The following is a 57,671-nucleotide window of genomic DNA, read 5'->3' as shown; positions in this document are numbered from 1 at the left end:
CGGCCGCGCGAGGACGACGTTGTCGCGCAGCGTGCCGCGGAAGACGTGGTGCTCCTGGGTGACGAGGGCGACCTCGGTGCGCAGCCGGTCGAGCGGCAGGGACGAGACGGGGACGCCGCCGACGGTGATCGTGCCGGCGCGCGGGGTGTGGACGCCGGCGAGCAGCTTGCCGAGGGTGGACTTGCCGGCGCCGGACGGGCCGACGACGGCGAGGCGCTCGCCGGGGGCGATGGTGAGGGAGACGTCATGGAGGACGTCGTGGCCGGGCCGGTAGGCATGGCTCACCCCGCGGACCTCGATCATTTCTTCATTTACGGTATCGGTGGCCGGCGCTGCCCACTCACCCTCGGGGTAGGCCGGATCGCGCCGTACTCCCCGCAACCGTGCCATCGCCGCCCCGCCGATCTGCAGCTCGTTGAGCCAGAACAGCAGCGTGTCCACCGGCGCGAGCAGTTGCTGCGTGTACAGCGTCGCCGCCGTCACCGCGGCCAGCGACACGACGCCGTCGAGGTGCAGCAGCCCGCCGACGACCAGCGTCGCGACCACCGGCAGCACGAACGCCACGTCGATCGTCGGCAGATACACCGTGCGCAGCCGCAGCGTCGCCCGCTCCGCCGCGTACGACGTCACGATGTCGCGGTCCATCCGCGCCGATCGCCGGGAGCCGAGCCGGAACGCCTCGACCGTCCGCGCGCCGTCGACGGTCTCGGCCAGACCCTCGGCGAGCTGCGAGTAGGACGCGTTCTCCCGCAGGTAGGCGGCCCGGGCGCGACGCAGGTACCAGCGGGTGACGGCCCACAGGATCGGCACCCCGACCAGCGCCGGCAGCGCCAGCAGCGGCCCGAGCAGCACCAGCCCGCCGAGCGTCAGCACGATCGTGACGACGCTGATCAGCGTTTCCGGGATCGCGTAGCGCACCGCGCGGGCCAGCAGGTCGACGTCGCGCGTGGTGCGGGTGATGAGGTCGCCGGCGCCGGCCTCCTCGACGGCGCCGAGCGGCAGTGCCAGCACGCCGTGGACGAACTCCTCGCGCAGCTGGGCCAGCACCTTCTCGCCGAGCCGCGCCGACACGAACATCGCCAGCGCGCTCAGCACGGCCTGCGCCACGACGAACAGCGAGATCAGCAGCGTGATCCGGGTGACGTCGTCGACGCCGGCGGTGACGTCCTCGACCAGCCGGCCGAGCAGCCACGGGCCGGCCAGCCCGGACGCGGCGGCGAGCGCGTGGAGCCCGACGGCGGCGGCGACGGACCGGCGCTCCCGCAGCGCCAGCCGGCGTGCGTGCCGCCGGACCTCCCGCGCCGACGCGACCGGCAGGCCCGCGGCCGACGCGCCCGGCGTCCCGCTCATGCCGGGCCCTCCTCACGCGCGACCAGCGCCCGGTACCGCGGATCGGCCAGCAGCGACGCGTGCGTCCCGGTCGCGACGACGGCGCCGGCGTCGACGAGGACGACGGAGTCGGCGTGGTCCAGCAGGATCGGGCTGGTCGCGAACACGACCGTGGTCCGGCCGGCCCGCGCCGCGGCCAGCCGGGCGGCGATCCGGGCCTCGGTGTGCGCGTCGACGGCGCTGGTGGGCTCGACCAGCACGAGAACGTCGGGCGAGGTCAGCACGGCCCGGGCCAGTCGCAACCGCTGCAGCTGGCCGCCGGAGAACTCCTTCCCACCCGAGGCCACGACGGTGTCCAGCCCGTCCGGCAGCGCCTCCAGCACGTCCGCCGCCGACGCGACGTCCACCGCGGCCAGCAGCTCCGCATCGTCGGCCTCCCGATCCACGCAGAGCTCCGTCCGCAGCAGACCTGCGAACAGCCGCGCGTCGTTGCCGGACACCAGGATCCGCCGCCGCACCTCGTCGACGTCGACCGACGCCAGCGGCAGCCCGCCGTACGTCACCGACGACTCCACGTACCGGCCCAGCCGGTCCGCCAGCGCGGCCGCGTCACCCGGCGCCGCGCACACGACCGCCGTGAACCGTCCCTCCTCGACGAGCAGCCCGGACACCGGATCCACCAGCACACCGCCCGCCAGCGCCGCCGACCCACCGCCCGGCCCGATCGACGGCGACAGCGCCAGCAGCGTCACCACGCGCCGGGCCGCGACGAGCGCCTTCATGATCGCGCCCGCGCCCACGACGATCCGCCGCACCGGCGTGGCCAGGAACACCGCGAACCCGTAGAACGCGACCAGCTGGCCGCCGGTCAGCTCGCCGGAGAGCACCTGCCGCGCGCCGAGGAACACGATCGCCGCGACCAGCAGGCCGGGCAGCAGCATCCGGGCCACCTCGAGCGCCGCCTCGGCGCGGGCGACGTGCACCCCGGCGTGCCGGACCCGCTGCGACTCGTCGTCGTAGCGCCGCCCGAACAGCGACTCGCCGCCGATCCCGCGCAGCACCCGCAGCCCGCCGACGATGTCGACGGCCTGGGCGGTCAGCTCCGCCTGCTGGACCCGCAGCCGGGTCTGCCGGTCGTGCAGCGGCCGTAGCAGCAGCGCCGTCGCCCACACGATCAGCGGCACCCCGGCCAGCACGACCAGCCCCAGCCGCCACGACGTCGCCAGCATGATCGCCGCCACCACGACGATGGACGCGACCGCGCCGATGGTGCGCGAGCTGAGGTCCAGCGCCCGCCCGATCGCGGTGACGTCGGCGACGCCCACGCTGAGCACCTCGCCGGCCGACGTCTTCCGCGGCAGCGTCGCGCCGAGCCGCGCCGCCTGCCGCGTGACCAGCTGCAACGTCCTGTACCGCGCTCCCAGAGCGTTGGTCAGTGCGCACCGGTCCTGCAGGATGCCGGCGGCGGCCTGGGCGACGCCGAGGGCCAGCACGACGCCGCCCCACAGCAGCAGGTCGCCGCGGTCGCGCCCGGTCAGACCGTCGTCGATGGCCCGGCCGACGGCGTACGGGATCAGCGCCTGCGCGGTCGGCCAGAGGCAGCCGTAGAACGCGCCGAGCAGGACGACGCCGAACTGGACGCGGGCCAGCCAGAGCAGGTAGCGGCCCGGAGTGAGGCGGCTGGGGACACCGGGGTCCGGTTCGGGAAAGCGCCGCACAAGATTCGAGACCCTAGTCGCCATACACCCCGGCGGCAACGCGATTTCGGCGCGACTATTGACCCTGCCGACGCGTGGCGACACGATCGAGTCGATGGGCAGGATCAGACGCTGGCCGGTGTCGTCGTCCGCGCTGCGCTCCGTCGGCTACGACCCGCAGACGTGGACGCTCGAGGTCGAGTTCGAGTCCGGCGCCGTCTACCGCTACCTCGACGTCGACCCGCTGGACGTCGAGGCGATGATGCGGGCCGACAGCATGGGCGCCTACCTCAACGAGGAGATCAAGCCGCGCTACGAGGCCGAGCAGGTGCAGGGATAGCTCACGGCGCCGGGGTCAGCTGCTCCAGCGCGGCCAGCCCCGACGCGGCCAGCGGCGACGGGGGAGCGGCCTGCGGCGCGGTGGCCCGGAACGCGCTCGGCGCGACGCCGTAGACGGCGCGGAACCGGCGGGAGAAGTGGTAGGCGTCGGCGAACCCGCACTGCACCGCGATGGCCTGCAGCGACAGGTTGCTCATCCACAGCAGCGGCTCGGACCGGGCCAGCCGGAGCCGCTCCAGCGCGGCGACCGGCCCGACCCCGAAGCGGCGCCGGAACGCCCGGCACAGCGTCGAGACGGACACGCCGGCGGCCGCGGCCAGCCGCTCCAGCGGAACCGGCCGGGCGACACCGTCGGCCCATGCGGTCCGTACGGCGGACATCGCGGCGACCACCGGCGCCGGCAGCCCTCCGTCGCCGGCGCCCGAGCCGGCCGGCTCGGCAGGCGGCGCGAGGAACGTCAGCACCAGCAGCCGCAGCGTCTCGGCCGCCCGGTCGTGCCAGCCGGGCGGGCACGCGGCGCCGAGCCAGAGCAGGTACTGGCACAGCGCGCCCATCGGGTCCGGCCGGCCGCCCAGCTCCCGCACGACCGGCCACGCCGCATCGTCGAACGGGGGCCCGGCCAGCGTGAAGTGCACGTACGCGTGCCGGGTCGGCCGCCGCGGATCCCAGCGGAACGCGTCGCGCATCCCCGGCCGGACCAGCAGCAACGTCCCCGGTGTCAGCGGTACCTGCAGGTCGTCCCAGCGCCAGGTCGCGCTGCCGGACAGCAGCCAGACGAACTCGTACGTGCGGGCGTCGCGCGGGCCGAACGTCGAGCCCGGCGGGTAGTCCGCGACGGCGGGGCCGAGGCGGGGCGCCAGCCCCACCCCGAACCCCGCCACAGCGACCTCAGCGGTCACAGCCACCGTCGCGATCCGGCCGGATCCGCGGCGTGCGCAGCTGCTCGATCCCCTTGTAGGCGTACGGGTCGCGGCCGGCCACCAGCACGACGTCGCGGAAGTCGGCCTGCGCCATGGTCTGCCCTTCGTGCGGCGGCGCCCACGGCAGCAGCGACTCCGCGCTCATGTAGTGGTTGGCCAGCGCGCGCCGGTAGCCGTGCTTCCCGGTGTTCGGCAGCGACTTGTGCAGCAGGTACCCGTTGAACAGCAGCACCGATCCGGCGCTCAGCTCGACCGGCACCGCGTCGTCGTCGGTCCAGGGGAAGTCGTAGGACTCGACGGTGCAGTCGTAGCGCGGGTCCTCGTGCTCGCGGTTGGGGTAGATGACGCCGCCGCGGTGCGAGCCGGGCAGCACCCAGAGGCAGCCGTTCTCGACGGTCGCGTCGTCGAGTGCGATCCACGCGGCGGTGAGCGAGCGGTCCCGGGTCGGGATGAACATCTCGTCCTGGTGCCAGGCCTGGCCCGGCTTCCCCTCGGCCTTGACGAACAGCATCGACTGCATCGCCTTGACGTTCGGCCCGATGACCCGGGTCAGGCCGTCGACGATCGCGGGATGGCGCATCGTGTCCAGCATCAGCGACGACAGCTTGTGCGGATAGTGGACGCAGAGGAACCGGCGGATCACCTCGTCGTCGCTCTCGTCCGGCGACGACGCGACCGCCCCCTCGATCGCGCCGAGCTCGCCACGGCAGATCCGCGCGGTCTCGGCCAGCAGCGCGTCGAGCTCGGCGCGGCTGAGCACGTCCTTCAGGATGACGAATCCATCCTGCTCGTAGCGGCTCTCCAGGGTCGACGGCGGTGCGATGGGCGCGACGGTCATGACGGGTCTCCAGGCGGTTCGGTGCGAATAGGCCGACGTCTCGCATCCTGCTCGCGGCGCACCCCGGGCGGCCATGGCGTCACTGTGCAGCATGATGGCGAATCCTGTCATCCCTTGACGAGCCGGAAACGCCGCCGTTACAGTCGAGTCCGTTGTCCTAATACGTATTAGTGCCCGCGGAGGGAGATCGGCGAGCGCATGACGGCCCCCGCACCACGCGGCTGGAGCACCTGGGACGTCCGCACCCACACCGGCATGACGCACCTGCCGTCCGGGCTCGCGGTCCGGTTCGGTCTCCTGGACGCCGCCGGCCGGCCGGTGTTCGACGGGTTCACCTGGCGGCGCGGCCTGGTCCGGCTCGGCCACCACACCGTCGACGGCTCGTTCGCCGAGGTCACGGTCGAGGCGGACGGGGTCGAGCTGCGGCTGACGATGGCCGGCGGGCCGGGCGACGAGCTGTACGTCCGGGGCGCGTCCGCGGGCACGGTCGTCGTCGACTGGCCGGGGAAGGACGGCTGGCGGCTGGACCGTGCCGGCGACGACCTCCTCATCGCCCCGCGCAACTCGGCCGCGACGGTGCACGATGTCGGCGAAGTGATCGAGCGGCGCCGGGCCGCCGCCGACGCCGTCCGCCCGAGGTCCGGAGGCCGGTACCGCGACGCCGCCGACGCGCTGACCCGCGCCGTCACCTGGAACACCATCCACGCGCCGGACCTGGGCCGCGTCCTCACCCCGACGTCGCGCGACTTCGTCTCCGCCGAGCGGCAGGGCTTCTACGGCAGCTGGGCGCTGCACGCGTGGGACACGTTCTTCACCGGGCTGGTCGCGAGCCTCGTCGACCGCGACTACGCGCGCGGCATCCTCGGCCAGATCCTGCCGTTCGCCGACGCGGCCGGGATGATCCCGAACCGGGTCAGCGACGAGCGCGGCACCACCTGGGACCGGTCGCAGCCGCCGGTCGGCGCGCTGACGGTGCTGTCGGCGTACCTGTCCGGCGGGCTCTCCGACCGGACCCGCGACCGGGCGCTGCTGGAGGAGACCTTCGACGCGCTGCTGGCCTGGCACGACTGGTGGCCGGCGCATCGCGTCGGGCCGCACGGCTTGCTGGCGTGGGGCTCGGACCCGATCGAGGGCGACCCGGAGTCGGCGACGCTGGACCGCGCGAAGCGGGAGTCCGGGCTGGACGACTCGCCGATGTACGACGAGGCCGCGTACGACCCGGCGACGCACACGATGGACCTCGCCGACGCCGGCCTGAACGCGCTACACATTGCCGACGCCGAGGCCCTGGCCATGATGGCCGAGCTGCTCGGCGACGCCGCTACGGCGGCCCGGCTCACCGCAGCGGCCGAGCGCACTCGTGCGCGGGCCGCGGCGCTGTTCTGGGACGAGGCCGCGCAGGGCTACCGGAACCTGCGCGCGGACGGCAGCCACGACCCGCACGTCTCGCCGACGCTGCTCTACCCGCTGCTCGGCGGCTTCCCCGACCCGGCCACGGCACGGCACGTCGCGGACGTCCTGCTCCAGCCCGGCGTGCTCGGCGGCGACCGGCCGCTGCCCAGCGTCGCGCGGAACGACCCCGGCTTCGCCGCCACCTACTGGCGTGGCCGGATCTGGGCGCCGATGGCCTACCTCGCGGTCCAGGGGCTGCGCCGCTACGACCTGCGTGACCACAGCCGCGCCGTCAGCACGGCGCTGCTGGAGCTGTTCCTCACCGAGTGGGAGGCGCACAGCGCGGTCCGGGAGAACTACCCGGCCTTCGACGGTGAGGACCTCACCGGATTCCAGCAGCGGTCGGACGGGCTGATGGCGTGGGGCGGGCTGCTGGCGCACCTCGCGTTCGGCGAGCTGGCCGAGGCCCGGCCGGACGGCTGGCGGTTCGCCCATCCCGGCGAGCCGGCCGAGCTGGCCGGCCTGCCGCTCGGCGACGGCCGGCTGACGGTGCGCGCGGGCGACCGGCTGGTCGTGACGCTCGACGGCGCCGTCCTGATCGACGCGGCGCCGGGCGTCGTCGTGAGCGCGTACCGGCGCACGCCGGACGAGGTCAGCGCCACCGTCACCGGCACCGGCGACGCGCGCATCACCGACATCGAGGGCGGGCCGCAAGCCGTCACCGTCGACGGCGACACCCGGCATGTCCAGTTCGTCAGAGAGGGATCCCACGCGTGAGCAGCGAGACGGCGAGGACGGCCGACATCCTCGTGGTGGGCGGCGGGCTCGGCGGCGTCGCAGCGGCCCTCGCGGCACTGCGACGAGGCAGGTCCGTCCTGCTCACCGAGGAGACCGACTGGATCGGCGGCCAGCTGACCAGCCAGGGCGTCCCGCCGGACGAGCACGCGTGGATCGAGCAGTTCGGCAGCACCCGCAGCTACCGCGAGCTGCGCGAGAACATCCGCGCCTACTACCGCGCCTGGTACCCGCTGGCCGGCTGGGCCCGCGACGCACGCGACCTCAACCCCGGCCAGGGGAAGGTCAGCCGGCTGTGCCATGAGCCGCGGGTCGGCGCCGCCGTGCTGGAGGCGATGGTGGCGCCGTGGATCGCGGCCGGCCGGCTGCGCGTCCTGTACCGGCACCGCCCGGTGGCCGCGAGCGTCGACGGCGACCGCGTCACCGCCGTCGTGGTCGAGGGCCCCGACGGCACCAGGCTGGAGGTCCGTGCCCCCTACCTCCTGGACGCGACCGAGTTGGGCGACCTGCTGCCGCTCACCGGCACCGAGCACGTCACCGGGTTCGAGTCGCGGCACGACACCGGCGAGCCGAGCGCGCCGGACCAGGCGCAGCCGGACAACCTGCAGGCGTTCTCCTGGGTGTTCGCCGTCGACCACCGCGCCGGCGAGGACCACACGATCGACCGGCCGGCCGGGTACGCCGCCTGGCGCGAGTACCAGCCGCCGAAGTGGCCGAACCCGCTGATCAGCCTGCGTGCGCCGGACCCGCGCACACTCGAGCCGTTCGAGCGCGCCTTCGTGCCCAACGGCGACACCGGCCCGGTCGTCGCCGACCAGTCCAAGGACCCCGGCGACCGCGAGCTGTGGGCCTTCCGCCGCATCGTCGCCCGGTCGGTGTTCCGGCCCGGGTTCGCCGAGAGCGACGTCACCGTCGTCAACTGGCCGATGATCGACTACGTGCCCGGGTCGCTGATCGGCGTCAGCGACGAGGAGCGCGACAAGCACCTCGCCGGCGCCCGCGAGCTGTCCATGTCGATGCTGTACTGGCTGCAGACCGAGGCGCCGCGGCCCGACGGCGGCACCGGCTGGCGGGGGCTACGGCTGCGCGGCGACGTCATGGGCACGGCCGACGGGCTGGCGAAGGCGCCGTACATCCGCGAGTCGCGCCGCATCAGGGCCCGCCGCACGGTGGTCGAGCAGGACCTGTCGCTGGCGGTCCGCGGCTCGGCCGGCGCGGTCGCGTACCCGGACTCCGTCGGCATCGGGATGTACCGCATCGACCTGCACCCGTCGACCGGCGGCGACACCTATATCGACGTCGCCAGCTCGCCGTTCCAGATCCCGCTCGGCGCGCTGCTGCCGCAGCGGGTGCGCAACCTGCTGCCGGCCGGCAAGAACATCGGCACGACGCACATCACCAACGGCTGCTACCGGCTGCACCCCGTCGAGTGGAACGTCGGCGAGGTCGCCGGCGCGCTGGCGGCGCACTGCCTGGCCGGCGGGCTGGAGCCGGGCCAGGTGCACGAGTCCGGCGCCCTGCTGGGCGCCTTCCAGGACGAGCTGGCCGCCGACGGCGTCGAGCTGGCCTGGCCGGAGATCAAGGGGTACTGACATGAACGGCCGAGACCTCCTCAGCGGGGTGATGGTCCCGCTGGTGACGCCGATGAGCGCGCCGGGCGAGCCGTCCGCCGCGGCGGCGTACGACCTGCTGGACGCGCTGGCCGCGGCCGGCGCGCGCAGCCTCATGCTGTTCGGCAGCAACGGGGAGGGCCCGCTGCTGACCCAGGCGTCGATGACGGAGTTCGCGGCCGGCGTCGCGGCGCACTGGCGGGAGCGGACCGGCGACGGGCCGGTGCTGGTCAACGTCACGGCCGCCGGCACCGCCGAGGCGCTGCAGCGGGCCGACGCCGTCCGCCTGGCCGAGCCGGACGCCGTCGTCGTCAGCCCGCCGATCTACTTCCGGCACCGCGACGACGAGGTGGTTGCGCATTTCGCCGCCTTCGCCGGGCTCGGCGTGCCGGTGGTCGCGTACAACGTGCCGAGCTACAGCGTGCCGATGACGCCCGCGGTGCTCGACGAGGTGCTGGCGATGCCGCACGTCGTGGGCATCAAGGACAGCTCCGGCGACCTCGCCCTGTTCGGCCGGATCGTCGCCGCGGCCCGCCGGCGCCCGGACGTCGGCGTCAGCCAGGGCTCGGAGACGCAGCTGGTCGCCGGGCTCGAGGCGGGCGCCGACGGCATCGTGCCGGGCATCGCCAACCTGGCGCCGGTGCTCTGCGCCGAGCTGTACGACGCGTTCCGGTCCGGCCGGACGTCCGACGCCGACGCGGCCCAGGAGATCGCCGATCGCGTGCTCGCGCTGCACACCGTCCGCCGCGGCGTGCCCGCCGTCAAGGCCGTCCTCGCCGCCCGCGGCCTCTGCCCTCCGCACGTCGCCGCCCCGTTCGTGCCGGCGACGCCGGACGAGCGGGCCGGCCTGCTGGACCTGCTCCGCCCGCTCGACGCGCACCTGGTCACCGCCCGCTGATCGAAGGAGATCTCGTGGAACTCAGCCGTCGCACCCTCGTCCTCGGCACCGCCGCCGCCGGCGTGCTCGCCTCGGCCACGCCGTCGTTCGCCGCCACCGGCGCCGCCGAGGGCGAGTTCGAGGAGTCGCTGGTGTTCCGCGCCGGCGACGACGGCCTGGCCGTCTTCCACGTCTTCGGCCTGACGACGACGGTGGCCGGCTCGGTGCTGGCCTTCGCCGAGGCCCGCCTCACCCCGCACGACGCCGACCCGCACCACCTCGCCGTGCGCCGCAGCCGCGACGGCGGCCGCACCTGGGAGCCGCTGCGCTACGTGCGCCGCTCCGACGGCGTGCAGTCCTTCGTCAACCCGACGCCGCTGGTCGACCGGTCGACGGGGCGGATCTTCCTGTTCCACGCGGAGTGCTTCCGCGACGCCGGCAACACCGGCGGCTCGCCGGACAGCTCCCGGTTGTACGTCGTGACCAGCGACGACGACGGCGAGACGTGGTCGTCGCCGCAGGAGCTCACGCAGCTGTTCGACGGCGACCCGAACGGGCAGACGCTGCACATGCCCGGCCCCGGCCACGGCCTGCAGCTGTCCGACGGCCGGCTGATGGTGCAGGTCTGGCACCGTCGCGCGATCGCTTTCCCGGTCGCCGAGCGGCGCTACGGCGTCACCGTCATCCACAGCGACGACGGCGGCGCCACCTGGCAGGCCGGTGGCGGCGTCCCGCTGGACGGCGCGTACCCGCTGAACGAGGCCCGGCTGATCGAGCGGCCGGACAGCACGCTGGTGGTGCTCGGCCGGTATGCGTCGGGCGGCACGCATCCGCGGATCACGTCGGTGAGCACCGACCGCGGCGCCACCTGGTCGCCGCCGGTGCTGGACGCCGCGGCGCGGCCGGTCAACGCGATCGACACCGGCATCGCCCGGCTGACGGGGCTCGGCGAGCGGGAGGACAGCCGGCTGGTGTTCTCGCGCACCGACTCGCCGACGCGGCGGAACATGACCGTCTCGATCTCCTACGACGAGGGGATGAGCTGGCCGTACAGCCGGGTCCTGACCGAGGGGCCGGCGTCGTACTCGGACACGGTGGCGCTGCCGGACGGGCGGATCGGCGTCCTGTACGGACGCGAGCACGTTCCTGGCGTCACCACCAGCTTCTCCCGCGACATCGTGTTCGCGACGTTCGACCTCGCCTGGCTGACGTCGGGCGCCGACACCGGCCGCCGCGGCCCGGCGACCCGGCTGTCGTTCGAGGTCGAGGACGTGCCGCTGACCGCGACACCCGGCGTCACCGTGGTCCCGGCGGCGGACGCCATGGCCAGCGGCGGCGCCGTCGTCGAGGTGCGCGCCACCGACTACGGCCAGTACCTCGAGGCGGCGATCGAGATCACCCGCGGCGGCCGGTACGACCTCTACGCGCGGTTCCGGCACCTGGCCAACGGCGGCGTGGTCGTCATCGACGTGGACGGCTCGCGGCTGGGCGGACCCATCGACACGTCGACGGTGTCGGTGCGCTCGTTCCGGACCGAGCTGGTCGGCCGGGTGGAGCTGGCCCGCGGCCGGCACACCGTCCGCTTCACCGTCGTCGACAAGCACGTCGACTCGACGGGGGTGCGGTTCGCGCCCGACCTCGTCGGGCTGGTGCTCGCGTGATGTGATGGCAGGGTGGCGAAGCCGACGCGCTGGTTGTCCGAGACCAAAGAGGGCCACTCGCAGTGGTACATCGAGCGGTTCCGCAAGCTCGCGGCTGACGGCGCCGACCTCACCGGTGAGGCGCGGTTGGTCGACGCGATGCTGCCGCGCGGCGCTCGGGTCCTCGACGCCGGCTGTGGCACCGGCCGTATCGCCGGCGCGCTGCACGAGCGCGGCCACACCGTCGTCGGCGTCGACGTCGACCCGGCGCTGATCGAGGCGGCGCGGACGGACTATCCGGGCCCGCGCTACCTCGTCGGCGACCTGTCCGAGCTCGATCTCGGCGAGACGTTCGACGCGGCGGTCATGGCGGGGAACGTCATGGTGTTCGTCGCGCCGGGCACGGAGACCGACGTACTGCGGCGGGGGGGCGGGCACGTCGTGCCGGACGGCTTCGTGATCGTCGGCTTCCACGTGAACCGGCATCTGGCGCTGGCCGACTTCGACCGCTACGCCGAGGACGCCGGGCTACGACTGGAGCACCGGTTCGCCACCTGGGACCTGCGCGCCTGGCACGACGACGCCGACTTCGCCGTCAGCGTCCTCCGGCACCGCTGACGGCGGCGAGGAAGCCCCCGACGAACGTGTCGCCGAGGCCGATGCTGGTCGGCGTCGCCGTGTCCAGCACGTACGCCGCCACCCCCACCCCACCCGCACCGAACGCCGTCGACACGGCCGTCACCACCGCGGAGCCGCCCGCGTGTACCGGCAGCGACGCCACCGCGTCGACGGCGTCCGCCGTCAGCCCGTCGCCGCTCAGGTAACGGGCGCTGGCCAGCGCGATCCCACCGCGCAGCGCCGCCTCGAACCGGCCCGCCTCGAGCCGGCCCGCCTCGAGCCGGCCCGCCGCAGAGCCCAGCGCCACCGACCAGTACTTCGTGTGCACCACGACGACGGGCGCCGGCACCAGTTCCACCAGGGCCCGCAACGCCGCCACCACCGCCGGCGGATCCAGCAGATCGGGAGCGGCCCCGAGCCGCTCGCCCAGCTCGTCCTCGTTCATCGAGTACACGTCGGCCAGTTCCAGCACGCCGGCCCGCGCGGCCGCCGCGATCTCCGGCACGTGGTAGCCGGCGTCCTCGTAGAACGTCAGCGCACCCTCCGGCAGCCGCGCGACCGCCGCCCGCAGCGAGTCCAGCCGCTCGGCCAGCACGGCAGGTGACTGGATGGAGTTCAGCCCGGACACCAGGAACACGTCCGCCGCGGCCAGCGCGTCGCCCAGGCCCGGGTGCAGCCGCAGCTCCCGGTTCGGCGGATCGTGCACGTAGATGAGCCGGTTCGCGTGCGGGGCGGTGAGGTCGATGTCGCCGGACCGGATCCGGGCGCCGGCCGGGTACTGGACGATCAGGTGCGGGTCCAGCGAGTCGGCGTCGGCGCTGCAGAGGTACGAGACCGACGGCGGCAGCAGCCGGCGCACGTGGTCGTCGATGCTGACCAGGTGCACCGTGCTGCCGACGCCGGCCGCGGCCAGCCCGAGCGCCGCCCGCACGCAGGTCCCGCCCAGCGTGACCCGGGTGTCGAACTGTGCCGCCAGACCCGCGACGATCTCCGACGAGGCGACGAACCGCTCGCCGCCCAGGCCGTCGCGGACGAACGCCAGCAGCGTCACCAGCAGCGACCGCTCGCTGACGATCGGGACCGACGTCGACAGCTCGGCCGCGCGGATGCCGTGCTCGGCGACCAGCCGTTCGAGGGTCGCGACGTCCCAGGCGATCTCGTAGTCGACGGTACCGCCCAGGCCCAGCACCAGACGTTCGGTCATGTGGGGACGGCCCTCAGTACAGCGCGGCCTTGCCGGCGGCGTCGAACAGGTCGATCTTCTGCGCCGCGGTGACCTTCATCGCGGCGATCGCCGGCGGCTGGATCGTGTTCGGCTCCCGCAGCGACGTATCCGCGAGCACCTCGCGCAGCTTGTCGTGGTAGGCGACCTTGATGTCGGACGAGATGTTGATCTTGTTGATGCCGAGCTTCACCGACCGGGCGATCTCGTCGTCGGGGTTGCCGGAGCCGCCGTGCAGCACCAGCGGCACGTCGACCTTCGCGGCGATGTCCTGCAGCAGGTCGAGCTTCAGCTCGGGCTTCATCCAGGACGGGTAGATGCCGTGCGAGGTGCCGATCGCGACCGCCAGCGAGTCGACGCCGGTCTCGGCGACGAACGTGACGGCGTCGTCGGGGACGGTGTAGATGATGGCGTCGGTGCCGTCCTCGGCCTCGGCGTCGGTCTTGCCGATCGTCCCCAGCTCGCCCTCGACGGAGATGCCCAGCGCGTGCGCGGCCTCGGTGGCCCGCCTGGTCAGCGCGACGTTCTCGGCGAACGGCAGCATCGAGCCGTCGATCATGATGGAGGTGAACCCGGTCCGGATCGCGAGCAGGATCTGCTCGTACGTCGTGCCGTGGTCGAAGTGGATCGCGACCGGCACGCTGGCACGGTGCGCCCGGGCGATCACCGACGCCATGACGTCGTCGCCGGTGTGGCGCAGCTCGTCGGGGTGGATGGCGACGATGAGCGGCGCCTGCTTCTCCTCGCTGATGTCGACGATTCCGTTCAGCATCGCGTAGTCGCTGATGTTGAATGCGGGGACGGCGAAGTCGTTGTCGTGCGCGACGGCGAGCAGGTCGCGGCCATTCACCAGCATGTTCCAGGTCTCCTCAGCAATTTCGGTGGGGTGCGTTCTCGTCGGGAATGCGGGTCAGATCTTCACGGCGCCGGCACTCATACCTCCGATGAAGAACCGCTGGAAGAAGAGGAAGAGCACGAGAATGGGGACGCAGCCCAGCACGCTCATCGCCATCATCTCGTTCCATTCGTACGAGTGCTGGCCCATCAGCAGCTGGATGCCGATCGGGACGGTGCGCATGTCCTCGGTGCGGGTGAGCGTCAGCGCGAACAGGAACTCGTTCCACGCGATCATGAACGTGTAGAGCCCGACGGACACCAGGCCGGGCACCGAGATCGGCACCAGAATGCGCCACAACGCGGTGAGCGGACCGGCGCCGTCGACCTTGACGGCCTCGTCCAGCTCCTTGGGCAGCGTGTTGAAATAGCCGGTCATCATGATGATCGCGTAGGGCAGCGTGAACACCAGATAGGTGAGGATCAGCCCCGGATAGGTGTTGTAGAGACCGAGCGTCACCATCAGCCCGAAATAGGGGATCAGCAGGGTGATCGGCGGGACCGCCTGCACGCTGATCACGACGACGTTCAGCACCCGCTTGAGCGGGAAGTCGTACCGGCTGAACGCGTACGCGGCGAAGATCGCCACCACCAGCGTCAGCGCCACCACCGACAGCCCGATGACGTAGCTGTTGAGGAAGAACCGCAGCTTGGCCGGGTCGGTGAGGATCGTCGTGTAGGCGTCGAAGGAGAAGTTGTCGGTGATGATCCGCGGCGGGTACTCGAAGATCTCGCTGTTGGACTTGAACGAGCTCAGCGCCATCCAGAGCACCGGCAGCCCGGCGAACATCGCGCCGAGCGTCAGACCGGCATAGACACCGGTCCGCTTGAGGCCGCGGCGGCGGACGTTGGGCAGATCCATGTCAATCACGCACCTTCTGATGCCTGACGTAGAAGAAGGCGAGCACCATCGACAGCGCGAGAATGATCACCGCACTGGTGGAGGCCATCGAGAACTCGTACTTGCTGAACGCCAGCTTGTAGGTGAACGTGCTGAGCATCTCGGTGACGTTGATCGGCCCGCCGCCGGTGGTCATCCAGATCAGCGCGAACTGCTGCGTCGTCCAGATGAAGTCCAGCAGGGCCATGCTGATGATGATCGGCTTCAGCTGCGGGATGGTGACGTGCCAGAACTGCCGGAACGCGCTGGCGCCGTCCACCCGGGCCGCCTCGTAGAGGTCCTTCGGAATGCCTTGCAACCCGGCCAGCAGGCTGATCATGAAGAACGGATAGCCGCACCAGATGTTGATGAACGTGACCGCGTGCAGCGCGGTGTCCGGATCGGCCAGCCACTCGACGTTGCCGTCGATGAACCCGGTGACGTCGAGCAGGTAGTTGACGACGCCGTTCGGGTTGAGCAGCAGCCGCCACAGCACCGCCACGACGGCGATGGTGAACAGCCACGGCAGCACGTAGATCGCCCGGAAGATCGCCTTGGCCCAGCGTCCCACGAACGCGCTGTTCAGCAGCAGGGCGAAGGCCAGCCCCAGCACGAGGTGGGCGAGCACGCTGACGACGGTGAAGTACAGCGTGTTGCGGATCGCCGTGTGGAACACCGGGTCGGTGACGACCTCGACGTAGTTGTCCAGCCCGACCGACTCGGAGCTCCTGGTGGTGATGACGTTGTCCATCACCGAGTAGCCGACGACCATGACGATCGGCAGCACCATCAGCGCGACCAGCAGCAGCACGGTCGGCAGCAGGTACAGGTACGGCGTCAGCGATCGCCGCAGGCGCCCGGGCCGCGGGCCGGGACGCCGGGCCTGGGGCCCGCCGTCGCCGGCTTCGGCCGGTCGAAGGGTCAGCTGGGACAACGGTCAGAACTCCTCGAGCCAGCGGTCCTGTGCGGTCTCCAGCGCGTCGTCGACGGACTGCTCGCCGTCCAGAGCCCGCTGCAGCTCCTCGCTGAACATCCGCATCAGCTCCTCGGCGACCGGCAGGCCGGTGAACTCGTTGGCCGGGTAGCCGCTCTGGTAGATCTCGAACGCGGCGCCGAAAAGCTCGTCGCCCTCGACGAAGTCCGGCACCGAGGCGGTGTTGCCGGGGAACGCGTTGGCCAGCGTCGACAGCTCGGCGTTGACGTCCTCGGAGAGCAGGAAGTCGATGAGCTTCCAGGCCTCCTCCTTGTGCTCGCTGTTCTCGGCGACGCCGATGCCCCAGGAGGCGTAGGGGATGCCGCGCTCGCCGCTGTAGGAGTCCTCGGCCGGGATCGCGGAGATGCTGAAGTTCAGGTCCGGGTTCGCCTCGCGGATCGTGTTGACGTGCGCGAGCGAGCTGATCACCATGCCGACGCGGCCGTTGGTGAACTCCTCGACCTTGTCCTGCTCCTTCATCGTGAACGAGCCCGGCGCGATGGCGCCGTCGTCCCACAGCGCCTTCACGTACTCGACGGCGCTGCGGACCTCGTCGTTGGTGACGTCGGGCTGCCCGTCGGCGAGCATGCTGCCGCCGGAGGCCCAGACCCACGACATGACGTCGTTCTGGACACCGTTCGGCGTCTCCAGCGACAGCGGCAGCGCCCAGCCGCTGACGTTCTCGCCGAGGCCGGACAGCGCGGTCGCCGCCGCCTCGAACTCGGTGCGGTTCGTGGGCGGCGCGGTGATGCCGGCCTGGGCGAGCAGGTCGTCGTTGGTGAACAGCGGGTAGACGAAGTTCACGACCGGGATCATGTAGGTCTCGCCCTCGAGCTGGACCTGCGAGGCCAGCGCGCTGTCGTCGTACCCGGCGTCGTCCATCAGGCCGGTCAGGCTGGCGATCGAGCCCTGGTCGACGAAGTCGCTCACCCACGCGCCGTCCAGGCCGACGACGTCGGACATGGTGCCCGCGGCGGCGCCGGCGACGACCTGCTCCTTCGTCGACGCGTACGGCCCGCTGAGCAGCTCGACCCGGATGCCGGGGTTCTCCTCCTCGAACCGGTCCATCAGCGCGCGCAGCGAGCCGTCGGGAAGCTCCGGCTCCCACCACTGGCTGAACTCCAGCGTGACCTCGCCGCCGGCGGAGTCGTCGCCGGAGTCGCCACCACCGCACGCGGCGGTCAGCGCGAGGGCCGACGCGCCGAGGACGGCGAAGATCCGTCGTCTCGTGAGGGCGCCGTTGCTCATCTCGTCACTCTCCTTCGAGTTCTCTATGCGAGATAGTGCGACTTAGTGCAGCTTTATGCTGGTGCTGGGGACCATAGTCTGGAGAGAGTCGCACGTCAAGGCCGCCGATCTCGCGCGTTCTGCGGTTCTGTGCTAGAAATCTGGCATGGCCGCGCAGACACCCGCTGGCGACGCGACCGGCCAGCCCCGCCGACTCCCCGCCGGACGGAAGGCCGCACTGGCCTCATACGTCAGCGAGGTCGGGCAGGTCACGGTCGCGCAGCTGGCCGAGCGTTTCGACGTCTCCCTCGACACCATCCGGCGCGACCTGGACCAGCTCGACTCTGAGGGCGTGCTGATCCGCACGCACGGCGGAGCGGTCGGGCTGTCCGCCGTCCCCCGGCCCGACACCGGCCTGGACGTGCGGATGCGCATGCAGGCGTCGGCGAAGGAGCAGATCGGCGCGCTGGCCGCGGGGCTGGTGACCGACGGCGCGGCGATCATCGTCAACGCCGGCACCACCACGCTCGCGGTCGTGCGACACCTGCGCGACCAGCGCGACCTCACGATCGCGACGAACAGCCTGCGGCTACCGGCCGAGATCGCCCCCGACGTCGTCCGCGACCTCTACGTGTTCGGCGGCCAGGTCCGGTTCAGCGCGCAGGCCACCGTCGGGCCGGTCAGCTTCCAGCGGATGTCGCCCGGCGACGACCTGCAGATCCAGTGCGACCTCGCGCTCATCGCCGTCGGCGCGGTCGACGCCGCCAGCGGGTACACCACCAGCAACCTCGGCGAGGCCACGATGATGGCCGAGATGATGGACCGCGCCTCGTCGGTCGCGGTGCTCGCCGACTCCTCCAAGTTCGACCGCCGGCTGTTCGCCCGGGTGGCCGAGCTGGCCCGGGCGGACTACCTCATCACCGACGCCCCGCCGTCGCCCGGGCTGGCCCGGGCGTTGGAGGAGGCCGACGTGAAGGTCCTGGTCGCCGACGAGGACTAGGCCGAGTGAGCCGACTCTCGGCGTTGGTCGCGGGTGCGGGCGGGGGAGCGCGGGCGTGCGCTCACCGGTGTCGCCCGGCCTGCAGCGATGCCGCACCGTGCCCGCGCCCGGGGGTTGCTCACACGGCGCGGGTGCACCTCACCCGCGCCGGGGTCCATGTCACCGCTTCGAGCCGGTCTCGAACGGTTCTGACGCGCGTGAGGTGCCTCTCACCAGGACGAGGTCGGCGCTGCCGAGCGTCCCGCCCTCGCCACACCCGCGGCCCCTCTGACGGATGGCCGAAGAACGCGCACCAAGAGGACCGAAGACCAAATGGCCTCACTCATCCAGGCCGTGTTCCTCAAGGACTGGACCCTGTGGAGGGTGCCGGCGAGGCACTGACCGGATCGGTGAACGAGATCGGCTTGCCGGTGGCCTGTGCATACGCGATCTCCCTGCTCGTGGACTCGCCGATGTACCCGCCGGGGTTGACGACCAGAACCCGGTCGGCCAGGTCGATCTTGCGCAGGTGGAGGGCGTCCAGAGCGGCCTTCTGCTCGTCGGTGATCGACTCGTCTGCTTCGCCGGGCGCGACGACGATGACACCTGCGAAGGTCAGCTCACGGTTCGCCGCACGCAGCTCGTCCACGAACCGGGCCGAGCCGCAGATGCAGACGATCTCAGGTCGGTCGGGCACGGCACCACGGCCTAGACCTGGATGCCGCGGGTCAGCGCGCCGTCCACGACGAGGTTGGCGCCGCTGATCCGGCTGGCCACCGGGCTGGCGAGGAACACCACCGGCGCGGCCACCTCCTGCGGCGTGCCCATGTGGCCGGTCGGGTTGAGGCCGACCGCCGTCCGGAACAGCTCCGGGTCGCCGGTCTCGATCGACGCCCAGACGCCGCCCTCGAAGTAGGTGTTCCCCGGCGACACGACGTTGGCCCGGATGCCCTTCTCCGCCAGCTGCATGGCCAGCCCGCTGACGTAGCCGATGATGGCAGTCTTCGCCGTCCCGTACGGACCGGAGGCGAAGTCCGACTCCCGCCCGGACACGCTGGAGATCGCGATGATCGACGGCGCCGACGAGCGCTCCAGGTGCGGCAGGGCGGCGCGCACCAGCCGGACCGTGTGCATGAGGTCGACGTTCAGGCTCTGCAGCCAGTTCTCCTCGGTGTCCGGGATGGCCAGCGCGCTGACGCTGGCGACGACGGTGTCGAGCCCGCCCAGCACCGCCGCCGACTCCTCCACCCAGGCCGCGAGCGCAGCACCGTCGCCGACGTCGACCGCCGAGCCGGTGACGTCGCCGCGGCTGGCCAGCGCCTCCTGCGTCGCGCGCACCGCGTCGGCGTCGCGGGCGCAGAAGCCGACTCTGGCGCCCTCGTCGAGGAACGCCTCGACGATCGCCCGGCCGATGCCGCGGGTGCCGCCGGTGAGGAGGACGCGGGTGCCGCTGAGCTGCAGGTCCATGGCTGGCCTTTCGTCAGAGGAGAGTTGCGGCGCGGGCGCGCAGGTCGGCGTGGATGCCGCCGAACGCGTCGGCGGCCGGCAGCAGCGCCTTCGCCGCCTTGACCACGACGCTGTAGTTGGCGTCGACGACGTTCGCGATCGGGGCCTGCGCGAGCTGCGAGCACAGCTGGTAGGCGTCCATCGGGTGCAGGCCGTACAGCTCGGCGACCCAGTGCACCAGCTCGGCGTTGCCGATGCGCCAGGCGTCCTCCAGCGGTCGGCTGGACCCGACCGTCATCCAGTGCGCGTCGTCCTCCAGCCGCGGCCAGCCCGGCGCGCCGCCCTTGACCAGGTCGACGATGAGCGTGGTGGTCATCGCGCCCTCGACGGCGGTGCCGCAGGCCTCGCCCTCGCCCTGGCGGTAGTGGCCGTCGCCGACGGAGAACAGGGCGCCCTCGACGTTCACGCCGAGGAAGACCGTCGTGCCGGCCCGCATCTGCGGCGTGTCCATATTGCCGCCGAACCGGTCCGGCACCAGCGACGAGCGCACCTCGCCGCCGGCCGGCGCCACCCCGACGGTGCCGAGCATCGGCTCGACCGGCAGCTCGATGCGGTGGTCGCTGTGCCGGGCCGCGAACGCGACGGTGTTGCGGTCGCGATCCAGCTCGTAGATCCAGGTGGTGTCCGGCAGCGCGTCCTGCAGCGTGACGACGCGGTCGGTGCTGGTCATGCCGCCGAAGAACGGGATGGCCGCGGACGCGCCCCAGTCACGCGCCGGCTCCAGCGCGGCCAGGTGCAGCACCAGCGTGTCGCCGGGCTCGGCGCCCTCGACCCAGAACGGCCCGGTCTGCGGGTTGACGAAGCGCAGGTCGACCTTGGCGCTGGAGAGGTCGTCGACCGAGCGCAGGACGCCGCCGAACGCGTCGTCGGACCACAGGCGCAGCGCGGTCCCCGGTGCGACGCGCAGCGCCGGAGCGGCGCCACCGAAGGTGTAGGCGTACTGCTCGCGGCTGGGCGTGTACTCGATGACGTCCATGTGCGGACGCTATCGCGCGCCATGCCGCTCGGCGATGGCGTCGATGGCCGCCGCCAGGTCGACGTCCTTGGACGTGACACCGCCCTCGGAGTGGGTCGACAGCGTGAACGTCAGAGTCCGCCAGCGGATGTCGATGTCGGGATGGTGGTCGGCCGCCTCGGCCGCGGCCGCGACGTCGTCGACGATCCGGATCCCGGTGAGGAAGTCCGGCGCCTCGACGTCACGGCTGATGGCGGACGTGTCGCCGGACCATCCGGGCAGCCCCGCCAGGGCCGCCCGGACGCCGTCCTCGTCGAGCCGGGTCATGCTGTCATTCTGCTCGCGCCTGGGGGACCTGCGCCTCCGGCAGCTGGTCGCGGCGGAAGATCTTCCGGCCCAGCCAGGTGACCGGGTCGAAGGATCGGTCGACCACGCGCTCCTTCATCGGGATGATCGCGTTGTCGGTGATGTGGATGCCCTCCGGGCACACGTCCGTGCAGCACTTGGTGATGTTGCACAGGCCGATGCCGGCCTGCTCGCGGGCCAGCGCACGCCGGTCGTTGGTGTCCAGCGGGTGCATCTCGAGCTCGGCGTAGCGCAGGAAGAACCGCGGGCCGGAGAAGGACTGCTTGTTCTCCTCGTGGTCACGGATGACGTGACAGACGTCCTGGCACAGGAAGCACTCGATGCACTTGCGGAACTCCTGGCCGCGCTCGACGTCCACCTGCTGCATGCGGTACTGGCCGTCGGCCGGCCGCGGCTCCGGCGCGAACGCCGGCACCGTCTCGGCCACCCGGTAGTTGTACGAGACGTCGGTGACGAGGTCGCGGACCACCGGGAACGTGCGCAGCGGCGTCACCGTCACCGTCTCGCCCTCCTCGAAGGTCGAGAGCCGGGTCATACAGGCCAGCCGCGGCTTGCCGTTGATCTCGGTGCTGCACGAGCCGCACTTGCCGGCCTTGCAGTTCCACCGCACCGCGAGGTCGCCGGACTGCGTCGCCTGGATGCGGTGCAGCGCGTCGAGGACCACCTCGCCCTCCTCGACGGGGACGGTGTAGTCCACCAGGTCCCCGCCGGTGGCGTCGCCACGCCACACCTTCATCTTCAGGTCGTATCCCACGTTCACACTCTCCTAGTTGAACAGCTCGCGCAGGTCGTCGGGCATCTGAGGCAGCGGCTCGTGTGTGACGCCGACGGCCTCGCCGTCCAGGCGGCAGTGCAGGTTGATCTTGCCCCAGGAGTCGTCGGTGGCGGGGAAGTCGTCGCGGGTGTGCCCGCCGCGGCTCTCCGTTCGTTCCAGCGCCGCACGCGCGATGCATTCGGAGACCCGCAGCATGTTGCGCAGGTCCAGCGCCAGGTGCCAGCCCGGGTTGTACTGACGGTGTCCCTCGACGCTGAGCCGGGTGATCCGCTCGCGCAGCGACGCCAGGTCCGTCAGCGCCTGCTCCATCTCGCCGGCGGTCCGGATGATGCCGACCAGGTTGTGCATGACCTCTTGCAGGTCGTGCTGGACGGTGTACGGGTTCTCGCCGCCCTCGATGCCGAACGGCGCCAGCGCGTGCTCCGACGCCGCGCGCACGTCGTCCTCGGAGATCGCCGGCCGCTGCTTGAGCCGGGCCGCCGCGTAGGCCGCGTTGAGCCCCGTCCGCCGGCCGAAGACCAGCAGGTCCGACAGCGAGTTGCCGCCCAGCCGGTTGGCGCCGTGCATGCCGCCGGCCACCTCGCCCGCGGCGTAGAGGCCCTGGACGGCCGACTCGCCCGTGTCCGGGTCGACGGCCACGCCGCCCATGACGTAGTGGCAGGTCGGGCCGACCTCCATCGGCTCGGCCGTGATGTCGACGTCGGCCAGCTCCTTGAACTGGTGATACATCGACGGCAGCCGCCGGCGGATGTACTCGGGCGTGCGGCGCGAGGCGATGTCGAGGAACACGCCGCCGTGCGGTGACCCGCGGCCGGCCTTGACCTCGGCGTTGATGGCCCGGGCGACCTCGTCGCGGGGCAGCAGCTCCGGTGGCCGGCGGTTGTTCGTCTTGTCCTCGTACCAGCGGTCGGCCTCCTCCTCGGAGTCCGCCGTCTCGGCCTTGAAGAACTCGGGGATGTAGTCGAACATGAACCGGCGGCCCTCGCTGTTGCGCAGCACGCCGCCGTCGCCGCGGACCGACTCGGTGACCAGGATCCCCTTCACCGACGGCGGCCAGACCATGCCGGTCGGGTGGAACTGGACGAACTCCATGTTGACGAGGCTGGCACCGGCCTCCAGCGCGAGCGCGTGCCCGTCGCCGGTGTACTCCCACGAGTTCGACGTCACCTTGTAGGACTTGCCGATGCCGCCCGTGGCCAGCACGACCGACGGCGCCTCGAACGCGACGAACCGGCCCGACTCGCGCCAGTAGCCGAAGGCGCCGGCGATGCGGTCGCCGTCCTTGAGCAGCCGCGTGATCGTGGCCTCCATGAAGACCTCGATGCCCAGGGCGACGGCGCGCTGCTGCAGCGTGCGGATCAGCTCCAGGCCGGTGCGGTCGCCGACGTGGGCCAGCCGGGCGTAGCGGTGGCCGCCGAAGTCGCGCTGGGAGATCAGGCCGTCGGGCGTGCGGTCGAACAGCGCGCCCCACTCCTCCAGCTCGCGGACCCGGTCCGGCGCCTCCTGCGCGTGCAGCTGCGCCATCCGCCAGTGGTTGAGCATCTTCCCGCCACGCATGGTGTCGCGGAAGTGCACCTTCCAGTTGTCCTCTTTCCACACGTTCGCCATCGCGGCGGCGATGCCGCCCTCGGCCATGACGGTGTGCGCCTTGCCCAGCAGCGACTTGCAGACGATGCCGACCTTGGCGCCTGCGTCGTGCGCCGCGATGGCCGCGCGCAGCCCCGCGCCGCCGGCGCCGACCACGAGCACGTCGAAGCTGTGGCGTTCGATATCAGCCATGGTGTAGCTCTGCTCCTCAGAAGAACCGCGGGTCGGACCAGGTGCCGGACGCGACCATCCAGATGTAGAAGTCGGTGAACGCGACCCAGACGAGGGACGCCCACGCGAGCTGCGCGTGCCGGCCGTTGAGCACCGACACCCCGCCCCACAGGCGGTACCGCACCGGGTGCTTGGAGAAGTTGCGCAGCCGGCCGCCGATGATGTGCCGGCAGGAATGGCACGACAGGCTGTACAGGGCCAGCAGCACGGCGTTGACCACGAGGATCAGCGTGCCCAGGCCCATGTGGCCCCACTCGCCCTCGGGCGACTTGAACGCCATCACCGCGTCGTAGGTGAGCAGCACGTTGTACGCCAGCGCGAGGTACAGCGCGTAGCGGTGGATGTTCTGCAGGATCAGCGGGAACCGGGTCTCGCCGGTGTAGCGGCGGTGCGGCTCGCCCACGGCGCAGGCCGGCGGCGACATCCAGATCGAGCGGTAGTAGGCCTTGCGGTAGTAGTAGCAGGTCAGCCGCAGGCTCAGCGGGATGACGAGGATCAGCACGGCCGGCGAGAACGGCCACCAGTCGCCGACCCAGGTGCCCAGGTGGCGGGAGCCGTCGACGCACTCGGTGGTGACGCACGGCGAGTAGAACGGCGTCAGGTAGGGCTCGGCGAAGTAGTACTCACCGACGAAGGCCCGGTAGGTCGCGTAGACCACGAAGGCGAGCAGCACCAGCGCGGTGAACGTGGGGTAGAGCCACCATCGGTCGGTGCGCAGGGTGCGGGCGGCGATGCGGGCCCGGGTCGGAGACTTGATTCCGGTAGGGGCGGCCATGTCTTCTGAGTGCTCTTTTCAGAGAACGGGGGACGGGGACGGGAAGCTGAGGCTCAGGAGCCCGGATTATGGGGCGCGCCGGTCAGGTGCGCCCAGGCCCTCGTCCTCGGCGCCGGCCCACATGCTCGGGTCGTACGGCTCGTCGGGCACGATCTCCAGCTGCCGGACCGGATGCGGCCGATGGCCTGGCTGGGGATCGCCGAGTTCGGCGAGGTCGTCGCCGAGCCGGGCCACGTCGCTGACCAGCCGCCGGACGCCCAGGGTGTCGCCGTAATGGAGGCGCAGGGTGGCCACCGCCGCGTCGAGCGCGGACACGGCCTCGGCCACTGCGGCCCGGCTCTCGGACACTCCCATCACTGCCTCCCGCGAGCGTCGGCGGTCGCGATAGGGCGCAGCCTGGCACGGGTGCGGCGACGAATCCAGGGGTTGCCTTCGATGGGATGAACATCACACAGCCGTTCCCTTGATTTTCAAGACGATCATGTTGTGAAATTCGCGCACCTATGCAAAGACATGGTTGCAAAGAGTTGTTGGTAAGCCGTACCGTTCCGGTATGGCCGACCCGCCCCGGCGCAACATCGACGCGACCACCCTGCGGGGTCTCGCGCATCCGCTGCGCGTCCAGCTCTACGACGCGCTGGTGACGTACGGCCCGGCGACGGCGACCATGCTGGCCGGCCGGTTCGGCGAGAGCACCGGGTCGACCAGCTACCACCTGCGCCAGCTGGCCAAGCACGGCTTCGTCGAGGAGGACCCGTTCCGCGGCGCCGGCCGGGAGCGGTACTGGCGGGCCTATCCCGGCGGCGCCCAGCTCGACGGCTACGAGCTGACCGACGGCGGCAGCGGCGAGGCCGCCCGGCTCGTCGTCGGCGAACTGCACCGGACGCAGTCGGCCCGGCTGGAGCACTGGCTCGCCGCCGGCTACCTGCACGTCCCGCGCGAGTGGGGCCGGGCCAGCGTCGACACGACGGCGCACCTGCGGCTGCGGGCCGGCGAGCTGGCCGAGCTCGGCGCCGAGCTGACCGCCGTCCTCGATGCCTGGCGCGAGCGGGTCCGCGACCGCGACGCCGATCCCGAGGCCGGCACCCGGATCGTCGAGGTGCAGCTGCACACGTTCCCGGTGGCCGCCGAGGACGTGCCGTGACGGTCGCGGCGCCGTCGGCGCGCGGCCTGGGCCCGGCGTTCGCCCGGCTGTGGGGCGCGGCCGTCGGCAGCAACCTCGCCGACGGCTTCGCCGCGACCGCGGCACCGCTGCTCGCCGCCACACTGACCCGCGACCCCGTCCTCATCTCTCTGGTCGGCGTCGCACAGTTCCTCCCGTGGCTGCTGCTCGGCCTGCCGGCCGGTGGCCTGGTCGACCGGTTCGACCGGCGCCGGGTGGCCGCGCTCGCCTGCGGCGTGCGGGCCGTCCTCGCCGCCGTCGTGTGCCTGCTGGTCGCGACCGACCGCCTGGCCATCGCGGTGCTGATCGCGGCCGTGTTCCTGTTCGGCGCGTTCGAGACCTTGTCCGACGGGTCGCTGCAGGCGATGGTGCCTGCGGTGGCCGGCCGGGACCGGCTGGTGCGGGCCAACAGCCGGTTCCAGGCCACCGAGGTCGTCGCGCAGAACTTCGTCGCCGCGCCGCTGGGCGGGTGTTGTTCGCGGTCGCCGCGGCGATGCCGTTCGTGCCGCTCACCGCCGGCTACCTGCTGGCCGCCGTGCTCGTCCTGACGCTGCCGCTCACCGCCGCCCGGGCGCCGCGCGGCGTCGACGACGCCGAGCCGCCCGCCACCCGCCGGTCGCTGGCCGACGGGATCCGGTTCCTGCTCGGCCATCCGGTGCTGCGGCCGCTGTGGGTCGTCTCCTGCGTGCTGGCGCTGTTCAACGCACTGGCGCAGGCGGTGTTCGTCCTCTATGTCCTGGAGCGGTTGGGCCTGTCCGCGGCCCTGTTCGGCGTGTTCGCGATGGCCGCCGCGGCCGGCGCCGTGCTCGGCGCGCTGATCGTGCCCCGGCTGATCCGGCGATGGGGGCGCGGCCGGGTGATGCTGGCCTCGGTGCTGGTCACCGGCCTGTCCTACGCGCTGTGCGGGTTCGTGCCGCACCCGGTCGCGGCGGCCGCCGCCATGGTCACCGTCGGCGCCGGCGTCGCCGCCTGGAACGTCGTCAGCGTCACCGTGCGTCAGGAGCTGGTGCCGAGCCGGCTGCTCGGCCGGGTGCACGGCGCCTGGCGCACGTTCGGCTGGGGGCTGATGCCGGTCGGCATGCTCGCCGGCGGCCTGCTCGGCGCCATCGATCTGCGGCTGCCATTCATCGTCGGTGGAATCGGAATCGCCGCCGCGGCATTGCTGGTGCGCCGCACGCTTGTTGTCCTGTCGGATCCCGATTGAACAGGAGAATTTCCGGGAAGGTTCGTGTCCGATCCGTTGTGATTTCGTAGCCTGCCGCCCTAGTTGGGTTTCAGGTCAGTAACAGCGCGCCCTGCCACCTTGTGTGTACGTCAGTAGCGGTGATGGTCTTAGCCACACTCTCAATTCTGCGATCCTTGCGATCCGACACACGAGGAGTCAGCCTTGACCAGCAAGCGCAGAGGTATGGCGTTCTTCGCCGTCCTCACGGCAGGGGCGCTGGCGCTCTCTGCATGTGGCGGCGACGACGACAACGGCTCCGGGAGCGGCGACACCGAGTCCCCGGCCGGCGGCTCGTCGGGCGGCCCCATCACCGTCGCGTCCGACGCCGAGTTCACCTCTTACAACCTGAACTCCGAGACCGGCAACGGCACGTGGAACACCTTCGTGATGAACGGTGTCATCGACGGCTGGTGGGACTTCGGCCCTCAGGGCGAGATCGTCCGCAACGAGAACTTCGGCACCTACGAGGTGACGTCCGAGGACCCGCTGACCGTCCACTACACGTTCGCCGAGAACGCCACGTGGTCCGACGGTGAGCCGATCGACTGCGACGACGCCCTGCTCGAGTGGGCGACCCAGTCCGGCGCCTACGTCACCGAGGAGGTCGGCGAGGACGGTCAGCCGATCCCGCTGTTCGCCGTCCCGGGTACCACGGGCTACGACCTGGTGGCCAAGCCGGAGTGCGAGCCGGGTGACAAGGAGTTCGACTTCGTCTACTCCGAGCCGTTCGCCGACTGGGAGGTCGTCACCAGCGGCTACCTGCCCGCGCACGTCGCCGCCGAGCAGGCCGGCATGACGCCGGAGGACCTGGTCACGGCCATCCAGAACGACGACATGGCGGCGCTGGCCCCGGTCGCGGAGTTCTGGAACAGCGGCTGGGACATGGAGCCGGGCGCGCTGCTCGACCAGGCCGTCATCCCGTCGTCGGGCCCGTACCTGATCGACAGCTGGGAGGCCGGTCAGTCGCTGACGCTGGTCGCCAACGAGAACTACTACGGCGACCCGCCGGCCACCGACACCATCGTCATCCGGTTCATCGCCCAGGACCAGCAGGTCCAGGCGCTGGCCAACGGTGAGGTCGACATCATCGACCCGCAGGTGAGCGTGGACCTCGTCGCCTCGCTGGACGCCCTGGGCGACCAGGTCACCGTCATCAAGGGTGACGCGATGACGTGGGAGCACCTGGACTTCAACCAGACGGAGGGCGCGGTCTTCTCCGACCCGAACCTGCGTCAGGCCTTCGCCATGTGCGTGCCGCGGCAGCAGATCGTGGACAACCTGATCGCCCCGGCCAACCCCGAGGCCGTCGTGATGAACCTGCGTGAGTTCTTCCCGTGGGACCCGGAGTACGACCAGGTCGTCGGCGAGGCCTACGGCGGCGAGTACGACGAGCCCGACATCGACGGCGCCGCGGCTCTGGTCGAGGCGGCCGGCGCCACCGGCACGACGATCCGCATCCTGCGGTCGGACCCGAACCCGCGGCGCGCTGACACGGTCGCGGCGATCAAGGCCTCGTGCGACCAGGCCGGCTTCAACATCGTCGACACCCCGACCCAGGACCTCGGCGCCGGCATCGTCGACGTGACCAGCTACGAGGTCGCGCTGTTCGCGTGGGCCGGCTCCGGTGTCATGACCTCCGGCGCCTCGCTCTACCGCACCAACGAGGGCCAGAACCCGTACGGCTACTCCAACGCCGATGTCGACGCCGCGTGGACCGAGCTGATCGTCACGGTCGAACCGGAGCGCCAGGTCGAGCTGCTGACCGAGATCGAGACCCAGCTGTGGGCCGACCTGTTCAGCATCCCGCTCTACGCGCACCCGGGCGTCACCGCGCACAACCCCGCCATCGAGGGGGTCCAGCTGAACGCCGCTCAGACGCAGGTGTCGTTCAACATGGAAGAGTGGTCGCGCACGTCCTGACCGTTGCCGGTCCGGCCGGGTGAACCCGGCCGGACCGGCCCGATGGTTCGGGCCAGGGGCTCATCGCTCCTGGCCCGAGCCTTGCGCCGAGGTTTCCGTCCCACCCGGACCGGCCCGCGGCGCGGAACCTGACGAGGGTGGCTTGAACTGATGACTGTCGACGGGCTGGTGTAGCCATGCTGGTCTTCATTGTGCGCAGGGTGATCATCTCGTTCTTCATCCTGCTGGCGGCGACGTTCGTGATGTACCTGCTGGTTGCGAACTCGGGCAATCCGCTGCAGGACCTGCAGGAGTCACGGGCGCCGAACCGCGAGGCGCAGATCGAGGCCCGGATCCGGCTGCTCAACCTGGACACCCCGGCGCCGCTGCGCTACTTCATCTGGCTCAGGGGCGCTGCCGGCTGCCTGGTGCCGTTCGCCCTCGAGTGCGACCTCGGCCAGAGCATCCAGGGCCAGGACGTCACCGCCCTGCTCAGCGTCGCGTTCTCGCAGACGCTGCAGCTGGTCATCGCCGCCACCGTGTTGGCGATGGTGCTGGGCATCACGGTCGGCATCGTCACCGCCCTGCGGCAGTACAGCGGGCTGGACTACACCGTCACGTTCAGCGCCTTCCTCTTCTTCTCGCTGCCGATCTTCTGGGTGGCGGTGCTGCTCAAGGAGTACGGCGCGATCCGGTTCAACGACTGGCTCGCCGATCCAACGATCCCCATCGGGGTGGCCGTGGTCCTCGGGACCATCAGCGGGCTGTTCTGGATGATCGTCATCGCCGGCGACCGGACCAGACGCGTGACGACGTTCGCCGCGGCGTTCGTCGCCTCGGCCGGCGCGCTGTGGCTGCTGTCGGAGACCCAGTGGTTCGCCGACCCCGGCCTCGGCATCGTCGTCATCACCGTCACCGCCGTCGGGCTGGCGTTCCTCACCACGGCCGTGGTGGCCGGGTTCACCTACCGCAACGTGCTCTATGCCGCGCTGGCCGCGGCCGGCATCGGCATCGTCTGCCACTTCGCGTTGGACTCCGTGCTCGACGACCCCAGCGGCCTGACCATCGTGCTGCTCGCTCTGGTGACGGTCGCCGTCGGCATGGGCCTCGGCTACGGCCTGGGCGGGCTGCAGCGCCGGCAGGCGATCCAGGCCGCCGTCCTCACCGGCCTCGGCACCGGCGGGCTGCTCTTCGTCGACCGGCTGCTCGGCGCCTGGGACAGCTACTCCGACCGGGTCGGCGGCCGCGTCATCGCCACCATCGGCGCGCGCACCCCGAACTTCCAGGGCACGTTCTGGGAGGAGGGGCTGGACCGCGCCACCCATCTGCTGCTGCCCACCATCGCGATCGTGCTGATCTCGTTCGCCACCTACACCCGGTACACCCGCTCGAGCATGCTCGAGGTGCTGAACCAGGACTACGTGCGCACCGCTCGATCCAAGGGTCTGGCCGAGCGCGGTGTCGTCGTCAAGCACGCGTTCCGCAACGCGATGATCCCGATCACCACGCTGATGGCGTTCGACTTCGCCGGGGTACTCAGCGGCGCGGTCATCACCGAGAGAGTCTTCGGCTGGACCGGCCTGGGCACGTTGTTCGTCACTTCGCTCGCGCGAGTCGACCCGAACCCGGTGATGGGCTTCTTCCTCATCGCGGGCACGGCGGTCGTCGTGTTCAACATGCTGGCGGACATCGGCTACGCGTTCCTCGATCCGCGCATCCGGTTGTCGTGAGGAGGACCAGACGATGAGCGACCCCACGACCCCAGGCTCCATCCCGGCCGCCGCGGCGGTGGCCGGCGACGCGCAGGGCATGAACGTCGTCGCCCGCACCCAGGCCCAGATGGTCCGGCGCCGGTTCTTCCGGCATCGCGCCGCCATGGCCGGCCTGATCACGTTGCTGCTGATCGTCGTGCTGGCGTTCAGCTCGATCGGCTTCGCCAGCGTCCCGGGCTGGTGGGACAAGGACTACTTCTCCATCGCCACCGTCGAGAACCGCGGCCGGCCCACCCTGAGCGTCATCCCGACCTGGCTCGGCGGCGACGGCATGCACCTGGGCGAGCACCCGTTCGGGCAGGACAACGTCGGCAAGGACTACTTCGCGTTGACGATGCGCGGCGTCCAGCAGTCGCTCACGATCGCGTTCATCGTCGGCCTCGTCGGCACGGTCATCGGCACCATGATCGGCGCGACCGCCGGCTACTTCCGCGGCCGGGTCGAGGCGGTGCTGATGCGCTTCACCGACGTCATGATCACGATCCCGCTGCTGGTCGTCGCGGCCGTCCTCGGCCGCCGCTACGGCAGCTCCGGCATCGTCGTGCTGGGCCTGGTGATCGGGCTGGTCACCTGGACCGGCCTGGCCCGCCTGGTCCGCGGCGAGTTCCTGTCGCTGCGCGAGAAGGAGTTCGTCGAGGCGGCTCGCGCCGCCGGCACGTCGGCCCGGCGGATCATCGTCAAGCACATGCTGCCGAACATCGTGGGCGTCATCATCGTGGCCGCGACGCTGGCCGTGGCCGCGGCGATCCTGCTGGAGGCGGCGCTGTCGTTCCTGGGCTTCGGCGTGCAGGACCCGGACACCTCGCTGGGCAAGCTGATCAGCACCTACCAGACCGCGTTCTCCACCAGACCGTGGCTGTTCTGGTTCCCCGGCGTCTTCATCATCGCGATCGCGTTGTCGGTGAACTTCATCGGCGACGGCCTGCGCGACGCCTTCGACCCTCGACAGAACCGGGTGCGTGACTGATGACCGATCCCAGCCTGCCCGTCGGGGCGCCACTGCCCGACCCCGCCGCCGGCGGCGTCAACCAGCCGGAGATCATCGAGTCCGCCGCCGAGGTGCACGTCGCGACCAAGCTCGAGGAGACCGCCGGCCCCGGTGAGAAGGAGGTCCTGCGCGTCGAGGACCTCACCGTCTCGTTCCCCACCGACGACGGCCTGGTCCGGGCCGTGCGCGGCGTCTCGTACGCCGTGCACGAGCGCGAGGTGCTGGGCATCGTCGGCGAGTCCGGCTCGGGCAAGTCGGTGTCGTCGATGGCGGTCATGGGGCTGCTGCCCAAGTCCGCCCGCATCTCCGGCAAGATCCTCTACCGCGGCGACGACCTGCTCAAGAAGTCGGCGAAGCAGCAGCGGGCGCTACGGGGCAAGAAGATCGCGATGATCTTCCAGGACCCGATGACCGCGCTGAACCCGGTGTACTCGATCGGCGACCAGCTGGCCGAGGCGGTCCTCTCGCACGAGATCATGCCGCGGAAGAAGGCGCTGGCCCGGGCCGAGGAGATGCTGGCGCTGGTCGGCATCCCGCAGCCGAAGAAGCGGCTGGACAACTATCCGCACGAGTTCTCCGGCGGCATGCGGCAGCGCGCGATGATCGCGATGGCGGTCATCAACAACCCCGACGTCATCATCGCCGACGAGCCGACCACGGCCCTCGACGTCACCGTCCAGGCGCAGATCCTCGAGACGCTGGTCCAGGTGAAGGACGAGGTCAACGCGGCCATCGTGCTGATCACGCACGACCTCGGCGTGGTGGCCGGGATGGCGCACCGGGTGCTCGTCATGTACGCGGGCAAGCCGGTCGAGATCGCCGAGACCGACCGGATCTTCTACCACCCGCGGATGCCGTACACCGCCGGCCTGCTGGGCTCGATCCCGTCGCTCGAAGGCGGCGGCGGTGGCTCCCGGCTGCGGCCGATCGTCGGCACGCCGCCGTCGCTGATCAACCTGCCGCAGGGGTGCCCGTTCTCGCCGCGCTGCCCGCTGGCCACCGACGTCTGCCACGAGTCGGAGCCGCCGCTGGCGGCCACCGACGAGCTGGGCCACGTCGCGGCGTGCCACCATTGGGACAAGCTCGCCGACGTCGACGACCCGACGGTGTACTTCCGCACTGAGAGCGAGGCGGTGTGACCATGGCGACCTCGACCGACACGTCGCCCCAGGCGGCGTCCGAGGCCGGCGGCGGCCAGCACCTGCTCGACGTCACCGACCTCGTCATGCACTTCCCGGTCTACGGCGGCGGCCTGCTGCGCCGCGTCGTCGGCCACGTCCAGGCCGTCACCGGCGTCTCGCTGCACGTCGACGCGCGCGAGACCCTCGGCGTCGTGGGGGAGTCCGGCTGCGGCAAGTCGACCACCGGCCGGGCCATCCTGCAGCTGCACAAGCCCACGTCCGGCTCGGTCGTGTTCCAGGGCAAGGAGCTGACCGGGCTGGACGCGCGCGGGATGAACGAGGTCCGCCGCGACCTGCAGATCGTCTTCCAGGACCCCTACGCCTCGCTGAACCCGAAGATGCCGGTCAACGACATCATCGCCGAGCCGCTCAAGGTGCACGGCAAGTGGCGCGGCGGTGGCAAGAAGCGCGTCGCGGAGCTGCTGGAGCTCGTCGGCCTCAACCCCGAGCACGGCAACCGCTACCCGCACGAGTTCTCCGGCGGCCAGCGGCAGCGCATCGGCATCGCCCGGGCGCTGGCGCTGCAGCCACGGCTGCTGGTGCTCGACGAGCCGGTGTCCGCGCTCGACGTGTCCGTTCAGGCCGGCGTCGTCAACCTGCTCGAGGACATCCAGGACGAGCTGGGCCTGGCCTACATCTTCATCGCACACGACCTCTCGGTCGTCCGGCACATCTCCGACCGCGTCGCCGTCATGTACCTCGGCAAGGTGGTCGAGACCGGCACCCGCGACCAGGTCTACGACAGCCCGGCGCACCCGTACACTCAGGCGCTGCTCTCCGCCGCCCCGACCGCCGACCCGGTCGAGGAGCGCCGCCGCGAGCGCATCATCCTCGCCGGCGACGTGCCCAGCCCGCTCGACCCACCCAGCGGCTGCCGGTTCCGGACCCGCTGCTGGAAGGCCCAGGACATCTGCGCCGCCAAGGAGCCGCCCCTCATCGACACCGGCGTCGGTCACCCCGTCGCCTGCCACTTCGCCGAGATCGACACCCGCGTCGTCTGAGCCCACTCGCCCGAACGCTGTGAGTTCACTGTCCCGCCAGCGACAGCGACCTCACATCGTCCCGGCACCGGTGCCACACCGTTCGCATGTCCACAGGCCGGGCCGCTGTGCGGGGTTGTCCACATTCGCCGGTCTCGCGGCGGTGTGCTCAACGTGGCGGGCGGACGATGAAGGCGTGAACATCCCAGACGAACTGGCGCGCGTGGCGGCGATCCAGGACGCGATCGTGACCCGGCGTCAGGCCATCGGCTGCGGTATGTCGGCGGCCGCCATCCGGCACGCACTCGGTCCTGGCGGCCACTGGCAGCGACTGGCCACGGGCATCTACGCGACGTTCACCGGCCGGCTGACCCCTCGGCATCGGGTGCGAGCAGCCCTCCTGCGCGGCGGCGCCGCGGCGATGATCAGTGGCGGCCACGCCTGTCGTGCCTACGGGCTGCGCTACGTACCGGCCGAGGCCGCGCTGGTCTGCCTGGTGCCAGCGGCCCGGCAACCGGGCGGATTGGCGTTTGCCCAATATCGGCGCACGTCAGCCCTGCCGACGCCCAGGCGGATCGACGGCATTCCGGTGGCGCCGCCGGCGCGAGCCGTCGTGGACACCTGCCGAGGCATGCTCTCACTGCGAGCGGTACGTGCACTGCTCTGCGAGGCCGTCCAGTCCGGCCTGACCACCCGCGAGCAGTTGGCTGGCGCCGTCGGCGACGCGAGATGGCCTGGGTCCGCGCTGGTCCGGTTGGCGCTGGGAGACGTGGAGGTGGGATGCCGGTCGGCGCCGGAGTGTGAGTTGCGAGACCTCGTTCGGACCTCGCTCGTGCTCGACGAGCCCCTGTGGAACCGTCCGTTGCCGGAGGAGACCGCGGGTCAACTGATTCCCGACGCGCACTGGCGCGATGCACGCGTTGTGGTCGAGGTCGACTCGTCGGAGTGGCACCGGCTCGGTGATGGGCCGGAGCGGACCGAACGGCGTCGGGCCCGGTACGCCGCTCTCGGCTGGACCGTCGTGCCCGTCTCGCCCTGGCGGCTGCGGCACGAAGCGCGGACGGTGCTGGCTCAGATCGAGGCCGCACTCCAGTCGAGTAGGCGCAGTCACGCGGGGTGACGATGTGCCGTCACTGCGGGATCGATGTGAGTTCCCGGTGCCCGGGGGAGCACCGATGCCACATCGTTCGGTCCGGACCGGGCGTCATGCGCCGGCGATGAGGCGCGATGCGGGGCGGCGGGCTCGTACGCCGTAGGATGGGCTGTCATCTCCCCCATCCAGAACGGGTTCTCCGCATGTCCGTGCGCAGCCGCGACGACCTTCGGAACGTCGCGATCGTCGCCCATGTCGACCATGGCAAGACCACTCTCGTCGATGCGCTGTTGTGGCAGTCCGGGGTGTTCCGGGCCAACCAGGACGTCGCCGACCGCGTGATGGACTCCGGTGATCTGGAGCGGGAGAAGGGCATCACGATCCTCGCCAAGAACACCGCCGTCCGCTGGCGCGACACCACCATCAACATCATCGACACGCCGGGGCACGCCGACTTCGGCGGTGAGGTGGAGCGCGGCCTGTCGATGGTCGACGGGGTGGTGCTGCTGGTCGACGCCAGCGAGGGGCCGCTGCCGCAGACGCGGTTCGTGCTGCGCAAGGCGCTGCACAACCGGCTGCCGATCGTCGTCGTGGTGAACAAGACCGACCGGCCCGACGCGCGCATCGCCGAGGTCGTCGACGAGACGTACGAGCTGTTCCTGGACCTGCTCGACGACTCCAGCGACCAGAGCGCGCTGGACTTCCCGATCGTCTACGCCTGCGCCCGCGACGGCAAGGCGGCGCTGGAGCGGCCGGCCGACGGCGAGATGCCGGCGGCCGACGACCTGAGCGCGCTGGTCACCACCATCCTCGAGACGATCCCGGCGCCGACGTACACCGACGGCGCGCCGCTGCAGGCGCACGTCACGAACCTCGACGCGTCGCCGTTCCTGGGCCGGCTGGCGCTGTGCCGGGTCCGCGAGGGCGAGATCGCCAAGGGCTCCCAGGTGGCGTGGTGCCGCAAGGACGGCAGCATCGAGCGGGTCAAGGTCACCGAGCTGCTGATGACCGAGGCGCTGGAGCGGGTCCCCGCCGAGAAGGCCGGCCCGGGCGACATCATCGCCGTCGCCGGCATCCCCGAGATCACCATCGGCGAGACGCTGGCCGACGTCGACGACCCGCGGCCGCTGCCGCTGATCACCGTCGACGAGCCGGCGCTGTCGATGACGATCGGCGCGAACACGTCGCCGCTGTCCGGCCGGTCCGGGGGATCGAAGGTGACGGCGCGGCTGGTCAAGGACCGGCTGGAGTCCGAGCTGATCGGCAACGTCTCGCTGCGGGTGCTGCCGACGGAGCGGCCGGACGCCTGGGAGGTTCAGGGCCGCGGCGAGCTGGCCCTCGCCGTCCTCGTCGAGACGATGCGCCGCGAGGGCTACGAGCTCACCGTCGGCAAGCCGCAGGTCGTGACCCGCGAGGTCGACGGCAAGGTGCAGGAGCCGTTCGAGCGGCTCACCGTCGACTGCCCGGAGGAGTACCTCGGCGCCGTCACCCAGCTGCTGGCGGTCCGCAAGGGCCGCATGGAGCAGATGACCAACCACGGCACCGGCTGGATCCGCATGGAGTTCGTCGTGCCGGCCCGCGGCCTGATCGGGTTCCGCACCGATTTCCTCACCGAGACGCGCGGCACCGGCCTCGCCCACCACGTGTTCGAGAGCTACGAGTCGTGGGCCGGCGACCTGCGCACCCGCCCGACCGGCTCGCTGGTCGCCGACCGCTCCGGCGTCGCCACCTCGTACGCCATGTTCAACCTGCAGGAACGCGGCACGCTGTTCGTCGAGCCGACGACCGAGGTGTACGAGGGCATGATCGTCGGCGAGAACTCCCGCTCCGACGACATGGACGTCAACATCACCAAGGAGAAGAAGCTCACCAACGTCCGCTCCTCCACGGCCGACGAGCTGGAGCGGCTGATCCCGCCGCGCAAGCTGTCGCTGGAGCAGGCGCTGGAGTTCTGCCGTGACGACGAGTGCGTCGAGGTCACGCCGAAGGCGGTCCGGCTGCGCAAGGTCGTCCTCGACGCCGCCACACGTGGCCGGGCGGCGGCCCGTCGCAAGCACGCCCAGTAGCCCGCTCCTGGCGTCGTCGGCGCAGGTGAGCGATGATGTCACCGGTCGCGGGAGAGGTCACGTTCTTGTTGCGAGTATGAGATCGGCCAACGGCAGGACTTGCCCCGGGACGAGGTCGGCACATAGAAAGTGACGGGCACGTTTGTGCCCAAATCGGCCAAAACGGCCGAGTGGCGCTGGCATCGGGCACTCCGCAGCCTCGCCTCGGGAGTTCGGGGAGGAAACGCCATGCCAGTCTCGCCACGCAGGTCGGTGGTGCTGGGAACCGTCGCGCTCGCGCTCGCACTGGGCGCCTGTGGCGGCGGTGACGACAGCAGCGACGCGGCCGGCGAGAGCGCCAACACCGTCACCGTCCGCGGCTGCAACCCGCAGAACCCGTTCGTGCCGGCGAACACCAACGAGGTCTGCGGTGGCGACATCCTGGACCAGGTGTTCTCGTTCCTCATCAGCTACGACCCGGATACCGGGGACATGGCGAACGAGATCGCGGCCGACATCAGCAGCGACGACAGCCAGGTCTGGACCATCACGCTCGAGGAGGGCTGGACCTTCCACGACGGCTCCCCGGTCACCGCGAGCAGCTTCGTCGACGCCTGGAACTGGGCGGCGCTGGGCTCCAACGCGACGCTGAACAGCTACTTCTTCGAGCCGATCCAGGGCTACGCGGACGTCCAGGGCGAGTTCGATCCGGAGTCGGGCGAGTACGTCGAGGGCTCGGCGGCCGCCGAGACGATGTCCGGGCTGCAGGTCGTCGACGACCTGACGTTCACCGTCACGCTCAGCCAGCCCGAGTCGCAGTTCTCGCTGCGTCTGGGCTACACCGCGTTCGCCCCCCTGCCGCAGGCGTTCTTCGACGACCCCGAGGCGTTCGGCCAGCACCCGATCGGCACCGGCCCGTTCCAGTTCGAGTCGTGGGAGCCGAACATCGACGTGCGGCTGACCGCCTACCCCGACTACGCGGGCGACGTGCAGCCGAGCATCGACGGCGCGATCTACCGCATCTACGAGAACGACGACGCCGCGTACAACGACCTGCAGGCCGACCAGCTCGACATCATGCCGCTGCTGCCGACGTCGGCGCTGGCCGGCAACACGTACCAGATCGACCTCGGCGACCGGTACATCCGCCGTCCGACCGGTGTCACCGAGACCATCACGTTCGCACCCGTCAGCGTGGACGACCGGTTCGAGGACCCGCGGCTGCGGCAGGCCATCTCGATGGCGATCGACCGGCAGACCATCGTCGACACGATCTTCTCCGGCGCACGCACCCCGGCGACCAGCTGGTCCATCCCGCAGGTTGTCCCCGGCGCCGTCCCGGACACGTGTGGCGACTTCTGCACTTACAACGAGACCGCGGCGCAGGCGCTGTACGCCCAGACCGATGGGATCGAGGGCCCGATCGCGCTGTCGTTCAACGGCGACTCCGACCACAACGGGTGGGTCACCGCGGTCTGCAACAACATCACCGACGTGCTGGGGATCGAGTGCGTTCCCTCGCCGGTGGTCGACCTCGCCACGTTCCGCGACCTGATCACCAACCGTGAGATGGGCGGCATCTTCCGCACCGGCTGGCAGATGGACTACCCGTCGCTGGAGAACTTCCTGGTGCCGCTCTACGCCACGGGCGCGTCGGCGAACGACGGCGACTACCACAACCAGGCCTTCGACGACGCGGTCAACGAGGCGGCCACGTTGGGGGGCGTCCCGGGCATCGCGAGGTACCTCGAGGCGGAGCGGATGCTGGCTGCCGACATGCCGGCCATCCCGCTCTGGCACCGGGTCAACATCGCCGGCTACTCCACCCACGTGGACAACGTCCGGATCACCGTGTTCCAGACCGTCGACCTGCTCAGCGTCACCACCACCGGCTGACGCTTCCTGGGGTGCGCGCCGTACAGTCTGCTGCGGCGCGCACCCGCGGCGCTGCTCCCCGCTGAAGGAAGGTCATGGGTCGGTACGTCGTCCAGCGCCTCGGACAGATGGTGCCCGTGGTCATCGGGACCACGTTCCTCATCTACGCGCTGGTGTGGGCGCTGCCGGGCGACCCGTTCGCGGCCAAGTGCGGCGACCGGCCGTGCCCGCAGCGCTACATCGACCGGATGACGGCCGAGTACAACCTCGACGACCCGCTGCCGCTGGCCTACTTGAAGTACATGGGCAACCTGGTCACCGGCGACTTCGGCCAGACGTTCACGGGCGCGTCCATCGCCGACGAGCTGCTGCAGCGCTACCCGACGACGCTGCAGTTGACGGCGCTGGCGATCCTGGTGGAGGTCGTCATCGGCATCGCCGCCGGCGTGCTGGCCGGCATCCGCCGCGGCGGCTTCCTGGACAACCTGGTGCTGGTCAGCACGCTGGTCGTGGTGTCGATCCCGGTGTTCGTGACCGGGCTGCTGGCGCAGATCATGTTCGGCGTGCGGCTCGGCTGGTTCCCGGTGACGTCGGACGGCAGCCTCTTCTCGCTGGTGCTGCCGGCGATCGTGCTGGGCAGCCTGTCGCTGGCGTTCGTCGCGCGGCTGGTCCGGGCCAACCTGGTGGAGAACCTGCGCACCGACTACGTCCGCACCGCGATCGCGAAGGGGCTGACGCGGCAGCGGGTGATCGGCGTGCACACGCTGCGCAACTCGCTGATCCCGGTGGTGACGTTCGTCGGCGCCGACTTCGGCGGGCTGCTCGGCGGCGCGGTCGTCGTCGAGGGCATCTTCAACATCCCGGGCGTGGGCAACATGATCTTCCGCGGCATCAACGCGCACGAGGGCGGGACGGTGACCGCCGCCGTCACCGTGCTCGTGCTGGTCTTCCTGCTGGTCAACCTGGTCGTCGACCTGCTGTACGCGGTGCTCGACCCGAGGATCCGCCATGTCTAGGCCGACGATCCCGGACCAGGTCGTGCCGCCGCCGGCCCGCGCCGGCGGACGGCGCGCGGCCGGACGCGGTGTCCGTCCGGGGCGGACGAGGCGCGGCCGCCCGCGCGGCGGCGGGCACGCGGCGTCCACCCCGCACTCGCTGGCCGGCGACGCCTGGCGCGACCTGCGCCGCAGCCCGGTCTTCCTGATCTCCGCCGCGATCATCGTCGTGCTGGTCGCGATGGCCGCGGCGCCCGGGCTGTTCACCAGCACCGATCCGGAGGCCTGCGACCTCGCCTTCTCCCGCCAGCCGCCGAGCGCGAGCGCCTGGTTCGGCTACGACCTCCAGGGCTGCGACATGTACGCGCGCACCGTCTACGGCGCGCGGGCCTCGATCCTGGTCGGCGTGCTGACGACCATCGGCATCGCGGTCGTCGGCAGCGTGATCGGCATGATCGCCGGGTACCACGGCGGCTGGCTCGACACGCTGCTGTCGCGCGTCACCGACATGTTCTTCGCCGTGCCGATGCTGCTCGGCGCGATCATCGTGCTGGCGACGTTCCCGTCGACGGTGCAGACGCCGGCCTGGCAGACCATCGGCAAGGTGGTGCTGGCGCTGGGCGTGCTCGGCTGGACGACGGTGGCCCGGCTGATGCGCTCGACGGTGATCCAGGTCAAGCAGGCCGAGTACGTGCAGGCCGCACGCGGGCTCGGCGCCGGCAGCCGGCGCGTCCTGCTGCGCCACGTCCTGCCCAACGCCGTCGCGCCGGTCGTCGTCTACTCCACCATCATCCTCGGCGTGTTCGTCGTCTTGGAGGCGACGCTGTCGTTTCTGGGCATCGGGCTGCGGCCGCCGGTCATCTCGTGGGGCATCGCGATCAGCGAGGCGCGCGCCTACATCCGTCAGTCCCCGCACATGCTGCTGTTCCCCGGCGCCTTCCTCTCCGTGACGGTGCTCGCCTTCATCATGCTCGGCGACGCGGTCCGCGACGCCTTCGACCCGAGGCTGCGTTGACGTGTGATCGTGACCACCCGAAGTTCCGCAAACACGTCATGATCGGACCGGTTCCGCCGAAGAATCCGCAGCTAACGTCGCAGTACAGCGGCAGGATCACAGCTACCAGCCGGTATGGTCACAGTCCGGTTGCGTTGTACGACGTCGGTCCTGACGGACTTGCCCGCAGAGATGCGCGGGTTTAGAAATGAGGGCGCGGATCAGGGTCGCGCCCCTACCCGGATGTGCGCAGATCCGCACGAACTGTGGCGAGACCGATCGGTCACGCCCGTGAACCCACCGGGCGCAGGCCCGTAATGAGGAGGATTCCATGCGAGGCTCTGCTCGCAGAGGAGCCGTGGTCGCAGCCGCCGTCGGCCTGGCGCTCGTGCTCGCCGCGTGTGGCGGCGACGACGACGGCGATGGCGGCGGCAGCGGCTCGACCGGCGACAGTGGCTCCGGCGACGGCCCCACCGGCTCGGTGTCGATCAACAGCACGCAGCCGGAGAACCCGCTGATCCCGACCACCACCAACGAGGTCGGCGGCGGCAACATCGTCGACGCCATGTGGACCGGCCTGGTCTCGTATGACCCCGACACGGCCGAGCCCGGCCTGGCCGTGGCCGAGTCGATCGAGCCGAACGAGGACTTCACCCAGTTCACCATCACGATCAATGACGGCTGGACGTTCCACGACGGCTCGCCGGTCACCGCGCAGAGCTTCGTCGACGCCTGGAACTTCGGCGCCGCGGGCGAGAACGCCCAGCTGAACCAGTACTTCTTCGGTCCCGACGGCGCCAACATCGCCGGATTCGAGGAGGTCGCCGGTCAGACCGACGACGCGGGCGCGTTCGTCCCGGGCTCGGCGACTGCCGAGACGATGAGCGGCCTCGAGGTCGTCGACGACACCACCTTCACGGTGACGCTCGGCTCGCCGAACTCGCTGTTCGAGACGATCATCGGCTACTCGGCGTTCTACCCGATGCCGGAGAGCTTCTTCACCGACCAGGCCGGCTTCATCGAGCACCCGATCGGCAACGGCCCGTTCGAGTTCGTCGAAGAGGTCCCGAACCAGTCGATCAACCTGCGGGCCTACGCCGACTACGCCGGCGACCCGAAGCCGCAGGTCGAGAACATCGAGTACCGCATCTACGCCGACCTCGACGCCGCCTACGCCGACGTCGTGTCGAACCAGCTCGACATCCTCGACAAGATCCCGCCGGTGGGTCTGGCCGGCGACGTGTGGATGACCGACCTCGAGGGCCGGTCCGCCTCCGAGCCGCTGACCACCCGGTTCACCAGCCTCACGTTCCCGCTGACGAACACCGAGGCCTGGGCCGACCCCAACCTGCGCAAGGCCATCTCGATGGCCATCGACCGGGAGGCCGTCATCGCGGCCGCCTACGGCGCGGGCAACTACGTCCCGGCCAACAGCTGGGTCCCGCCGGGCAACGACGGCTACGTCGAGGGCACCTGCGGCGAGTGGTGCAACTTCGACCCCGAGGCCGCGCAGGAGCTGTACGCGCAGTCGCCGGGCGTCCAGGGCCCGCTGCTGATCTCCAGCAACTCCGACGGCGGTCACCGTGAGTGGGTCGAGGCGGCCTGCACGTCGATCCGCGAGACGCTGGGCATCGAGTGCCAGGGCGACTATGACCCCGACTTCGGCTCGTTCCGCGGCCGGGTCAACGCCAACGAGATCACCAACCCGTTCCGCACGGGCTGGGTGGCCGACTACCCGTCGATCCAGAACTTCCTGGCGCCGCTCTACACGGCGAACGGCTCGGCCAACGACGGTGGCTACAACAACCCCGAGTTCGACGAGCTGATCCGCCAGGCCGCCGGCCTGGAGGGCGAGGAGGCGCTGGAGCTGTACAACCAGGCCGAGACGCTGCTCGCCGACGACATGGCGATCATCCCGCTCTGGTACGACAACGGCCAGCGCGGCTGGTCGGAGAACGTCAACGAGCCGGGCTTCACCTGGAAGGGCTACGTCGACCCGCTGTCGATCTCGGTGAAGTAACCGACGATCTAGGGTCGCAGCGGTCGGTTGCGGGGCGTCCATCTCGCCTGAGGCGAGATGGACGCCCCGCACGCTGGCGCAAACCGTTGCCGACGGGAAAGGTTGGTCCATGGGCCGGTACGTCGCGCGCCGCCTGCTCCAGATGATCCCGGTGATCATCGGCACGACGCTCATCATCTACACCCTGGTCTGGTTCCTGCCGGGCGATCCGTTCGCCGGCCGCTGCGGTGCCAGGCCGTGTCCGCCCGCGTACGTCGCGGAGATGACGGACAAGTACAACCTGGACGACTTCTGGCTGATCGCCTACGCCAAGTACCTGTGGAGCCTGCTGCACGGCGACTTCGGCGAGACGTTCCAGGGCCTCTCGGTCGGCGAGGAGCTGCTGCGGGCCTACCCGACGACGGTGAAGCTGGCCCTGGTCGCGATCGCCTTCGAGATCCTCATCGGCATCGGCGCCGGCATCCTCGCCGGACTGCGGCGCGGCAGCTTCATCGACAACCTTGTGCTGGTCTCCACTCTGGTCGTCGTCTCGATCCCGGTGTTCGTCATCGGATCGGTGCTGCAGCTGTTCCTCGGCATGCGGTGGGGGATCTTCCCGGCCACGGTGGGCGGTGACGCGAGCCTGTACAACCTGATCCTGCCGGGGTTCGTGCTCGCCTCACTCTCACTGGCCTACGTCGCCCGGCTGACGCGGACCAGCCTCGCGGAGAACCGCCGGGCCGACTACGTCCGCACGGCCGTCGCGAAGGGCCTGCCGCAGCGCCGCGTCATCGGCATCCACACGATGCGCAACTCGCTGATCCCGGTCATCACGTTCATCGGCGCCGACTTCGGCGCGCTGCTCGGTGGCGCCATCGTCACCGAGGGAATCTTCAACGTCCCCGGCGTGGGGAACCTCATCTTCCGTTCCATCACCACCAGGGACGGTGTCATGGTCACCGGCGCGGTGACCGTGCTCGTCCTCGTCTTCCTGCTGGTGAACCTGCTGGTCGATCTCATCTACGGCTGGCTCGACCCGAGGATCAGTCATGGCTGACCCCATACCTCCCGTCGTCGCCGCGGCCGAAGCGCCCGAGACGACCGAGACCGCCGTCCGGACGCTGGGCCGCGACGCGTGGCACGACCTGATCCGCAAGCCGACGTTCATCATCTCGGGCGTGCTGTTCCTGTTGTTCGTGACCATCGCCATCGCACCGAGCCTGTTCACCTCGCTGAGCCCGACCGACTGCGACCTCGGGCTGACCCGCCAGGGCCCCAGCGGCGCGGCCTGGTTCGGCTACGACAACAACGGCTGCGACGTCTACACGCAGACCATCTACGGCGCCAGGGCCTCGATCATGGTGGGTGTGCTGACGGCGATCGGCGTGCTGATCATCGGCGGCATCACCGGCACCATCGCCGGCTTCTACGGCAAGACCACCGACACCGTCGTGTCCCGGCTCGGCGACATCTTCTTCGGCATCCCGCTGCTGCTCGGCGCGCTGATCGTGCTGGTCTCGTTCCCCGGCGACGCGGAGACACCGGAGCTGGTCACGATCTCGAAGGTCGTGCTGGCACTGGCCGCGCTGGGCTGGCCGCAGATCATGCGCATCATGCGCTCGTCGGTGCTGCAGGTGCGCTCGGCCGACTACGTCCAGGCGGCGCGCGCGCTCGGCGCCGGCGGCACCCGGATGATCCTCAAGCACGTGGTGCCGAACGCGATCGCGCCGGTCATCGTCGTCGCGACGATCGCCATCGGCGGGTACATCGCCGCCGAGGCGACGCTGTCGTTCCTCGGCGTCGGGCTGCAGCCGCCGGTGGTCTCGTGGGGCCTGGCCATCAGCCGGGCGCAGGACTACGTCCGCACGTCGCCGCATATGCTGTTGTTCCCGGCGTCAGCGCTGTCGTTGTGTGTGCTGGCCTTCATCATGCTCGGTGATGCCATCCGCGATGCGCTCGATCCGAAGCTGCGTTGAGCAACACCACAGGAGGAGGTCGAGTGGCGACCACGCAAGCCGGCATCGCGCCGCGCGCGGACCAGGCCGGAACCACCCCGCTGCTGGAGGTCGAGGACCTCCGGGTGGAGTTCCGCACCCGCGACGGCGTCGCGAAGGCCGTCAACGGCGTGTCGTACACGCTGCACGAGGGTGAGACGCTGGCCGTGCTGGGTGAGTCCGGCTCCGGCAAGAGCGTCACCGCCCAGGCCATCATGGGCATCCTCGACAGCCCGCCCGGGTTCGTCACCGGCGGCAAGGTGCGCTTCCGCGGCCAGGACCTGCTGACGCTGCCCGACGACGAGCGACGCGCCTACCGCGGCCGCAGCATCTCGATGATCTTCCAGGACGCGCTGTCCGCGCTGAACCCGGTGTTCCCGGTCGGCTGGCAGATCGCCGAGATGTTCCGCGTCCACGAGGGCCTGTCGAAGAAGGACGCCCGCGCCCGCGCCGTCGAGCTGATGGAGCGGGTGCAGATCCCGGCCGCCCGCGAGCGGGCCGGTGACTATCCGCACCAGTTCTCCGGCGGCATGCGCCAGCGGATCATGATCGCGATGGCGATCGCCCTCGACCCCGACGTGCTCATCGCCGACGAGCCCACCACCGCGCTCGACGTCACCGTCCAGGCGCAGATCATGCAGCTGCTGGCCGACCTGCAGCGCGAGCGGAACATGGGCCTGATCCTCATCACCCACGACCTCGGCGTCGTCGCCGACGTCGCGGACAAGATCGAGGTCATGTACTCCGGGCGCATCATGGAGCAGGCGCCGGTGCACGACATCTACGCCACGCCCGCCCACCCGTACACCAAGGGGCTGCTCGAGTCGATCCCGCGGGTCGACCTCAAGGGCCAGGAGCTCTCGGCGATCAAGGGGCTGCCGCCGAACCTCACCAACATCCCGGCCGGCTGCGAGTTCCGGCCCCGCTGCCCCTACGCGCGCGACATCTGCAAGGAACAGCGGCCGGCACTGCAGGAGGTCGTGCCCGGCCGGTTCAGCGCGTGCCATTTCGCACAGGAGGTGCTCGAGGGTGACATCGAACCCGCCCAGCAGTGAGGTCGTCCTCGAGGTCGACAACCTGGTCAAGCACTTCCCGCTGACCACCGGCGTCGTCATCAAGCGCCAGGTGGGCGCCGTACAGGCCGTCGACGGCGTCTCGCTGCAGCTGCACAAGGGCGAGACCCTCGGCATCGTCGGCGAGTCCGGCAGCGGCAAGTCGACGCTGGCCAAGCTGCTCATGCGGCTGGAGGAGCCGACCAGCGGCCAGACGTACTTCCACGGCCAGAACATCTACGACCTGCAGGGCCGGGCGCTGCGCGAGCTGCGCCGGAACATCCAGATCGTGTTCCAGGACCCGTACTCGTCGCTGAACCCGCGGATGACCGTCGGCGACATCGTCGGCGAGCCGTTCGACATCCACCCCGAGGTCGCGCCGCGCGGCCAGCGGCGCAAGCGGGTCCAGGAGCTGCTCGACGTCGTCGGCCTCAACCCCGAGCACATCAACCGGTACCCGCACCAGTTCTCCGGCGGCCAGCGCCAGCGCATCGGCATCGCCCGCGGGCTGGCGCTGCGGCCGGAGATCATCATCTGCGACGAGCCGGTCTCCGCGCTCGACGTGTCGGTGCAGGCGCAGGTCATCAACCTGCTGGAGAAGCTGCAGGACGAGTTCGGGCTGTCGTACATCTTCATCGCCCACGACCTCTCCGTTGTCCGGCACATCGCCGACCGGGTCGCCGTCATGTATCTCGGCCGTATCGTCGAGACCGGCAGCGACACGCAGATCTACGAGAAGCCGACGCACCCGTACACACAGGCGCTGCTGTCCGCGGTGCCGGTGCCGGACCCGTCGGTGCGTGGCCAGCGCCAGCAGATCATCCTCAGCGGCGACGTGCCCAGCCCGGCCAACCCGCCCAGCGGCTGCCGGTTCCGGACCCGCTGCTGGAAGGCGACGGACAAATGCGCTCAAGAGGACCCGGCGCTGACGATCCGGCCCGGCAGCGACCACGAGTCCGCCTGCCACTACGCCGCCGTCCGCGAGGACGTCGTCGTCCACCACTAGGGGACTGACCAGGGCGAATGCGGTCGCAACGCGACTGCAACGTGTCGTCGCCTACCCTCGTCTCACGACCGGGCGGGCCGCCCATAAACCCAGCCCGCCCATCGCCCGCCCGGTCGAACTTTCTTGCCGTGTAGACAACGAGCCCGGCTGGTCCATGGGCGCCCGCCCGGTCGAACTTTCTTGCCGTGTAGACAACGAGCCCGGCTGGTCCATGGGCGCCCGCCCAGTCGAACTCTTAGACGTCTGTGGCAAGCCCTAGCTCGCCGTCCAAGCTGGCCAGGACGGCGGCGGCCTCGGCCTTCTCCGGGGAGCCCGGCGCGAGCCCGTCCAGGCAGGCCCGCCAGATCTGCGCGTCGTCGCGGCCGGAGGGCGACAGGGCGTAGCGCCGCAAGGCCTCGCCGTCGCCGGACTGCAGCAGCACGTTGCGCAGCCAGCCGTGCAGCCGATAGCGCAGCGCGACAACGCCGGGCGCGGCCGAGCGTGGCAGCAGGTCGCCCCGGTACAGCTCCACCGCGGCGCGGTGATCGCCGCGGCCGAGCAGGTCCGCGACGTCCATCGCGTCGGTGCGAAGCTCCGCCCGCAGCCGGTACTGGCCGGCCGGTGAGAGCAGGTCGGGGACGGCCTTGCGCAGCCGGGACATCTCGGCCCGGACGGTGACCTCGGCGGCGTCGTGCTCGTACAGCTGCCAGGCGAGCTCGCTGGCGGGCAGTCCGTCAGGATGCTCGGCGAGCAGGAGCAGCAGCTCGGTGTGGCGCAGGCTCAGCTCGAGGCTGCGGCCCTGGTGCACCAGCAGCCCGCGGGGGCGGCCCAGCACCTCCAGACGACTGCCGGGCACGGCGACGGTGCTGCCGAGCAGCCGCAGCTCCGCCTCGACCGCCGCGACGGCGGACCGGACCAGGAACGCCGACTGCGGCGCCACCACCGAGGCGCCGCCGGTGATGTCCAGCACGCCGATGGTGTGGCCGGTCAGCGGGTCGCGGATGGGTGCCGCGGTGCAGCTCCACGGCTGGACGCTGCGGGCGTAGTGCTCGCTGCCGAAGACCTGAACGGTGTCGCCGACGGCCAGCGCCGTCCCGATGGCGTTGGTGCCCATGGCGTCCTCGCACCAGTCCGCGCCGGCCTGCAGGTGCAGCCGCTCGGCTCGTCGGCGCAGGTCGTCGTCGCCCTCGGCCCACAGGATGCGGCCGCGGGCGTCGCCGACGATGACCAGCACGCCCGCGTCGGCGGCGTCGTCGACCAGCAGCCGGCGCACGACCGGCATGGCGTGCCGCAGCGGGTGGGTCGCGCGGGCCTCGGCGAGCGCGTCGTCGACCAGTGTGACCGGCGAGTCGCGGCGGTCCGGATCGACGTGCAGGGCGGCCGAGCGCCGCCAGGACTCCAGGACGACCGGCCGCACCTCGCCGGGGCCGTCCGCTTCGGATCGGAGCTCGGACCGCAGGAAGCTCTCGTGGGCCCGGGCCGTGTTGCGCCAGCGGCTGACCGGGTCGACGCCGTTCGGGAGCGCGAGCGAGAGGCTGGGCACGTCACTCCTCCTGGGGAGGTGGTCCGCGGACACGCCTAGAGTAGGCCGTCCTCGCACCGCCCGACGGCCGAACCCCGGCGATCGCTACCCTGTCGGCGCCGCTGCATAGGCTGGGGTGCATGCCCGTCGACCTTCCCGACCGCCGGCTGCTGCTGGTCCACGCCCACCCCGACGACGAGTCCATCGGCACCGGCGCCACCATGGCCCGGTACGCGGCCGAGGGCGCCCACGTCACGCTCGTCACCTGCACACAGGGCGAGCAGGGCGAGATCCTGGTGCCCGAGCTGGCGCACCTCGCGCCCGAGCACGACGACGCGCTGGGCCCGCACCGGGCCGGCGAGCTGGCCGCCGCGATGGCGCAGCTGAAGGTCGCCGACCACCGGTTCCTGGGTCGTCCGGGCCGGTACCGCGACTCCGGCATGGTGTGGGGCAGCGACGGGCGCCGCGCGGTCGCGCCGGACCAGCTCGACCCGCGCGCGTTCTGGGCCGCCGACCTGCGCGAGGCGGCCGACGAACTGGTCGCCGTCATGCGCGAGATCCGGCCGCAGGTGCTGGTGACCTACGACGAGCACGGCGGGTACGGGCATCCGGACCACATCCAGGCGCACCGGGTGGCCACCTACGCGCGCGACCTCGCCGCCGTCCGCTCCTACCGGCCCGACCTCGGGCCTGCCTGGGACATCGCCAAGGTGTACTGGACGGCCACGCCCCGCGAGGTGCTGCAGGAGGCGCTGACGGCGCTGCGCGAGCGGGGCGGGTCCGGCTTCGAGGAGATCGCCTCGGCCGACGACTTCGGCTACGTGGTCGGCCTGGCCGACGTCGACGCCGTCGTCGACGGTACGGACTTCCTCGACGCGAAGATGGCGGCGATGCGGGCGCACGCGACGCAGATCGACGTGCACTGGCCGTACTTCACGCTGTCGGACAACGTCGGGCAGCCGATCTGGGCGCAGGAGTACTTCCGGCTGGCGCACGGCCGTCGGGGCCCGGCCGACCCCGCCACCGGCTACGAGACCGACCTCTTCGCCGGCGTCGAGCCGTGACCGTCGCACCCGGAGCGGCGCCGTCGGTGCGCCCGGCGCCCGCGCCGGGTCCGTCGCGGCGGGTCCGGGTGCTCTCGGCCGTCGGCGTCGCCCTGCTCGGGGTGGTCGCGGTCGCCGTCGGGGTGTCGGGTGCGTTCGTGCACCGCTGGGCCAACCCGGCGGGGATCCTGCTCGCGGTCGGCGGCGCCGTCGCGCTGGCGATCCTGGCGCGGGCGTGCGCGCGCAGCCGGGCCGGGCTCGCGGTGGTTTCGGCGCTCTGGCTGGCTCCGGTGCTGTGGCTGGGCATGGAGCCGCCGGGCGAGGATCGCGTCATCATGGCCGACGAGGCCGGCCTGGTGTTTCTCTTCGGCGGAACGGTGGCGCAGGCGGTCGCGTTGGGCCTTGGCGCCGAGGCGAGATCGACTCGACGAGTGACGTAAGATGCGCTGGGCACGACCTGACTACTGACGAATTGCGCATATTCCATCGATAGGTGCTCCAGCGTGACCGACAATCCACCTGGTGGCGGCGATGCCGTTGCCGGCGCCGAGTCCGACCGGTCCACCGGCGGCCCGGCGGTGACGTCTGCCGCAGACCCTACCGGGCCGGGCGGAGACGCATCCGCACGCCCTGACGGTGAGACGCACGGCACATCCGCGGGTGCCGGCGCCGGCTCCGGCGCGCCGGAGCGGCGCACCACCATCGCCGCGTCGGCGGCAGTGCTCGCGCAGAAGCGGGCGGCCAAGGCCCGAGCGGCGGCCGAAGCGAACGCCGCCCGGACGGCGGGCGGTCCCGACACGCAGCCGACCCGGCCGGCCGAGGTGCGGGGTATGTTCGAGCCGCGTGGTCAGGTGCAGGGCGGCGCCGCTGCAGTGAGTCGTCCGGGGCCGGACGGTGCCCAGCGTGGTGGTGCCGAGGCGCAGGGGGCGCGCGAGCCGCGTGGCCGGGTGCAGGACGGCGCCGCCGCAGTGAGTCGTCCGGGGCCGGACGGTGCCCAGCGTGGTGGTGCCGAGGCGCAGGGGGCGCGCGAGCCGCGTGGCCGGGTGCAGGACGGCGCCGCCGCCACGAGCCGTCCGGGGCCGGACGACGCCCGGCGTGGTGGCGCGGAGCCGCGGCCGAGCCGCTCGGCGTCCGGCCAGTCCGCGCTGTCGGCCGGGCCGGCCGAGGCGCGTCGCACGGACGCGGCTGACGGCCGTTCCGAGGACCGGCGCGCTGCCGAGCCGACTCCGTCCACCGATGGCGGCCGTGGCCCGCAGCCGCTGCCGACCCGCCAGCGCCCGACCTCGGCGCCCCTGGGTGCGGCGACGCCGCAGCCGTCGATGCTGCCGCCGGTCCAGCCGGACCAGCGCGCCGCCAACCGTCCCGCGGCCGACGAGTCGCGGTTCGCCGCGACGGCGCAGGCGTTCACCGGGGCGCAGGCGGCCCGGGCCCGGGCGGCCGAGCAGTCCGAGCCGGCCGCCGCCGGCCGCGACAGCCAGGACCGCGGCGATGGCCAGGAGCGGCCGGCCGCCGCCGGCAACGGATCGCCGGCGCAGCGTCCGGCGCCGGGCCGATCGAACGTCAAGGACCGCGACCGCGTCGGACAGCCGCCGGTCGACCCACGCCTGTCCGGGCCGGTCCCGACCGCCGCGCAGGCGCGAGCCGCCCAGCGGCCCGCACCCGGTCAGGCCTCCGTGCCGCCGGGTGCCGTGGGGAACGGACAGCACTACGAGGAGCCACGAGTCGTGCGCGATGCAAGGGAAGCTCGGGCACGAGCCGAAGAGTCCGGCGGCGACGCCGCCCAGCCCGCCGCCGCGGCCAACGGCGGCGCCGAGCCCGGCACCGCGGCCCAACAGTCCGAGACGACTGCGCCCCAGCCCGAGACGACGGAGCCGCGAGCCGTGGAGACCGAGGCTTCGGACTCGAGCGTGAGCGACACCACGGCCGGCCAGGCGACGTCGCCGGCAGTGGCCGCCGCAGCGCCGTCCACTGAACACGAGGGCCCGGCGGAACCGGCCGCGCCCACGGCGTCGGCGACGACCGTCGAGTCGACGAGCGCTGACGAGCAGGCCGCGTCCGCCACGTCCACCGAGCAGGCCACGCCGGCCGACTCGGCGAAGAGCGCCGCGGCGGCCACGTCCGGCGAGCAGGCGACCGCCGGCGGGCCGGACACCTCGGCCGATGCAGCCGGGGCCACTGAACAGGACACTTCTGCCGAGCCGGACACACCCACCGAGCCCGCGACGCCGCGGGAGCCGGGCGTGCGCGCCGCAGGCATCTACACCGTCCCCGGCCGCGAGCCCCAGGACCAGACCCAGGCCCTCGGCGGCGCCGACGCGCCGACGCTGCCCGGGGCGCCCATCCCGCCGGCGGTCCTCGCCGCGGCCGACGAGGCTCCTGAGACACCGGGCGGCGAGGCCGCGCCCGGCCGGGCCGCCCGCCGGCAGCAGCAGCGCTCCTTCGGTCAGGCCGCGACCGCGGCCGCCCTGCTCGAGTCGCGCGGCGGCAACGGCGGCGGCCAGAACGGCGGCGGCGACGACGAGGACAGCGGCGAGGCCGCCGGCGGCCGGAGCAAGGTCCGGCTGGCGGCCCTGATCGTCGCCGGCGTGGTCGTCGTGCTGGGGATCGGCTACGGCGTCGCGTACGCGGTCGCCGGCGGCTCGCTGGCCCGCAACGCGACCGTCGCCGGCATCGACGTCGGCGGGATGACGCCGGAGGAGGCCGAGGAGACGCTCGCCGCCCAGCTGCCGGCGCTCGTCGACCAGCCCTTCCATCTGACCCTCGGCGACGGCGAGACGACCTACGAGGTGGTGCCGTCGGCGGCCGGGATGACGGTCGACGTCCCGGCGACGGTGGACGCGGTGCCGGGAGGCAGCGCGAATCCGATCTCGCTGGTCAAGGCGCTGTTCGGCGGGGGCGAGACGACGCCGGTGCCGGCGATCGACCGGGCGGCGCTGGAGACGGCGCTGACCGAGATCGCCGCCCAGGCCGACGTCGAGCCGGTGAACGGCGCGGTCGCCTTCGACGCCGGCACCGTCGTGACCAGCGACCCGCAGCCGGGTCGCACGGTCAACCTCGACACGACCATCGAGCGGCTCGAGGACGCGTTCTTCGGCGCCGAGTCGACGCTGCCGATCGGCGACATCGAGCTGGCCGTCGACGAGGTGCAGCCTGCGGTCAGCGCCGAGGAGGTGCAGCGCGCCGTCGCGGAGTTCGCCCAGCCGGCGATGTCCGCGCCGGTGACCGTCGTCGCGGGGGAGGAGAGCGTCGAGCTGCCGCCGGACCTCGTCGGGCAGGCCCTGACGATGGCGCCCGACGACGCCGGCACGCTGCAGCCCGCCCTCGACGGCGCCAAGCTGACCGAGGTCGCCCGCGACCTGCTCGCCGAGGTCGGCCAGGAGGGCCGCGACGCCACCATCACGATCGAGGGCGGCGCGCCGGTCGTCGTCCCGGCCGAGCGCGGCCAGGGCATCGCACCGGAGACGCTCAGCGCGGCCCTGCTGCCGGTGCTGACGGCCGAGGGCGACGCGCGCACGGCGACGGTCGAACTGAGCGAGGTCGACCCGGAGCTGTCGACGGCCGCGGCCGAGGAGCTGGGCGTCACCGAGATCGTCGCCGAGTTCACCACCCGGTTCCCGCACGCCGAGTACCGCAACGTCAACATCGGCACCGCGGCGGCGCGCATCGACAACACGCTGCTGCTGCCGGGCGAGGAGTTCAGCCTCAACGGCATCGTCGGCGAGCGGACCGAGGCCAACGGCTTCACGACCGGCACCATCATCGACGGCGGCCGGCTGGAGGAGTCCCTCGGCGGCGGCGTCTCCCAGGTCGCGACGACGACGTTCCACGCGGCCTTCCTGGCCGGCCTGGAGGACGTCGAGCACTGGCCGCACTCGATCTACTTCGACCGCTACCCGATCGGCCAGGAGGCCACGGTCGCGTGGGGCTCGAAGGACATGCGGTTCAAGAACGACACCCCGTACGGCGTCGTCGTCGACACGACGTTCTCGCGGAGCTCGCCGGGCAACCAGGGCACGCTCAACGTGAAGATCTGGAGCACGAAGTACTACACGGTCGAGACGTCGGTCTCCGAGCGCTCCAACTTCACCTCGCCGCAGACCATCTACGACACGTCGGACAACTGCGCTGCGCAGGGCGGCAGCCAGGGCTTCAGCATCACGTCGTACCGGCAGGTGTTCACGCTCGACGGCACCATGGTCAAGGACGAGGCGGACCCGTGGACCTACAACCCGAACCACCGGGTCATCTGCGGTCCGGATCCGGGTGCGGGCGAGGGCGAGAGCGACGGAGAGGACTGACGGCGGCTCAGCGCAGCCGGCGGTAGTGGTACGCGTGGTGCTCGGCGAAGCCGGCCTTGCGGTAGGTCGCCCGGGCCGGCTCGTTCGGCTCGGCGACCTGCAGGTACACGTCGGTGGCGCCGTGCCGCTCCGCCCACGCCGCCAGCCCCGTGACGATGTGCCCGCCCAGCCCGCGACGACGGGCCGACGGCGTGACCTCGACCGCCGTCACGCCCAGCCAGCGCCGTCCGCTGGGCGCGGAGCTGACGGCACCGCGCGCGATCGCCACCCGCACGCCGTCGTCGTCCACTGACGCGAACCCGACGGTCTCGGCGTTGACGAGCACGGAGACGGCGTGCGCGGGCAGCTCGCCGCCCCGGTAGTGGTAGCCGGCCAGCCAGTCGTCGTCGGGCCGGTCGTCGACGCGGACCGGCGGCAGCCCGGGGCGCTCAACACCACGGACGACCGACAGTGGCGCGACCATGACGAACGTCCGGTCCTCCGGCGCCGGCCAGCCGCGCGCGTCCAGCACCGGTCCGAGCGCCCGGCCCAGCGGCTCCGGCACCTGGAACGCCGGAACCAGCCCCCGCGACCGGTACCAGTCCTCGACCAGCGCGACGGCGTCCGGCAGCGGCCGCCCTGGGTCGTCCAGCGGCAGGCAGGAGTTCGCCCGCCCGGTGAACCCGCCGGCGGCCCGGAGCAGCCAGCCATCCACCCACGAGGACTCCAGCGCCCGCCAGCCGTGCAGCGCGGCCGCCTCCAGGTCGCGGACGTCGCGCCGGGTCACCGTCAGCTCCGGCACGGCCTTGACGGCGATGACGTCGTCCGCCGTGACGTTCACCACGTCGCCGCCCCTCGACGGCCGGATCCGCAGCTCGCCACCGGCCCACGACACCAGCACGCCGAGCACGTCAGTGGCCCCGAACTCCTCGTCGTGCAGCCGGTACCGGACCACGACACGCCGCCCGACCAGGGCGGACGGGTCCTGATTCGTGCTGGGCTGTCTCATAGGCTGACCTTGGTGCACGATGGGATGCGGGCAACGCGATACTAGGGCTGAGCACGACTGAGTAGCCGCACCGGTCCACCGGATGGGCTTGCGATAGGAGGACACCGCCGTGACGTACGTCATCGCGCAGCCTTGCGTCGACCTCAAGGACCTCGCCTGCGTCGAGGAGTGTCCGGTCGACTGCATCTACGAGGGCGAGCGGATGCTCTACATCCACCCGGATGAGTGCGTCGACTGCGGTGCGTGCGAGCCGGTCTGCCCCGTCGAGGCGATCTTCTACGAGGATGACGTCCCCGGCGAGTGGAAGGACTACACGCAGGCCAACGCGGAGTTCTTCGACGACCTCGGCTCGCCCGGCGGCGCCGCGAAGCTCGGCGCCATCGACAAGGACCACGCCGTCGTCGCTGCGCTGCCCCCGCAGGAGCACGAGGGGCATTGAGCAGGGTGCAGCTGCCCGACTTTCCCTGGGACGCCCTCGTCCCGTACGCCGAGCGGGCGGCGGCACACCCCGACGGCATCGTCGACCTCTCCGTCGGCACACCCGTCGACCCGACGCCCGAGGTGGTCCGCCGCGCGCTCGCCGCGGCGGCGGACGCACCGGGCTATCCGACGACGGTCGGCACGCCGGCGCTGCGTGAGGCCGCCGTGCAATGGCTCGGCCGCCGGGCCGGCGCGCCGGGCCTGGACACCGACGCCGTCATCCCGGCCATCGGCTCGAAGGAGCTGGTGGCCTGGCTGCCGACGCTGCTCGGCCTGGGCGCCGGCGACACCGTCGTGTTCCCGGAGCTGGCCTACCCGACGTACGACATCGGCGCCCGGCTGGCCGGCGCGGAGCCGGTCGCCAGCGACTCGGTCACCGCGCTCGGACCGCGCCGGGTCGGCCTGATCTGGCTGAACTCGCCGGCCAACCCGCACGGGCGGGTGCTGCCGGCCGCACACCTGGCGAAGGTCGTCGACTGGGCGCGCGAGCGCGGCGCCATCGTGGCGTCCGACGAGTGCTACCTGGAGCTGGGCTGGGATGAGCGGCCGGTCTCGATCCTCGACCCGGCCGTGAACGGCGGCTCGCTCGACGGGCTGCTGGCGGTGCACTCGCTGTCGAAGCGGTCCAACCTGGCCGGCTACCGTGCCGGGTTCATGGCCGGCGATCCGGCGCTGGTCCGGCGGGTGCTCGAGGTGCGCAAACATGCCGGGCTGATGGTCCCGGCGCCGGTGCAGGCCGCCATGGTGGCCGCGCTCGACGACGACGAGCACGTCGAGGAGCAGCGGGCCCGGTACGCCCGCCGTCGCGACGCGCTGCGGGCGGCGCTGGTCGAGGGCGGGTACCGCATCGACCACTCGACCGCCGGCCTCTATCTGTGGGCGACCCGCGACGAGCCCTGCTGGGACACCGTCGGCCGGCTGGCCGACCTCGGCATCCTCGCCGCGCCGGGCGACTTCTACGGCCCCGCCGGCGGCTCGCACGTCCGCATCGCCCTCACGGCGACCGACGAGCGCGTCGACGCCGCCGTGAAGCGCCTCACAGCCTGACGACCCCTCGCTCATTTCCGGCTCTTCTGATGCCTCCGTGGGTGGACTCTGCTCTCGTGGCGGGGCGACGCCAGGGGCCAGTCGAGTCGGCGGAACCGGCGTATGCACGCCACACCGGCGGCTCCTGGCTCGCGCAGGTGTGTGTCCGGCGGTTTCGCGGGCATCGGCCGTCGCAGCGTCCCAGCGTGACCGGCGACCCACGGAAGCAGCAGAGCCACACCGCCTGACGGCGGGTCAGCTGACGGCGGCCGCGGCGGTGGCGGCGTCGGGGCCGATGCCAAGGGCGACCTCGGCGCCGGAGCAGGACACGACCGCCGACTGGCCGGGGCCGGTGAAGACGGTCCGGCCGCCCTCCTCGGTGACGTCGGCGTCCTGGAACGCGGCCGCGTAGAAGTCGGCGACGGTCTCGCACAGCGGCGCGGCGTCGCCGCGGTCGGCCAGCACGAGCGCCACCGCGGTCCGGTCGCCCTCGCCCCAGACGGTGACCTCCCCGCCCGCCCACGCCGCGGTCAGGTCCTTCGGCTCGGACCGCGCCAGCGACTCGTCGTCACCCGGCGCCTCCAGCAGGAACAGCAGGTCGGCGGCGCCGAACGTGTCCGTCCGCAGCTCCTCCCAGCCATCGCCGGGGCCGGCCGGGTCGCGGACGTCGACGGCGGCCTCGCCGGCCCGGTAGCGGTCCGGGAACAGGATCTGCGCCGTCGTCGTGGGCACGTCGTCGTAGGTGGCGTCGACCGCGTCCCAGCCGCCGTCGAGGAAGACGTCGCAGGTGAACGTCAGACCCTCGACGTAGGGGAACTCCAGCTGCCGGGCGACGAAGTGCGGCAGCGCGTCGAGGTCGGCCGACGTCTGTCCCGACGCCGACTGCAGCGCCAGCAGCTCGTCCAGCGGCAGGTGCTGCGCGATGAACTGCTGGCTGTACAGCGACGCGTCGCCCTCGATCGCGTTCAGCGCGGCGTAGGCGGCGTCGGAGCCCGACTCGGCCGCGATCGCCTCCTGGTCCGGCAGCCCGAGCGCGGCGTCGGCCTGCGCGTGCACGAGCTCGTGCGCGGTGATGAACGTGCCCATGCCGTCCATCTCCTCCGACCCGATGACCAGCTGCCGCGTCTCCGGGTCGTAGAAGCCGCCGACCCCGGCGTCGAGCGCGTCGAGCTGGCTCTGCACGAGGTCGGTGCCGGGCTCGACGGCGCCCAGCGCGGCCAGCAGCCGGCTGTCTACGGCGGCCCGCTCGGGGTCCAGCTCTGCCTCGGTCAGCTCGACGGCGCGCCGCTGCACCTCGTCGAGGCTGACGAACTCGATGTCGACGTCGTCGCCGGCGGGCAGCCCGCGCTCCTCCTCGACCAGCTGAGCGATCGCCGCGACCTGCGTCTCGACGTCGGCGTCCGGGATCGAGTCCGAGCCGCCCAGGCCCAGCCCGCCCGCGCCGAGGCACTCGTACAGGATCGGGTCGACGTCGCCCAGCCCGAGGTCTCCGCCGAGGTCGCCGAGCAGCCCTTCCAGCCCGTCCTCGCCGAACAGGTCCTCCAGCCCGCCGAGCCCGGACGAGGGCGCATCCTCCTCGGCCGCGGCGGCCAGCTCGTCGCGGGCGGCGTCGCGCTCGGCCCGGGCGTCGTCGACCCGCTCGTCCATGAC

At 71.7% G+C, this 57,671-nt stretch carries 49 protein-coding genes and 1 pseudogene (1 of these 50 running past the window's edge); 30 read left to right on the top strand and 20 right to left on the bottom strand.

What is annotated here, in order from left to right; translation table 11 throughout:
• Positions 1–1,350 carry the 5' portion of an ABC transporter ATP-binding protein gene (locus tag C1I92_RS12290; protein ID WP_111254949.1) on the bottom strand. Its footprint begins 417 nt before the window's first position, so the window shows 1,350 of its 1,767 coding nt (coding positions 1–1,350); its start codon is at positions 1,348–1,350; its stop codon lies off the left edge, out of view.
• The gene (locus tag C1I92_RS12285; RefSeq protein WP_111254948.1) at positions 1,347–3,047 is read right to left on the bottom strand and encodes an ABC transporter transmembrane domain-containing protein; all 1,701 of its coding nucleotides are present in this window, start codon (positions 3,045–3,047) and stop codon (positions 1,347–1,349) included. Before C1I92_RS12285 ends, C1I92_RS12290 begins: the two co-directional genes overlap by 4 nt.
• 94 nt (positions 3,048–3,141) lie before the next feature.
• Between C1I92_RS12285 and C1I92_RS12280 the strand changes: the two genes are divergently transcribed.
• Positions 3,142–3,366, top strand: coding sequence for a KTSC domain-containing protein (locus tag C1I92_RS12280; protein ID WP_199521166.1), 225 nt, complete (start codon positions 3,142–3,144; stop codon positions 3,364–3,366).
• Between the two features lies 1 nt (position 3,367).
• Here C1I92_RS12280 and C1I92_RS12275 read toward each other — a convergent pair whose 3' ends face one another.
• Together C1I92_RS12275 and C1I92_RS12270 are read right to left on the bottom strand one after the other, a co-directional pair.
• Complete coding sequence (locus tag C1I92_RS12275; RefSeq protein ID WP_146605113.1) at positions 3,368–4,270, bottom strand: AraC family transcriptional regulator; 903 nt, start codon at positions 4,268–4,270, stop codon at positions 3,368–3,370.
• A complete protein-coding gene (locus tag C1I92_RS12270) occupies positions 4,254–5,123 on the bottom strand; it encodes a phytanoyl-CoA dioxygenase family protein (RefSeq protein WP_111254947.1) in 870 nt (289 codons plus the stop codon). The genes C1I92_RS12275 and C1I92_RS12270 overlap by 17 nt, the downstream gene beginning before the upstream one ends.
• A 198-nt stretch (positions 5,124–5,321) precedes the next feature.
• Between C1I92_RS12270 and C1I92_RS12265 the strand changes: the two genes are divergently transcribed.
• The 5 genes from C1I92_RS12265 to C1I92_RS12245 are packed head-to-tail and all read left to right on the top strand — an operon-like array spanning position 5,322 to position 12,055.
• Complete coding sequence (locus tag C1I92_RS12265; protein WP_111254946.1) at positions 5,322–7,292, top strand: MGH1-like glycoside hydrolase domain-containing protein; 1,971 nt, start codon at positions 5,322–5,324, stop codon at positions 7,290–7,292.
• Positions 7,289–8,902 carry an FAD-dependent oxidoreductase gene (locus tag C1I92_RS12260; protein ID WP_111254945.1) on the top strand — a complete coding sequence of 538 codons (1,614 nt, stop codon included), beginning with the start codon at positions 7,289–7,291 and terminating at the stop codon, positions 8,900–8,902. Before C1I92_RS12265 ends, C1I92_RS12260 begins: the two co-directional genes overlap by 4 nt.
• 1 nt (position 8,903) lies before the next feature.
• Positions 8,904–9,818 (top strand): dihydrodipicolinate synthase family protein, encoded by a 915-nt coding sequence (locus tag C1I92_RS12255; protein WP_111254944.1) that lies wholly within the window; start codon positions 8,904–8,906, stop codon positions 9,816–9,818.
• A 14-nt stretch (positions 9,819–9,832) separates the two neighbouring features.
• Positions 9,833–11,458, top strand: coding sequence for an exo-alpha-sialidase (locus tag C1I92_RS12250; RefSeq protein WP_158564099.1), 1,626 nt, complete (start codon positions 9,833–9,835; stop codon positions 11,456–11,458).
• Positions 11,459–11,470: 12 nt separating this feature from the next.
• Positions 11,471–12,055: a class I SAM-dependent methyltransferase gene (locus C1I92_RS12245; RefSeq protein WP_111254942.1), complete on the top strand. Its 585-nt coding sequence runs from the start codon at positions 11,471–11,473 to the stop codon at positions 12,053–12,055.
• Here the strand turns inward: C1I92_RS12245 and C1I92_RS12240 are convergent.
• Genes C1I92_RS12240 through C1I92_RS12220 form a run of 5 tightly spaced genes read right to left on the bottom strand, consistent with a single transcriptional unit; the run spans position 12,033 to position 17,272 of the window.
• Entirely contained in the window at positions 12,033–13,259 is a 1,227-nt protein-coding gene (locus tag C1I92_RS12240) for an ADP-dependent glucokinase/phosphofructokinase (protein ID WP_111254941.1), read from the bottom strand. The genes C1I92_RS12245 and C1I92_RS12240 overlap by 23 nt on opposite strands.
• A gap of 13 nt (positions 13,260–13,272) precedes the next feature.
• Positions 13,273–14,133, bottom strand: a complete 861-nt coding sequence (locus C1I92_RS12235) for a ketose-bisphosphate aldolase (protein WP_111254940.1) — start codon at positions 14,131–14,133, stop codon at positions 13,273–13,275.
• Between the two features lie 54 nt (positions 14,134–14,187).
• Positions 14,188–15,033, bottom strand: a complete 846-nt coding sequence (locus tag C1I92_RS12230; protein WP_111254939.1) for a carbohydrate ABC transporter permease — start codon at positions 15,031–15,033, stop codon at positions 14,188–14,190.
• Between the two features lies 1 nt (position 15,034).
• Positions 15,035–15,985, bottom strand: a complete 951-nt coding sequence (locus tag C1I92_RS12225) for a carbohydrate ABC transporter permease (protein ID WP_199521165.1) — start codon at positions 15,983–15,985, stop codon at positions 15,035–15,037.
• Between the two features lie 3 nt (positions 15,986–15,988).
• On the bottom strand, positions 15,989–17,272 hold the full coding sequence (locus C1I92_RS12220; protein WP_111254938.1) for an ABC transporter substrate-binding protein: 1,284 nt from the start codon (positions 17,270–17,272) through the stop codon (positions 15,989–15,991).
• Between the two features lie 145 nt (positions 17,273–17,417).
• On the opposite strand from C1I92_RS12220, the gene C1I92_RS12215 reads away from it, so the two are divergent.
• Entirely contained in the window at positions 17,418–18,251 is an 834-nt protein-coding gene (locus C1I92_RS12215; RefSeq protein WP_111254937.1) for a DeoR/GlpR family DNA-binding transcription regulator, read from the top strand.
• A 340-nt stretch (positions 18,252–18,591) separates the two neighbouring features.
• On the opposite strand, the gene C1I92_RS12210 is transcribed toward C1I92_RS12215, so the two are convergent.
• From C1I92_RS12210 to C1I92_RS12175, 8 genes are all read right to left on the bottom strand, one after another.
• On the bottom strand, positions 18,592–18,927 hold the full coding sequence (locus C1I92_RS12210; protein WP_111254936.1) for a hypothetical protein: 336 nt from the start codon (positions 18,925–18,927) through the stop codon (positions 18,592–18,594).
• Positions 18,928–18,938: 11 nt separating this feature from the next.
• Positions 18,939–19,697, bottom strand: a complete 759-nt coding sequence (locus C1I92_RS12205; RefSeq protein WP_111254935.1) for an SDR family NAD(P)-dependent oxidoreductase — start codon at positions 19,695–19,697, stop codon at positions 18,939–18,941.
• 13 nt (positions 19,698–19,710) lie between these two features.
• Complete coding sequence (locus C1I92_RS12200) at positions 19,711–20,712, bottom strand: acetamidase/formamidase family protein (RefSeq protein ID WP_111254934.1); 1,002 nt, start codon at positions 20,710–20,712, stop codon at positions 19,711–19,713.
• A 9-nt stretch (positions 20,713–20,721) separates the two neighbouring features.
• A complete protein-coding gene (locus C1I92_RS12195; protein WP_111254933.1) occupies positions 20,722–21,018 on the bottom strand; it encodes a 4a-hydroxytetrahydrobiopterin dehydratase in 297 nt (98 codons plus the stop codon).
• Positions 21,019–21,022: 4 nt separating this feature from the next.
• The gene (locus tag C1I92_RS12190; protein ID WP_111254966.1) at positions 21,023–21,811 is read right to left on the bottom strand and encodes a succinate dehydrogenase/fumarate reductase iron-sulfur subunit; all 789 of its coding nucleotides are present in this window, start codon (positions 21,809–21,811) and stop codon (positions 21,023–21,025) included.
• 12 nt (positions 21,812–21,823) lie between these two features.
• Positions 21,824–23,611 (bottom strand): fumarate reductase/succinate dehydrogenase flavoprotein subunit, encoded by a 1,788-nt coding sequence (locus C1I92_RS12185; RefSeq protein WP_111254932.1) that lies wholly within the window; start codon positions 23,609–23,611, stop codon positions 21,824–21,826.
• A gap of 16 nt (positions 23,612–23,627) precedes the next feature.
• On the bottom strand, positions 23,628–24,425 hold the full coding sequence (gene sdhC / locus C1I92_RS12180; RefSeq protein ID WP_111254931.1) for a succinate dehydrogenase subunit SdhC: 798 nt from the start codon (positions 24,423–24,425) through the stop codon (positions 23,628–23,630).
• Positions 24,426–24,491: 66 nt separating this feature from the next.
• Positions 24,492–24,779: an Rv0250c family protein gene (locus C1I92_RS12175; RefSeq protein ID WP_111254930.1), complete on the bottom strand. Its 288-nt coding sequence runs from the start codon at positions 24,777–24,779 to the stop codon at positions 24,492–24,494.
• 199 nt (positions 24,780–24,978) lie between these two features.
• Here C1I92_RS12175 and C1I92_RS12170 point away from each other — a divergent pair, with 199 nt between their 5' ends.
• From C1I92_RS12170 to C1I92_RS12085, 18 genes are all read left to right on the top strand, one after another.
• Positions 24,979–25,569 carry a winged helix-turn-helix domain-containing protein gene (locus C1I92_RS12170; RefSeq protein WP_111254929.1) on the top strand — a complete coding sequence of 197 codons (591 nt, stop codon included), beginning with the start codon at positions 24,979–24,981 and terminating at the stop codon, positions 25,567–25,569.
• A complete protein-coding gene (locus tag C1I92_RS35280; RefSeq protein WP_158564098.1) occupies positions 25,566–26,135 on the top strand; it encodes an MFS transporter in 570 nt (189 codons plus the stop codon). Before C1I92_RS12170 ends, C1I92_RS35280 begins: the two co-directional genes overlap by 4 nt.
• Complete coding sequence (locus tag C1I92_RS35275; RefSeq protein ID WP_158564097.1) at positions 26,090–26,791, top strand: MFS transporter; 702 nt, start codon at positions 26,090–26,092, stop codon at positions 26,789–26,791. The genes C1I92_RS35280 and C1I92_RS35275 overlap by 46 nt, the downstream gene beginning before the upstream one ends.
• 183 nt (positions 26,792–26,974) lie before the next feature.
• The gene (locus C1I92_RS12155; protein WP_146605111.1) at positions 26,975–28,732 is read left to right on the top strand and encodes an ABC transporter family substrate-binding protein; all 1,758 of its coding nucleotides are present in this window, start codon (positions 26,975–26,977) and stop codon (positions 28,730–28,732) included.
• A 176-nt stretch (positions 28,733–28,908) separates the two neighbouring features.
• Complete coding sequence (locus C1I92_RS12150; protein ID WP_111254925.1) at positions 28,909–30,441, top strand: ABC transporter permease; 1,533 nt, start codon at positions 28,909–28,911, stop codon at positions 30,439–30,441.
• Between the two features lie 13 nt (positions 30,442–30,454).
• Complete coding sequence (locus C1I92_RS12145; protein ID WP_111254924.1) at positions 30,455–31,450, top strand: ABC transporter permease; 996 nt, start codon at positions 30,455–30,457, stop codon at positions 31,448–31,450.
• Entirely contained in the window at positions 31,450–32,610 is a 1,161-nt protein-coding gene (locus tag C1I92_RS12140; RefSeq protein ID WP_111254923.1) for an ABC transporter ATP-binding protein, read from the top strand. The genes C1I92_RS12145 and C1I92_RS12140 overlap by 1 nt, the downstream gene beginning before the upstream one ends.
• Positions 32,611–32,612: 2 nt before the next feature.
• Entirely contained in the window at positions 32,613–33,653 is a 1,041-nt protein-coding gene (locus C1I92_RS12135) for an ABC transporter ATP-binding protein (RefSeq protein WP_111254922.1), read from the top strand.
• A gap of 175 nt (positions 33,654–33,828) precedes the next feature.
• Entirely contained in the window at positions 33,829–34,752 is a 924-nt protein-coding gene (locus tag C1I92_RS12130) for a putative endonuclease domain-containing protein (protein ID WP_111254921.1), read from the top strand.
• Positions 34,753–34,928: 176 nt separating this feature from the next.
• Complete coding sequence (typA, locus tag C1I92_RS12125; RefSeq protein WP_111254920.1) at positions 34,929–36,791, top strand: translational GTPase TypA; 1,863 nt, start codon at positions 34,929–34,931, stop codon at positions 36,789–36,791.
• 228 nt (positions 36,792–37,019) lie between these two features.
• Entirely contained in the window at positions 37,020–38,666 is a 1,647-nt protein-coding gene (locus C1I92_RS12120) for a peptide ABC transporter substrate-binding protein (RefSeq protein WP_111254919.1), read from the top strand.
• A gap of 74 nt (positions 38,667–38,740) precedes the next feature.
• Complete coding sequence (locus tag C1I92_RS12115; protein WP_111254918.1) at positions 38,741–39,661, top strand: ABC transporter permease; 921 nt, start codon at positions 38,741–38,743, stop codon at positions 39,659–39,661.
• On the top strand, positions 39,654–40,655 hold the full coding sequence (locus C1I92_RS12110; protein WP_111254917.1) for an ABC transporter permease: 1,002 nt from the start codon (positions 39,654–39,656) through the stop codon (positions 40,653–40,655). The genes C1I92_RS12115 and C1I92_RS12110 overlap by 8 nt, the downstream gene beginning before the upstream one ends.
• Before the next feature lie 337 nt (positions 40,656–40,992).
• The gene (locus tag C1I92_RS12105) at positions 40,993–42,654 is read left to right on the top strand and encodes a peptide ABC transporter substrate-binding protein (protein ID WP_158564096.1); all 1,662 of its coding nucleotides are present in this window, start codon (positions 40,993–40,995) and stop codon (positions 42,652–42,654) included.
• 109 nt (positions 42,655–42,763) lie between these two features.
• Complete coding sequence (locus C1I92_RS12100; RefSeq protein ID WP_111254915.1) at positions 42,764–43,690, top strand: ABC transporter permease; 927 nt, start codon at positions 42,764–42,766, stop codon at positions 43,688–43,690.
• A complete protein-coding gene (locus C1I92_RS12095; RefSeq protein WP_111254914.1) occupies positions 43,683–44,609 on the top strand; it encodes an ABC transporter permease in 927 nt (308 codons plus the stop codon). The genes C1I92_RS12100 and C1I92_RS12095 overlap by 8 nt, the downstream gene beginning before the upstream one ends.
• 23 nt (positions 44,610–44,632) lie before the next feature.
• Positions 44,633–45,682, top strand: coding sequence for an ABC transporter ATP-binding protein (locus C1I92_RS12090; protein ID WP_111254913.1), 1,050 nt, complete (start codon positions 44,633–44,635; stop codon positions 45,680–45,682).
• A complete protein-coding gene (locus C1I92_RS12085; RefSeq protein ID WP_199521164.1) occupies positions 45,657–46,685 on the top strand; it encodes an ABC transporter ATP-binding protein in 1,029 nt (342 codons plus the stop codon). The genes C1I92_RS12090 and C1I92_RS12085 overlap by 26 nt, the downstream gene beginning before the upstream one ends.
• A gap of 235 nt (positions 46,686–46,920) precedes the next feature.
• Here C1I92_RS12085 and C1I92_RS12080 read toward each other — a convergent pair whose 3' ends face one another.
• The gene (locus C1I92_RS12080; RefSeq protein ID WP_111254911.1) at positions 46,921–48,207 is read right to left on the bottom strand and encodes a sigma-54-dependent transcriptional regulator family protein; all 1,287 of its coding nucleotides are present in this window, start codon (positions 48,205–48,207) and stop codon (positions 46,921–46,923) included.
• Between the two features lie 119 nt (positions 48,208–48,326).
• On the opposite strand from C1I92_RS12080, the gene mshB reads away from it, so the two are divergent.
• The 3 genes from mshB to C1I92_RS12065 all read left to right on the top strand — a co-directional run bounded on the left by mshB (position 48,327) and on the right by C1I92_RS12065 (position 53,527).
• A complete protein-coding gene (gene mshB / locus C1I92_RS12075; protein WP_111254910.1) occupies positions 48,327–49,250 on the top strand; it encodes an N-acetyl-1-D-myo-inositol-2-amino-2-deoxy-alpha-D-glucopyranoside deacetylase in 924 nt (307 codons plus the stop codon).
• Entirely contained in the window at positions 49,247–49,669 is a 423-nt protein-coding gene (locus tag C1I92_RS12070; RefSeq protein WP_111254909.1) for a DUF6113 family protein, read from the top strand. The genes mshB and C1I92_RS12070 overlap by 4 nt, the downstream gene beginning before the upstream one ends.
• A gap of 63 nt (positions 49,670–49,732) precedes the next feature.
• Complete coding sequence (locus C1I92_RS12065; protein ID WP_146605110.1) at positions 49,733–53,527, top strand: VanW family protein; 3,795 nt, start codon at positions 49,733–49,735, stop codon at positions 53,525–53,527.
• Positions 53,528–53,534: 7 nt separating this feature from the next.
• Here C1I92_RS12065 and C1I92_RS12060 read toward each other — a convergent pair whose 3' ends face one another.
• A complete protein-coding gene (locus C1I92_RS12060) occupies positions 53,535–54,515 on the bottom strand; it encodes a GNAT family N-acetyltransferase (protein WP_111254907.1) in 981 nt (326 codons plus the stop codon).
• A 109-nt stretch (positions 54,516–54,624) separates the two neighbouring features.
• On the opposite strand from C1I92_RS12060, the gene fdxA reads away from it, so the two are divergent.
• Positions 54,625–54,954 (top strand): ferredoxin, encoded by a 330-nt coding sequence (gene fdxA / locus C1I92_RS12055; RefSeq protein ID WP_111254906.1) that lies wholly within the window; start codon positions 54,625–54,627, stop codon positions 54,952–54,954.
• On the top strand, positions 54,951–56,042 hold the full coding sequence (dapC, locus tag C1I92_RS12050; RefSeq protein WP_111254905.1) for a succinyldiaminopimelate transaminase: 1,092 nt from the start codon (positions 54,951–54,953) through the stop codon (positions 56,040–56,042). The genes fdxA and dapC overlap by 4 nt, the downstream gene beginning before the upstream one ends.
• 234 nt (positions 56,043–56,276) lie before the next feature.
• Here dapC and C1I92_RS33770 read toward each other — a convergent pair.
• Positions 56,277–57,671 (bottom strand): annotated as a pseudogene (locus tag C1I92_RS33770) (hypothetical protein); the annotation flags it as partial.

Source organism: Jiangella anatolica, from assembly GCF_003236295.1.
In the GTDB taxonomy this organism is placed as follows: domain Bacteria; phylum Actinomycetota; class Actinomycetes; order Jiangellales; family Jiangellaceae; genus Jiangella; species Jiangella anatolica.
Note: the sequence above shows the minus strand (reverse complement) of the source record. Positions and strands in the feature narration are given on the sequence as shown.

Bases quoted from the DNA above. Each gene is read 5' to 3' on its own strand.
- C1I92_RS12145 (WP_111254924.1), top strand. From the start codon at position 30,455: ATGAGCGACCCCACGACCCCAGGCTCCATCCCGGCCGCCGCGGCGGTG.
- C1I92_RS12215 (WP_111254937.1), top strand. From the start codon at position 17,418: ATGGCCGCGCAGACACCCGCTGGCGACGCGACCGGCCAGCCCCGCCGA.
- C1I92_RS12095 (WP_111254914.1), top strand. From the start codon at position 43,683: ATGGCTGACCCCATACCTCCCGTCGTCGCCGCGGCCGAAGCGCCCGAG.
- C1I92_RS12270 (WP_111254947.1), bottom strand. From the start codon at position 5,123: ATGACCGTCGCGCCCATCGCACCGCCGTCGACCCTGGAGAGCCGCTAC.
- C1I92_RS12265 (WP_111254946.1), top strand. From the start codon at position 5,322: ATGACGGCCCCCGCACCACGCGGCTGGAGCACCTGGGACGTCCGCACC.
- C1I92_RS12240 (WP_111254941.1), bottom strand. From the start codon at position 13,259: ATGACCGAACGTCTGGTGCTGGGCCTGGGCGGTACCGTCGACTACGAG.
- C1I92_RS12255 (WP_111254944.1), top strand. From the start codon at position 8,904: ATGAACGGCCGAGACCTCCTCAGCGGGGTGATGGTCCCGCTGGTGACG.
- C1I92_RS12235 (WP_111254940.1), bottom strand. From the start codon at position 14,133: ATGCTGGTGAATGGCCGCGACCTGCTCGCCGTCGCGCACGACAACGAC.
- C1I92_RS12195 (WP_111254933.1), bottom strand. From the start codon at position 21,018: ATGACCCGGCTCGACGAGGACGGCGTCCGGGCGGCCCTGGCGGGGCTG.
- C1I92_RS12280 (WP_199521166.1), top strand. From the start codon at position 3,142: ATGGGCAGGATCAGACGCTGGCCGGTGTCGTCGTCCGCGCTGCGCTCC.
- C1I92_RS12100 (WP_111254915.1), top strand. From the start codon at position 42,764: ATGGGCCGGTACGTCGCGCGCCGCCTGCTCCAGATGATCCCGGTGATC.
- C1I92_RS12150 (WP_111254925.1), top strand. From the start codon at position 28,909: ATGCTGGTCTTCATTGTGCGCAGGGTGATCATCTCGTTCTTCATCCTG.
- C1I92_RS12200 (WP_111254934.1), bottom strand. From the start codon at position 20,712: ATGGACGTCATCGAGTACACGCCCAGCCGCGAGCAGTACGCCTACACC.
- C1I92_RS12205 (WP_111254935.1), bottom strand. From the start codon at position 19,697: ATGGACCTGCAGCTCAGCGGCACCCGCGTCCTCCTCACCGGCGGCACC.
- mshB (WP_111254910.1), top strand. From the start codon at position 48,327: ATGCCCGTCGACCTTCCCGACCGCCGGCTGCTGCTGGTCCACGCCCAC.
- C1I92_RS12185 (WP_111254932.1), bottom strand. From the start codon at position 23,611: ATGGCTGATATCGAACGCCACAGCTTCGACGTGCTCGTGGTCGGCGCC.
- C1I92_RS12110 (WP_111254917.1), top strand. From the start codon at position 39,654: ATGTCTAGGCCGACGATCCCGGACCAGGTCGTGCCGCCGCCGGCCCGC.
- sdhC (WP_111254931.1), bottom strand. From the start codon at position 24,425: ATGGCCGCCCCTACCGGAATCAAGTCTCCGACCCGGGCCCGCATCGCC.
- C1I92_RS12220 (WP_111254938.1), bottom strand. From the start codon at position 17,272: ATGAGCAACGGCGCCCTCACGAGACGACGGATCTTCGCCGTCCTCGGC.
- C1I92_RS12175 (WP_111254930.1), bottom strand. From the start codon at position 24,779: ATGGGAGTGTCCGAGAGCCGGGCCGCAGTGGCCGAGGCCGTGTCCGCG.
- C1I92_RS12120 (WP_111254919.1), top strand. From the start codon at position 37,020: ATGCCAGTCTCGCCACGCAGGTCGGTGGTGCTGGGAACCGTCGCGCTC.
- C1I92_RS12140 (WP_111254923.1), top strand. From the start codon at position 31,450: ATGACCGATCCCAGCCTGCCCGTCGGGGCGCCACTGCCCGACCCCGCC.
- C1I92_RS12135 (WP_111254922.1), top strand. From the start codon at position 32,613: ATGGCGACCTCGACCGACACGTCGCCCCAGGCGGCGTCCGAGGCCGGC.
- C1I92_RS12230 (WP_111254939.1), bottom strand. From the start codon at position 15,033: ATGGATCTGCCCAACGTCCGCCGCCGCGGCCTCAAGCGGACCGGTGTC.
- typA (WP_111254920.1), top strand. From the start codon at position 34,929: ATGTCCGTGCGCAGCCGCGACGACCTTCGGAACGTCGCGATCGTCGCC.
- C1I92_RS12170 (WP_111254929.1), top strand. From the start codon at position 24,979: ATGGCCGACCCGCCCCGGCGCAACATCGACGCGACCACCCTGCGGGGT.
- C1I92_RS12115 (WP_111254918.1), top strand. From the start codon at position 38,741: ATGGGTCGGTACGTCGTCCAGCGCCTCGGACAGATGGTGCCCGTGGTC.
- C1I92_RS12060 (WP_111254907.1), bottom strand. From the start codon at position 54,515: ATGAGACAGCCCAGCACGAATCAGGACCCGTCCGCCCTGGTCGGGCGG.